The sequence below is a fragment of the Paraburkholderia tuberum STM678 genome, assembly GCF_902833905.1.
GTDB classification, from domain to species: domain Bacteria; phylum Pseudomonadota; class Gammaproteobacteria; order Burkholderiales; family Burkholderiaceae; genus Paraburkholderia; species Paraburkholderia tuberum.
The window spans coordinates 113554-170511 of sequence record NZ_CADFGP010000008.1 but is presented as its reverse complement, the minus strand read 5'-3'; the positions used below and the strand labels follow the sequence as shown (position 1 = coordinate 170511).

The following is a 56958-nucleotide window of genomic DNA, read 5'->3' as shown; positions in this document are numbered from 1 at the left end:
TCGGGGCAACTGGGGCGTCGGCGGTGAACTGGACGTTGCCCGATCACGTTGCCTGGGCGAAGAAGGCGAGCGCACACCTCGCGCCCTCAGCGACGGTGCGCGATCCGTCCATCGGGACGTATACGAGCCCGTCCGGGAAGACGAACGCCCGGTACCGCCCCTGCATTGTGCGACCGGAGGGGCCAACCGGAGCCGCGGATACGCTCACGCGCGCGCGCTGGCAGATGGCGCGGGACTTTGGCGAGTCGATCTCCCTCACGGTCACGGTGCCGGGGTTTCATGCGCCGGACGGGGGGCTCTGGCGCGTAAACCGGCTCGTGCACGTGACAGACGCGCGGCTCAATCTCGAACACGAGCTGCTGATCGCAGGCGTTTCCTTCGACAAGAGTGAGCGCGGCACGGTAACCGAGCTGGAGCTTGCGCCGCAGGACGCCTATACGCCCGAACCCGTTGGGCGAACGGGCGTCGTGGCGAAGGGTGCACGCAAGTCAACGCTCTGGACGCTGCCATGAGTGAGCGCAACCTGTTACGCAGGGGATTCGTCATCGCGATCGCGCATGGCGCGAACCGGGTGCTGACGATGCTTGGTCTCGCCGGCCAGCAAAAGGAGGTCGAATGGATCGAACCATATGGCCTGGCGACCGCACCCTTGCCGGGTAGCGAAACGCTCGCGCTGTGCATCGACGGCAACGAGTCGGGCAGCGTCGCCCTGACGGTCGGCGACAGACGCTTTCGCTTCGATGTGGCCGACGGCGAGGTGGCGCTATACACGTATCTGAATGCAGCAGAAGAGCACCGGCTGCACTTCAGGGGCGACCGCACGATTGAGCTGCTCGGCAAGGCGCTGCGCATTGCCGTTCCGGAAGGGGCGGATATTGTCGGTGACGTGCGCATCGACGGAAACGTTTGGGCGACGGGCGATGTCGTCGCGGACGGCACAGTGACGGGCAAGACGGAAGTCATTTTCGGCAGCATCCGTGGATCGATGCACGCTCACCCGGACGTACAGCGTGGGGATGATATATCGGGGGGGCCACAGTGAGCCTCATTTCCGTGCCGTCCTACGGGGATGGCTGGGACTTCTTCGACCCCATTGCCGATGTCGACGTGTTCCAGGTGCCGCCCGACTGGCAGACCGCCGATGGTGACCTTGCTGCGCAGAACCAACTGCACAGCGCGGTCATCATCCAGATTTTCACCGAGGCGCGTGCGCCGGCCGATTCGCCGTTCATCGACAACCCGGAAGACCGTCGGGGTTGGTGGGGCGATGCATACAGCCCGTTCCCGGTTGGCAGCCTGTTGTGGACGCTGTACCGGCAGCCGCTGACCGATTCCGTGATCGAACATGCGCGCTCCTATACACGGGACGCGATCCAGCGGCTCGTGGACCAGGGTGCGGCCGCGCGGCAGGAGTGCGCGGTGGTCGCCGACAAGCCGCGGGCGACGATGACGATTACGCCTCAACTGTTCGGCCGCGACGGCTCGATCATTTACAGCCGGCAGTTCCGGCGATATTGGGTGCAGACATAGTGGATCAACCGACTCAGGCCGGCGTGATCGAGCGGATGCGCCAGGCATTCCGCGCGAAGCTGCCAAATAGCGATGCATGGCTCTTTCCGAACAACCTGTGGATTGCAGCGACCGTGGTGGGGGGTATGTTGTGGGAGCTGTATGCCGAGGCCCGCGCGGTGTATCGCACGCTGCCCGACCAGGCACGTGAATCGCTGCTGATGCGCTGGGGCAACCTCTACCGTGTGTATCAGCAGATGCCGCAGACGGCATCGGGGATCATCCTGCTGACCGGGCAACCCGACACGCCGGTGCCGGCCGGTACGCAATGGCGTCGCGCTGATGCCGTTCTCTACACGCTGAACGACGATGCAGCGCTCGATGACGACGGGCGCGCGGCTGTGCAGGTTACATGCGAGGCGTCCGGCTCGAGCGGCAATGCGCTGGCTGGCTCGCCGCTCACGCTCGCCACGTCTGTGGACGATCTGGACGATGGCGCAACGGTCGGTCCCAATGGGATCGGTGGCGGGGCCGACATCGAGGAAACGGAAGATTACCGTGCGCGCGTGCTCGCACGCATGGCGCATCGTAACCGCTATGGCACGCTTCAGGACTACGTCGACTGGGCGCTTGAGGTGCCGGGCGTCACGCGCGCGTGGGCGCAGGCCGCAGGCCCTCGGATTCTCGTCTGGTTCATGATGGACAATGCCTATCCGGACACGTGGGGCATTCCCCAGCAGGCGGACGCGGTGATCGTCGATGCGTATCTCACCGATCCTTGCCGGAAGCCGGTAGGTGCGGTGCCAATGGCCCGCGTTCCCGGCGGCGTTGCGCTTGAACTGACGCTGCGGTGTCCGAGACCGTTCAGCGAGGCTATCCGTGTAGCGGTTGGCAGCGCGCTCAACAGTTATCTTCGACGTAACGCTGCGCCGGGTCACGGTTACATGGCGCTCGACATCCAGCGCGTCATCGACTCTGCGGCCTCTTTCGATTACTCGCTGGCGCAATCCGTCTGGCGCATCGACGCTGGCTCGATCTTCACGCATGCGGTTGTGACGTGGGAGGCGTGTTGATGTCCGATTTCATGACCGAATGCGGATGGAGTGAGGATGAGTACCTGGCCGCCATCCAGCAAAACCTGCCAAACGGACTGATATGGGATCTGGCTGACGGGAATCGCACCATCAGCCGGTTCTGGCGCGCAATTGCAGCGGCGTTTTCGATGATCTCGATGTGGCTGTGCGTGCTGCTCGAAGAGATGTTTCCGTGCACAGCCGATGAAATGCTGATGCGCTGGGCCGTGATTTATGGCTATCCGCTCGACTGTCCGTCCCCGGCGCTCACCGCCGTGCGCCTCTGTGAGTGGATCCGGCTTCAGGACAGTGATTGTGCCGGCCCAACGCTAGGCTTCCTGCAGGAGGTCGCGGCGTGGCTGGGATATGAGCCGGCAGCGCTGTCCGAGTGGGGTGCGCCGCAGTCGTCGGCTGGTTGCGGCCAGCTCGGCTGCATGCAACTCGGAGGGAGTAGCGATGCGCCGGCGCTGCTGGGTTACTCGCAGTGGCTGATTGTGACAGTACCGAAAAAAGAGGACACGGTAAGTGGCGAGATGGGGTGCGGCGAAATGGGTTGCAACGACATGTCGTCGGGTGATTGCGCGCCGCTCGCGACGATTGCTCGCGCGCAACTCGGGTCGTGCGATTTCCAGCTGGGCTGCACACCAGTGTGTTCGACGGCGCCGCCGCCCATCATGTGTCTGATTTCGAAATTCATTCCGGCGCACGTCGGCGTCCGGTATTGGGAGAAATGATGCAAGGTTTCAGTATCAACGAAGTCGCAGCACCCCCGACCACGGTGCCGGGGCAGGTCATTCCGCCAACTGGCGCCGGTGGATGGGGCGCGGACTGTCAACCAGGCATCGATGGTACGACGCCCACCGCCGATATGCTCAACGACCTGCTCGGCAATGTCCTACGTGTACTGCAGGTCGCGGGCATCGTACCCGTCGCGAACCGGTACGACGATCTGCCGGATGCCATCCAGAATCTGATCATGACGGCGGTTGCTGGCGGCTTGACCAGCCTCGCGGCGGTGGCGCACTCAGGCAGCTACAACGATCTGCTGGACAGGCCAACCATTCCGGCGGCGCAGGTCAATGCAGACTGGAACGCGCCAGGCGGTGTCGCGCAGATTCTGAACAAGCCTGACATGAGTCAGTACGCGACGAATGCGAGGGTGGACGGCGATGTCATCAACCTGCAGAACAATATCAACGGCGTGCACGCTGACCTGCAGAACCAGGTCAACGGCAAGCAGCCAGCTGGGAACTACCTGACTTATGACGTCGGCTTTGCGACAGTCGGCTCATTCTGCGTCGGTTCCAATAGCGCAGCCAGTAGCCTTGGTTCAACTGTCTCCGGCCTTATCGCCTATGGCGCCGCCGGTAACACTGCCCTTCCGGGCACATGGCGGACTCTCGCGCTCACGAATCCCTACGAGGCCTTCGGGAGCAATTCAATCCAGCTGTTCCTTGCCCAACGGATTGCATGATGGACTATACCGATGTGAAAAATCCTGCCTACGCGGCGGCGGACGGATCCGTGATCACGTGCGAAGTAAAGTTCGACGCTTTCGAGGACTACGTGTCATTCGCTGCGGCAGCAAACGACCTGATGGATCACGGCCGCGAAATTTATGCCGACCTTGCCGCCGGAAAATATGGCGCGATCGAACCGTACGTTGCGCCGCCGCTCACTCCTGACCAGCAATACGTGGCAGCGATCGCTCAGGGGATCGAGATCACGTCCGCAAGCGTTCCGCAGATCAACGCAACCTTCGGCGTGACCGATGCCGACCAGGCTGATATCAGTTCCGAGGCACAGTTCATCGGTCTGTACGGCGAGTTCACGAACGGCGACGCGGCGTTCGCATGGCCGGACGTCGCTGGAGTGTTGCGCGAGTTCCCCGATACGGCGACCTTCATGTTGTTCGCAAAGGCCGCTGCGAGATATGTATCGGCCTGCAAGCAGGCGAAAGTCGCGCTGAAGAGTGGCGCCGCCGCAGATTGGCCATCCAACGTGATTGAACTGGAGTAACGCATGCAGGGATACCAGATCAACAGCGTCAGCGCTCCACCTAACACCGTCGACAACCAGGTTGTGCCGCCCACTGGCACCGGCGGATGGGGACGTGACTGTGCTCCCGGCATTACTGGCACGAAGATTGGGGCGGACGAATCGAATGATTTGCTCGGCAACGTGTTACGCGTGCTGCAGGCTGCCCGGGTGTCGCCGACCGCGAACCGCTATGACGATCTTCTAGATGCGCTGAACATCATGTATCGAGGGCCGTCGTCCGATGAAGGCAATGCCCTGAGTGCGGGCTCCGATGGCAAGCCGTATGTGGCGCTGGCGTGGCTGCTGCAGACTATCCGCGCCGTCATTGATGAGATGGACAGGTTCCTCAGCAAGGTTGACTTCAATCCAGATACCCACGAGATGACGTTTCAAGTCGAAGGCGGCGAAACGTTTGTTGTTGACCTGAGCGGACTCATCCCGATCAATGCAGGCACAGCCTTCAGTGGCGACGGATCTGCCGCGGAGCCGTTGCAGTTAAGGTTCGATCCGAATGGCGGCGTCATCCTGACGGCCGACGGCGTGGCGATCCGTTCGCCCGTCTCCGTCGGCAATCTGCTCACGGTGGACGCACAGGGCGCAAGGGTTGTCCTCGAATCTCTGTTTGGTGAAGACCCGATCAAATCAACCGGTACGGAAATCCCAACTACTGCGTACGGAGGCCGCGATGCGTTCCTCGGTGAGCCGGCCGGTTGGGCTGATATCGGCGGCGGCCGAAAAGTCCCGTTCTACGTGTAACTGCACAGGAGAGGTGTTCAATGGCAACGAAACCCCCTGTCGTCCATGACGGCGGCTATCACAGGCCCCTCGCGGCAGGCGATACGCTGACATATGCTCCGCAACTCGATGTGTACACGGGGGAAGTGGTCGCCGTTCCGTATTCGCAGGCTGATTTCGGCGTGTCCAAAGGCCTTCTTATCGACATCCCCCGTGGGCCAGTTGACCACGCGCATATATTTCTCGGCTCACTGCTTATCGTCGCCACCGAAAGGCTTCCCATCAACTGGGGACGAGCGATCTATTTCACCGTAAGCGGGCGAATTGGCGAGCTTAACCCGTTCGGCATCGTCGGGATGCCGTTGAGCATCCTGGGAGGCAACTCAGAAGTGGTTGCGCCACTTACGCTGCCTGTCTATGCGAAGCATGCGGCGGGCAGTGACGATACCAGAATATCGGTCGGCTTCGAAGTCCTGGGGCACACCACTGTCGCCGAGGGAGCGGAGTTCCGGTATCAGCTACTTGGCAACCACCTTTACTAGCCCGCGCATACCCTACGGAATGGATCAGACATGGCAGACATCGTCCCCGTCGAGCTTTACGAGGACCGGTTCGAACTCGCAGGATACCTAACGTGTCAGCAGCGAACCGGTTTCGGCGGTTCTTTCGTTTATGGTCGTCATCGCGCGGCCATCACTTCCTGGGGGATCAATGGTAAATAACCTGCCGATACCGCGGCCACCCATGCCGGACGCATTCGATGCGTTTCCGTCCCAACTCGACAGTCCGGCGTCTCACTTCTATCTGATTTCCCCTAGCGATTCGGAACGACTCCCGCTGCGGCCACGCGCAGTGCGCGTTGGTGTCGCCGGCGATGTCGTTGCGACGACCGCCGACGGCACGGATGTGCTGTTCATGGGCTGCTATGCGGGCGAAATTCTGGATATCAGGCCGATCCAGATCAAGGCCGAGGGCACCACGGCTGACAACCTGGTCGCACTCGTATGATCGGGCTCGGTCTTTCGTTGACTCGTCGGCGCGTGCGGCAGGAGTTGATACAAGAGCCGAATGGTCCGACGCTTGACCTTAATTTTCTTGCGAACCCGGTCATACCGGAGGGCTGGACATTTACGCGCGCATCGGCAGCAACGTATTTCGGCGCCGATCGCTGGGAAAAGTCGGCGGCCAGCAATATTGCCCGCTTCGATCACTATCCACATTCGGGCGAGTTGCGCGGGCTTCTCCTCGAGGAATCCCACACCAACCTGCTGCACAATTCGGATGCCGCGGAGTTGTGGACGCCGCTGAACGTCGAAGTGATGACCGATGGAACGGTCGGCCCGGATGGGGCGAATCTTGCGCGGCGTATTGTTGAGACGGCAGGCGGGGATGATGCTTCCCACTCTGTGTATCAGTACCTCTCCGTGTCGACATCAGCCTACCGCGACTTTACCTGGTCGAGCCGTCTATGCCCGGGAGAGCGTACCGAGGCGTATGTTGAGATGCGCAGCGGGGATAGCTACTGCGGTGCTTCATTCGATCTGGTCAGTGGAGCCGTACTTACGGAAGGTGTCGGCGGACCGAACTGGATCTTGATTGGCGCGCGATGTATTCCCCTGCGTGATGGATGGATGGAATTGCGTGTAACCGGAACAGTCACGATCGCGGGCACGATCACGATCAGAGGGGTAGTCTATCTGCAGAACGGCGACTCGATCACTTATCCGGGTGATGGGGTATCCGGGTTGTATCACGGAGGCTCGCGACTTGAGCAGGCCGGATTTGCGACGAGCCATATTTCGACGACTTCAGCGGCCGCGACGCGCGCCCTCGACCGGCTGACCACAAGCAACCTGGACTTTTTCAGACCCGGCGACGGCACGCTGCTCATCGATGCCGTGATCGTTGGTGTCGCGACCGCGAGCAGTGCGTGCCTGATCTCGCTGGACGATGGCACCAACATCGGAGTCAGCATCTACAAGGCAGTCGGTACCGGGGCGATGTGGTCGTATATCGGCAACAACGCGACATCGCTCGGCGTAACCGCGGGTGAGGGCGACAGGGTTCGGGTTGCGATCGCATGGTCCGGAGACTGGAGTGTTGCGTCGACCTCGATCAACGGCGGGGCATCGATTGCCATGCGCCCGGTTCCAGTGACGATCACACAGATGTCGATCGGTTCAAGGCGCGGCACGTCTATCTCGAGTATCTGGGCACGTGAGGCTAAGTACTGGCCGCGCCGGTTCGACGACGCAACACTCTCCGACTTAACGAGGCTGACATGACCTTCCATGATTACTACCTGCGCGCGCCGAATGCTGACGAACTGCGCAAGGCTTTGCTTGCGGCGCAGTTGATCGAGCCGCTTGGGGGCGGTGAGTACGTATCATGCGACGGTATGCAACTGGACATGATTGGCGAGCTCGCCCTTTTCAAGGACAGGGGAGATGTGGCCACGTTACCGGGTTGGCACGCGAATCTGCGCATGAGCCGGTCACTATCCGATGATGAGCGCGCTCGGCTCGCCGAGTTCGTGATCGATCCACCGAAAGCGCCATTGCGCGTATGGGCATAGAGCCCGTTTCTTTCAACCGCCTTCGGGCGGTTTTTTTTCGTTTACGGCCGCCGCGTGCGGCCGTTTCTATTGGGAGACCAGCAGTGTCGATAGACGAAGTTATCAGGGACGCCATTACACCCGCGCTCGCCATCCTGCCGTCCGCGATGGACTCGCGGCCCGCCCGCGTCATGCTTGCGGCAATCGGGCTGCAGGAGAGCCACTTCGAGGCTCGCCGACAGATGAACGGCGGTCCCGCCCGCGGCTTCTGGCAGTTCGAGCAGGGTACGGAGAAGTCGCGCGGCGGCGTGTGGGGCGTCTACCTACACGATGCGAGCCGTTACTGGCTGAACGTGCTGTGCGAGGCTCGTCATGTCGCGTTCGATCCGGTCGGGATCTATGGGGCGCTCGAGCACGACGATGTGCTTGCCGCTGGTGTCGCGCGGCTGCTGCTTTTCACCGATCCGCCAAAGCTGCCGGCGGCCGATGATACGGCTGGCGCGTGGACGGTCTACCTACGGACGTGGCGGCCAGGCAAGCCCCGGCCGGAGTCATGGCCGGAGTTCCATCGGCAGGCTGTCGACGCTGCGGGTGCCTATCGGAATGCAGAGGAGGCCTGATGCAACTGAACGAGCACGAAAAGGAGCTCTTGACGCTGTTCGGTGTGGGGGCCGTGATCGGTTTCGCCAAGTGGCTGTTGAGCGGCGAACGCTTCGAGGTGCGGGTTGTGGCCGGGCGGATCATTATCGGTGCGGGCCTGTCCATGAGCGCCGGGGCCGCGCTGACTGTGTTTCCGGATCTTCCGGCGACGGGCCTGGTCGGCATCGCTTCGGCGCTAGGCATTTGCGGGCAAGTAGTGCTTGAGGCCGTTGTGCACAAGTACATCGGCAAGCTTCCCGACGATCGGGGCGAGGGGGACAGTTGAACTGGAAAGCGCTTATCGCGGGCTTTGCGCTCGGCTGTTGTGTCGCCGGCATCGCGCAGCAGTGGCGGCTCGGCGCGCAGATTGCCAGCGCTGGGACTGATCTTGCGAACGCTCGGCAGCAACACGAGACCGAACTGAGAGCGATCTCCGATATGGCCGCCTCAGCGGCCGACGCCGCGCTCGCAGAAACCGTGCGCGCGGCGTCGGCTGTCGCCGCAGTCGAACAAACCTACCGAACGGAACAAACCAATGCTCAAAAGACGATTGATGCTCTGCGCGCCGACGTGCGCACTGGCGATGTCCGGCTGCGCGTTGCAACCGCCAGTTGCATCGCTTCAGCCGGTGGCAGTGGCGTGCCCGATGCTGGCGCCGCCGGCGGCGGAACTGATGGAGCCGGAACAGCCGAACTTGACGGATCGGCTGCTGACGCGCTTCTCGGCATCACCGGGGACGGTGATCGGGCAATCCGAAAACTGACAGCGTTGCAGGAGTACGAGCGCGAAGCACTGCGCGTGTGTGGGGTCCCATAGGGACGTTGGTGGGAATTGCATCGGCGTTCGGTATCCTGGGGGTAGTCGGCGCTCGAAGCATTGGGGAGAAAATTCTTGGCAAGGTTCCCGATGACCGCAAGGATCGGGGCGAATCAGGTCCGCAGTCACAGACTGCTCGCCCTAGACGCGTTTCACCTCTCTGAATCGGGAGGGGCGGTGAGGCGTACCGGTACAAGCTGAGTGGGGGAGAGCAGCAGCCGATAAAGAACGGTTCGTCGCACATTTCTGGGATCGATGGCCAAGGAAGTGGCCGATGCCGGCCATGAAGCGTCGCTTGTCTTTGACATAAGTTCGACATTTGACCGTCCGCTGTCGATCATCTGGTGGTCGTCCGCATAGAAGACGTCGCAGGCATCGTTTGCTATGCGTGCTCGGTAATATCAAATACGGTCCAGTCGGGAATCCCGCCACGGCGAATGATTATCTTCACAATGTCTACACACAGCAGCAACGCTCGATCAATGATTTGCCTCACCGGCACGCGCTGGCCATTAACCGTCTCAGTGTCGGCCTCACTAACTTGGCCCGTATGAACCAGCTTGCTGCGGATGCTATATGCTTTGCTGATTATCGTGGCGTTGCTCACCCGGGCTTCCATTGAGCCACCAATCAGACGCACAGCACGGACCTTGACCTTGTGAGTCATTTCCGTCTTCGCATTGTCCCCAAGCATCGCCTCAAGAGCCGTGGACAACTCGACTGCAGCGTCGCCCGCGTTATGTCGACGAAGCGCCTGACTGATACGTTGCATAGCGACACTTACAAGTTGGCGCGTGCTTCTGTCCAACCCAAGGTAGGCGGTAACGATCTCCTTAGCTTCGTGAGCGTCGAGCACTGGATACTCGTCTATTCGCAAAGGCAATACTTCGAGAATCTGAGTCGAATAACCACGGCTGAGAGAAAAGTCAGGATCGTCAAACTCGAACCACTGGAAGCCGGTAATTGCCATCCTCGGACCTACGACCGTCAGAGCAAGCGCGATCTCCTTCAGCAAGTCGCTCGTGGCAAGGAAGTCCGCTGCGGAGTAGTCGCCGAGCGAAGGGTCGTGCAATAGCGGCGAGATAGTGTGATTGACGACCAAAGCCGACTGAAGCGGCAGGTGCTCAAGCATTGTCATCAATGGCGACGCGTTGGTTCGAAAATTTCGCTCCATCATGTACCGACGTTGTTCGCTGTCAACTAGGTCGCTAACTGGAACAATCCTCACACTAGGCGTCAAGTCAAAGGCATCTGCTACTGGCACGCCCCACAATGTCTGAATCGTCTTTGCAGTGGCTTCTTTTGTTCCGAGCACTTTTGTGAGCCAAGCAATTGCGGCGTCGGCTGACCCAGCCGTCAATGCTTTAATCACTAAATGGGCACCCAGAAATTGCGGATAGAAACCCATTGTTCCCGACCCGAACTTCACTTGTCTCACTGCATCGCCAAGGAAGCGTTTATCGTCCACGACAGCCTGAGCCAAGCCTTTCGACAACTCTCCAATCGCTTCGCTTGCCGCAAACCACACGTCTAAATCAGGGCTTTTCAAAGCTGCGACCAATCCCGCCGGCTGACTTGAAAATCGCATTCCCTCAGCCTTTTTGACGACTAGCTCAAGTAGATCATGCAAACTCGGTGCGCTTGGCTCCGGTGTCTCTGTCATACGCTGCTCTCCATAAAGTCAGTGCGACCGACCCAGTTAGGATGATAGATTGTTCACATGATATGGTCTCGCGAAAATATGATCAGAGGCTGGGCATTCTGCTCACTCGGCATGGAGATGTACAAGATTGTGACCGTGCATCTGAAGCGGGAAGTGGCCGTTCTTCGTCAGGGGCGGTCGGTCACAGCGTCGGGATATCGAAATTGAGTCACGCCAATATACTGTATAAAAACACAATATATCCCGGATTCCGAATTATTAAATGCCATTCTTTCGCCGATCGGCGATGCCTCGTACTCGATCTACCTGACGCATGTCTTTGCAGTTCCGCTCGGGATCAAGCTGCTGCTGGCTGACAGTTCCCATTGTCTTCCGGGCGACATTGCGTGTCTCGGAGTATCCATCGTCTCACTGGCACTGGGGGCTCTGGCATATCGATGTCTCGAGCGACCTATGATCCGCGAGGTATCGGGTCAAATTAAATTTGCGCGGCGGGTTGCGCCGGCGCAGTGAGCAACCGCCTTCGGGCGGCTTTGCTGCCGCCCTTTTCCTTAATCGCGCCGAACTCTAAACCATTTCCGCAATTCAGAACGGGGCCTTGCTGGGATTGGCTTTCGGGGCAGCCGTTTTAAGCTGTTTGCGGAACTGTAAATCATCTAACCCCTTGATTTATAGTCAGTAGTGTTTGGTCTTCAAACCCAGTTGGGGGCGTCAGACGCTCTCGGGTCGGTTCGACTCCGGCTGCCTTCCGCCCCATAGGCCTTCCCGGGCATTCCGATATCTTCCGAAAACGTCCTCTAGGCCGCTGATTTTAAAGCGGTTTATGGGTAACGACGTGCTTGCTGATTCCGTAAGGTCCCACACAATTTACACACAAAGTATGGGTAGGAAGATGGGTAAGTGGGTAGGAGGGAATCATGTCAGGACGACAGTTGCACCGGCTCAGCGCACTGCGGATCGCAAAGGAGGTGGCCCCGGGCCATTACGCCGACGGCGGTGGTCTCTACATGCAGATCGCGGACAGTGGCGAGCGTTCGTGGGTGTTCCGGTTCAGGCTTGACGGCCGCCTGAGGGAGATGGGCCTCGGTCCGGTTTCGCGAGTCTCGCTTGGCGAGGCGAGGAAACTGGCCGCCAGCTACCGCGAGATGGTCAGGGACCAGATTGATCCCATCCTCGCGCGGCGCGAGCAGCAGCGCCGACAGTTGCTCGATATCTCGGCGGATGCCAACGTGACGTTCCGTGAGGCAGCCGAAGCGTTCATCTGCGCGCGGGAGCCCGAGTGGCGAAACCGCAAGCATGTCCAACAGTGGGGTAATACGCTCAAGAGGTACGCATACCCGGTGATCGGCGAGGTCCGGGTGCGCGATATCGACACCGCGATGATCGTGCGGATTCTCCAGCCGATCTGGACGAAAAAGGCGGAAACCGCGCGCCGGGTGCGCGGCCGTATCAAGGCCATCCTCGACGCCGAGACTATCATGGGCCACCGCACCGGCAGCAACCCGGCACGGTCGGCTCGCCTCTACGACTGACGTCGACCGCCTGATCGCCACCCTCGAGGCTTGCCTCGCGGAGCTCGCCTGATCGTCCGCGCTGCGCTACCGATCGAGATTCGATAGCATCGCCGGCAGGTAGCGCGCACCCGCCGTCTTGTGCTGCGAGAGAAAGGCGCGAATGCTTTCCAGCTCGGCTGCCGTGAGCGTCACTGAAGCCGCCCCAAGGTTTTCCTCGAGGTACCTGCGCCGCTTGGTGCCCGGGATCGGCACCAGATCGTTGCCTTGATGAAGCAGCCATGCGAGGGCAATCTGGCCCGGCGTCACGGACTTGTCCTTCGCCAGCGCCTTGACGAAGTCGGCGAGCTTGATGTTCGCGTCGAAATTGCTGCCCTGAATTCGCGGATCGTTGGCAGCACGCCAGTCATCGGCGGGCAACTCTTCCGCCCGCTTCGCCGCGCCGGTTAGAAACCCGCGGCCAAGCGGACTATATGGCACAAAACCAATGCCGAATTCACGAAGCGCCGGCAAGACCTTGTCTTCGACACCGCGCTCGAACAGCGAATATTCACTCTGCAGGGCGGAAACCGGTTGCACCGCGTGCGCACGCCGGATGGTATCGACGCTCGCTTCGGACAAGCCAAAAAAGCGCACCTTGCCGGCCGCGATCGCATCCTTCACCGTGCCCGCAACATCTTCGATCGGCACATCGGGATCGACCCGATGCTGATACAGTAAATCGATGTGATCGGTCTGCAAGCGCTTTAGCGAAGCATCAATCACTGCCTTGATGTGCTCGGGGCGGCTATTGAGGCCGCGCACACCATTTTCAAAGGCAAAACCGAACTTGGTCGCGATCGTGACCTCGTGCCGGCGCCCCTTCAACGCACGGCCGAGCAGTTCTTCGTTGGTGAACGGGCCATAGATTTCCGCAGTATCGAGAAACGTACAACCCAGTTCGATCGCCCGATGGATCGTTGCGACCGATTCCTCGTCGTCCGGCGTGCCGTATGCAAAGGACATGCCCATGCAGCCCAGCGCGATCTCCGACACCACAAGTCCTTCACGTCCAAGCTTCCGAGTCTTAAGCATGCTGCTCCTCCATCGAAAAGTGCTCCGTTTACGATGGCACATGCAGGAAGGGGATGTTAGTCAGATCCTCTTGATTCGTTGCCTGATTGTTCCGGACAGGCGCGCAATGAGAGTCGTAACTTCTTCTCGACCAAGACAGACCTTAAACCCAGCCGGTGTTTAGCCTATCGACTCCGGCAGCGCACTCAAGCCGTGTGTTAACCGCGCGCGATTACATGCCGGCGTGCCTGCCTTGATCTCGGGGTAATCGTTCGATCAATGGCTACGAGTTACATGATGGCCGGCCGGCGAGCCTCCGATGTCCGGCTCCGAGCCGACATCCGAATGTCCGCCACGGCGCGCGGTCGAAGGGCTGAAGACGGCCGAACCCAGAAATTCGGGTTCCGGCCGAGACTAACGGAGCGCGCCAGCGCCACGAAATCGGGATTTCGCCGAATCCGCGCAGGCCCGCGGAGTGGTCGCTCGCCCCCGCTCCAATCAGAGGTTCGACGCGCAGCCATTATTCGACTAGGCTTATCAGAAGCCCCATGCTGCACAAACGCGTTGAAAACCCGCCAAGAAAGATTCGATTCAAACACCTGTTTGCAGGGTATCTCACGATAGGCTACCGACCATGGACGACATCTCTCCGCAGGCCTTCGTCGATGCCGCGATGGCCTATCAGAAGACTGCCGCGGTGAAAGCCGCCGTCGAGCTCGATCTGTTCACCGCGATAGCGGTCGAGCACGGCGACCTGAAGCGTATAGCCGAGCGGGTAAAGGCCGCCGAGCGCGGTGTGCGCATACTCTGCGACTTTCTGACCGTGCACGGGTTTCTGCAGAAGGAAACGGGACAGTACCGATTGACGCCGTCGACCACCGCATTCCTGACGACTTCCTCGCCGGCCTGGATGGGGAGCATCGTGGATTTCCTGGCGGCTCCTGAAATGACGGCACTGTGGCTGGACGACCCCGCCGCGTTCGTTCGCAACGGAGGAGCCGTAGGGCTGGGCAACATAGCGCCCGAGCATCCCGTCTGGGTGAAGTTTGCGCGTGCGATGGCACCGTTCGTGACACAAACCGCACAGAGCATCGCGCAACACGTGAGTGCGCGGCCTCAGGCACCGAAGCGCGTGCTGGACATTGCAGCCGGGCATGGGCTGTTCGGAATCGCGATCGCCGAAGCGATCCCCGGCGCGGAAATCGTGGCGACCGACTGGCAACCGGTTCTCGAGGTCGCGACGCAGAACGCCGCAGCGGCCGGTGTCAGTTCGCGTTACCGCACGGTCGCCGGCAGTGCGTTCGAAGTCGATTGGGGTACGAATTTCGATCTGGCGCTGGTCACGAACTTCCTGCACCACTTCGATCCGCCAACCTGCGTGGAATTACTTTCGAAAGTCCGCAGGAGCCTCAGTCCCGCAGGGCGAGCGCTCGCGGTGGAATTTGTTCCCGACGAGGATCGCGTGTCGCCGCCGTTCGCCGCCGCGTTTTCCTTTATGATGCTTGCGTCCACGCCGCAGGGCGACGCGTACACCGCGCGCGAACTCGAGCAAATGGGCCGCGAAGCCGGCTTTTCCAACGTAACGGTGACGCCGCTGCCACCTTCGCCGCAAGCCCTCGTTGCATTCGAGTAGCGCACATCCCTCGCGCTCCAGGCACCGCATTTCGTAATGGAGACGGCGTTCAGACGATGTCGATGGCGACGTCGATGTTGTAGGTTGCGCTGCCGGCCGACCTGACGGTCGACGCCGAGGTGGATCTCGGCACGGGCGCGGGCGGCTATCTTTCGCCGTCGCGGACGCCCGACGACGTACGCGTCTTGCTGGTGTACAAAACCTTGTCGATCTTGCTCATCCTGCGGGTCGATGCCGCTCGCAGCCTCGTCGATACCGGGGAACTCTCACTTGCGGTGATCGCCAGAGAGACCGGATTTGGCGATACCGAAAGAATGCGCAGAGCATTCGTCAGGACGCTCGGGCACCCCCTCATTGCTTCATGGGATTTTCAGGAAGGGTTCCGCACCTTGTCCACGGCTCAGTCCCTGCACATGGTCGCCGCGCGATTGGTAGCGAACTTGTACTCGGCGATCCGTCAGCGTTAGGTTGGTAAGAGAGCCTGTTCTTGACGCGACAAGGCGGACCGCAAGGCTTCATTGGCGGTGCTGCGGCCTGGCTCCGCGGCATGCAGCGCCTGCTATTTCCACTTCGATCCGAGCATCTCCAACCCGGCTTTCTGCAGGTCTTCCGGTAGCAGCACAACGCGAAACTCGCAGTCGGCGTTGAACGTGAGAAACCACGGCTCAGCAAATGCGGGAGTCTGCGATGGCTCATCAGGGTTGATGACGAGGATGGCTCCGCGTCCTCCGCTTTGCTCCGTAAAATAGGCTGCTTCCGGTTTCATCGCTTCAGGTATCTTTGCCATCACTTCCTCGATGGTGCCATCGCGCACAAAAGCATTGAATGGCTCGTGGGGAATCCGTATGTTGAGAAGCATGCGCATGGTCATTCTCCTTGCCTAAGGCCCTGAAAGAACTCTTCAAGCATAAGAGATCTCCGATGTTGCTTTCGTGGGCTCGGCAATATTCCCGCGTATGGGTGCGGAACGGTACTGAGCATCGGAAACCAGTGAATTGACGCGGAGCGGCAACAATTGGCGACGGCAGCCATTCGCAACGGGCGCAACGTGTGCCAATCTCACCCTTCTGCGAATCCAACAAATTCGCGTCGCAAATCCGGCAAGTCCAATTTATTCGGTTCCGCGTCATCAAAGGTTTGACCGAATTCGTTCGCAAGTCTCTGAGCACTAGGCAGGCCGTTATGGGGCTGAGCGGCGAATCGCCTGAGCGCGAGACGAAGACTGCAAGCGTCCGCGCGTACGGCGCGCAGAACACCTTTCGCCGTAGGTTTTATGCGGCCACGGAGAGCGCGGCGTCCTGCCGGAGTGGCACGACGTTCGACGGGATATCCATCAGGAGTTCCAGGCGTGCGCCGAGCAGGCGCCATGCGTCCGCCTGTTCCTGCTGCCGGACCGCCCGTTGATAGGTGCGTTTGATCTTGTTCTGTTCGAGGTGGTTCAGGCACTTCTCGATCACGTGGCCATGGACGCCGAGCTCGCCCATCAGCGTCGTGCCCGTTCGGCGCAGATCGTGAGGGGTCCACCGTCCGCCTGGTAAGATGAGCGCGTCGATGTGCTGGCTGCGGTGCTGCAACGGCGTGCCGCTTGCCGCGCCTTGGCGGTCATAGATCTGCTTCGTAATGGACTTGGAACACACTGGCCCGTCGTGCCGGGCGGCCGGGAAGAGCCAGACTTCATCGCCGCCGAGTTCGAGCAGCGCCCGCATGTGGGTCTTGGCAAACTCGCTTAGGTAGATCGTGTGCTCCTTCGCGTTTTTCGAGTGGTCCGCCGGAATGATTCAGGTGCGCGCTGCCAGATCGATGTCGGCACGGCGCGCGCGGGTCAGTTCGCCGATCCGCGTGAGCGTCGCGAGCATGACCCATACAGCGTGCTGCGTCGACTTGAGCAGATTGGCGTCGGCGAGTCTGGCTGACAACGCGCGGATTTCGGCCTCCGACAGCACACGTTCGCGTTCCTCCTCCTGAGCACCAACGTGTTTCTTTTCGATGCCGGTCGTCGGATCGGCCGCCACAATCTCGCGCACCAGTGCAAAGCCGAACATCTGCCTCAGTTCGGCGAGCAGCCGGTTGGCCAGACGCGCGGCACCGCGCGCCTTGACGGTATCCAGCACGGACATGATGTCGGCCCGTCGGATGCTGTCAGCGTGACAGTCACCCACCTTTCCCGGCCTTTGCGGCGTCTGTTGCACCGAGCGCCCGCAGCTCTTTGACCTGGATGCTGTCAGTGACGTTGGCGCGATCCTTTGCGCGGCGCCACATCGAATGAAGCCCGGTCTTCGAATACGCCCCGCCTTTCTGCGTGGGGAACAGGTATGGGCTGGTGATCAAGTACTTCTTCTTGATCGCCTTCGCGCGATCGATCACCGCGCGGATCTGCAGCGTGATCTCAACGTCCAGCACCTTGCCACTCGTGCCGGCCGTCTTTGACGGCTTGAATCGGATCGTGTTGTCGGTGATCTGCGTCTCGAGCAACATGCGAATGTCGATTGCCCGCTGGCGGAAAATGCCACACTGGACAACAGATCTGACAGGCCCAAACATCAAGATCGGCAACCACGTCGCCTTCAGACTTCGTGAGTGGCATGCTGTCTCCCGGCAACGTCGACACGGTCACCTGCGTATGACTGGCTCCCGGTACATCGCCGACTCGAACACTCACTTCCTGGATGCCATCGAGGTATCCAAACGTATGAATGCGCTATGCCAACGGAGGATTGCAGCGACCGTTCGTAGAATGGTTTTCTTTGGGTCGTCCGTCTATCTTGATTCCATGGACTTTGGGATTTCATTTACAGTAAGTGGCGCCATGTTAAATGTTCTGCACTGGATTCATATCGGTAGCAACGCGTACGACGAGTACACGTTCGTCCCCTGGCTGAACAAGAACGTATATCGCCGGACTGTTGACCTTAGCCACATCTGTATCCAGTGAGGGCCACGATGAGCATGAACGCAAGAGATTTACTCGAGCTGCACCGAGATGATCCAACGTCGTCAGAACTGCGGAAGATGGCCGCGAACATCATCGCCGTCGGCGTCGCAGATCAACACGAGGGCTGCTGACATGAACGCGCTTGAACAGTGGCGCTCCCGACCGCTGCAGGTCAGTGTCCTGGATCGCTGCGATGAATGCGGCGAGTTGAAGGAAGACGTTCAGAAGCGCGTGAACTATTGGCCGAATATTACTGCCGTCTGCTGTGGGAAGTGCTTCACTGCAATGACCGGCCAATACAGCGGATCTTCAGCCCTATCAGGGGTCAGCGAGGAATGGCGCGCAACGCAATGCTGTCGCGACCGAGCCAGATAAATCAGTGTTTCCTTAGTTCCTTTGGAATTGACGGTAAGGCCGGCTGGGCCTGGGGGGCCGTTTTGGGTTTGCGTGGCATACATGCTCCTTGAGCTACATGTTATGCCTTGAACACAAAATTTATGAAAGGCCCCTACAGTCCGGCCCGCGGATGACGATAAACCGCTTGATCGCGACGACGCATCAAGCACGAAGCATGGCTCTTGACGGTCCCCAATCGTGCTCCTTTTCCTGGCCTCTTCTGCCGCCACCCCACGGCGCCTTCATCTCAGTACGTCGATTTTTTCAGAGCTCGCCATGAAAAGTAAACGATGGTCAATTAGTCTAGTAACGTCTCTGGCTCTCTCTGCTTTGTTGCCGACGCAGGGCGCGCACGCGCTGGACGCCACCGTTCAGCCCGGGCAGAGCATTCAGAGCGCACTTCAATCGGTAGCGGCAGCGGGTGGCGGCACCGTTACGCTCGGCGCGGGCGTCTGGACCTTGAGCAGTTCGATCCAGATCCCGGGCAGCAACATCACGTTGACGGGCCAAGGTGCCGCAACGGTGATTCAAGGACCGTCGACGCCCTATGTATGGAACCTGATCCTTGTGAATGGCCAGAGGAGCCTGCACGACATTACCATCTCGAACCTTGTGCTTGACGGACAGGTTCCGAAGTCGGCGGCTTTTGATCCTAACAACGCCTACTCGGTGGCGGGCGGTGGCCTCAACGAAGCCGCGAAGGGTTTGGAGCTTGTCGACGCGAGCAACCTGAAGATTCTGAACGTCGAGGTGAGGAACACGGCGGAAGGAATGGCAACCGGGTCCATCAATGGACTGACCATCGATCGCTCCTACTTTCACGATAGCGGCATTATGGTGCACGGTAACGACGGCCTTGCCTGGCACAATGCGTATTTATGGGGCTCGACGAATGTGACGATTACCAACTCGCGCTTCTTGAACTCGTGGGCGGGCGATGGCTTGCATATCAACGGACCGGGGAGCAACGCGATCACTGTCGATAACTCGACATTCGTCGGCAACTATCGGCTGGGTATTCATGCCCAGCAAACTCCTGCCAATCTCACCGTCTCGAACAACGACCTGAGTTTCAACGGCTCGACCGCGCCCGGCACTGCGAACTACAACGGTCTGTCCATGAGCGGTCTCGACATGGAGTCCACGACTGGAACGATAGTCGGCAATACAGCCATCGGCAACACCAACGAAGGCATCATCACCCGCAGTGGAACCGGCACGCTCGCCGGCAATACGGCGCTCGCCAATAGCTGGTGGCAGATCGACAATTTCGGCTCCTACACGGTCGGTGCGAACTATTCAGTGCAGGGTCATGGTAGTGCGCGAGGCGTCGGGCCGATTCCGGACGGGACATATCAGATCGTATCCCGATCGAGCGGGCTGGCGCTGGCACCGGCCGGCCAGGCAAACGGCAGCTTGCTGACGCAAACTCCTTATACGAGGTCGACAAGCCAACTGTGGAGCTTCGTCAATCTGGGCAATGGCGAATATGAGGTCGCCGCCGCCAGTAGCAGCCTGGCGATGGACGTGAGCGGAGCGGGTACCGGAGATGGGGCGCAGGTTCTGGTGTGGAATTACCACGGTGCCGCCAATCAGATCTGGCGTGTCATCTCGACCGGCTCGCAGTATTACCGTCTGTGTCCGGCCCACGCGCCCGGTTCGTGCCTCGATGTCAAGGGTGGCTCGACGGCTTCTGGTGCAAATGCAGACCTTTGGCAATACGAAGGTTTGCAAAGCCAGCAGTGGCAAGTTCTCGCCCCCTGATCGCAAGCCGCCAGGCAAATCTGAAGATGCGGGCGTTCCACGCGGGGCTTTATAGCTCCGCTGCCGGGTGAGTCGACACGGAAAGTTGTTGCAGCTTCCGTCTCCCCACCCGCATCCGATTCTGTCAGGACTCGTATTCGGTAAGCGTCAGTGCATCCCGTCTTGAATATGGCAAGCCCGAGTGTGAATGTATTGCTTTCGTGAGGATGACAGTGCGCCAACTCACGCTCATTGAACACGACCACCTCCGCGATGTAGGGCGCCCCCTGATACCAGTTCGGGTCGTCCTGACGTCGGGACCGCATTAGTTGAGAATCTCGCCGTACTCCGGACCCCATTCGATGAGAACGGGCCCACACTGGGTGAGAACAGCCCGATTACATCGGCGCGGAACCGCGTTCAGCAAGAATGTCCGAGCGGCTCAGCCAAGGTGCGTGTCAAAGTCAGCTAACGACCCACTTCTGCCCCTCGACCGACGGTATCTCAACGGGAGCTTTAGCTGCGGAGCAGACAGTCGGAAAAGTCGTTCGGAGGGAGGCGCGAGCGATGCGCCGGCGTGGGCGCTACACTCATATCTGTACTCCGACTGCGATGACGATGGAGACGGCGAGGATCCACAGCTCGATGGCGGTGAAGCGGGGGTATCCAATCTTTTTCATCGTCTTCCTCTCCTTATGACCCGCAGCCCGAACTTCATTGGGCATTCCCGGCCGGCAAGTACCTGGCTCTGGCCGTCGTCGATGTGCAACAAATCAACGGCTTGTACCTCAGCCGACGGTGAAACCTCGGCCCGAGGTCGAGGTCGACGCGCCGTACTTGGCCGGGGTCTGCGCCGGGCTACCGGTGGCAGGCGCGTTCCGCCGCTCGCTGACCGCTCGGTAAAAAAAAGCCGGCGGAAGCCGGCTTCGAAGCAGGTTCCGTTTTTCCCAGGGGTGCGGAGGTAGGAACCTGAGGAGACTCATTGTGTCAACGCGTTGGCCGGGTGATGTCCTACAACAGTTCACAAGCGCCCAAACTAAGACCTGCCGATTCGATCCTCGCCTCCTAAATAACAATCGCACCGTCCATGGAACCATGGTATGCGGATGGTCCCAAGACGGCCATTCTACGAACGGTTGCCGCAGTCGTACGCGAGCGTCGGGCTCTTATACTCGTGTATATCATCGAGACGATGAAGCGGGCCGGGCGTCGAACAAACATATTGCAGTACAACAAGACGGAGCGTGCCTGCTCGAGCGGCGGGTACTGCGGGGTAGCAGACGTCGGAACGTCCGCGAGAAGGTGCCGACCAACGTCAGTAGCTGGCCGAGAGCACCAGTTCAATCAAGGTCCTGTAGAGCGACCGTTGAAAATCGTCGACGGCCGCTTTCGGGCGGCTTCTGTGGATGAGTACTGTCGGCCAGGAAGCGCCGTTCGCCCGGTCTTGCACGAGGACATTCGTACGTCCGCTACTGTTTAGATCCTATGAAGCGTAGGGCGTCGACAAGCCGACGCATAAAATCAGCGTGTCGAGCTTGGCTTTCAGGAGAGCACCATGCGTACAGATCAGGCATACACGGGTACCGAGGAGCTGGTGTTGGCGGTGTCGCTCGAACTGGCAGCGGCCAAATGGAAGGTCGCGCTGCACGACGGCCGGCGCGAGAAGCCGGCCGTGCACACGGTCGCGCAGCCGCAGGCCGCCGCCCGCCTGCAGGCCGTACTGGACGTGATCGAACAGCAGAAGCTGAAGTGGTCGCTGCCAGCGGGTACACGGGTCGTGGTGAGCTACGAGGCTGGCCAGGACGCGTTCTGGATCTGCCGCGCGCTGCAGGCCCGCGCGATCGAATGTCATGTCGTCGATCCCGCGAGCATCCCCGTCGAGCGTCACAAGCGGCGCGCGAAGACGGACCGGCTGGACGTTATCAAGCTGGTCATCAATCTGCGCGCGTGGCTGCGCGGCGAGCGCGACCGCATGCACGTGGTTCACGTGCCGTCACCGCAGGACGAAGCGTCGCGCCAGCTGATGCGCGATCGCGGGGAACTGCAGAAGGAAGTGATGCAACACCGCGACCGCATGCGCAAACTGCTGGTCACGCTCGGCTGCTGGGATGAGGTCAATCACCAGCACTTCGCCGACCGGCTCGCCCGTGACGAGGTGCGGTGCCACGACGGCGCGCCGCTGCCGCCCGAATTGCGCGAGCGGCTGCTGCGCGAGTGCGAGCGGCTGGCGCTGGCCCAGCACCAACTCGCGGCGCTGGAGAAGACGCGCCAGGCGAGCGTGCCGGCACCCGCGCGCAAGCGAAGCGACGACCTGGCGCGCCTGAAAGGGATTGGCGAAGTGGGCGCATCACGCCTCGCGCTCGAGCTGTTCTGGAGAGAGTTCCACAACCGCCGCCAGGTGGGTGCCTGTGTCGGACTGGTGCCGCAGCCCTACGACAGCGGTCAGAGCCAGGTCGACCAGGGCATCAGCAGGCAGGGCAACCGGCGGGTGCGCGCGTTACTGGTCGAGATGGCGTGGGACTGGATCCGCTACCAGCCCGTCAGTGCGCTGACGCAGTGGTTCAACCAGCGCACGCAGGGCACGGGACCAAACCGCCGCGCGCGACGCATTGCGATCGTCGCGGCGGCGCGGCGCCTCGCGATCGCGCTGTGGCGCTATCTGAAGGACGGGGTGATACCTGAAGGGGCACAGCTGAAGTCAGTCTGAGTCGCCAGGGCCTCGCAACCACTCAATCGTGCAACGCCCGAAACGCCTCTTAGTAGCGGTTTGAAGTGAACATGCCCGTTACAAACCTAGGTTACTCACATAACCGATTTTTTAGATGGGGCATGCTCCTGGAAGAATTCCAGCGTAACGCGCATGCAGGATGAGGCTGGCCAGGCGCCAGCGGATAGAAGGTAGTCGGACGTCAGGTCTGACGCGCGCGATGACCGGTTTCAGACCAGCGGACGCAGACCGGACTGCAGCAAATGTTGACGGCGGTAAATATGCGACCAGAACAGGCTTGCATGCTGGCGAGCGCAATACTGCTCGCCAGCCTTCGCCAGCATATTGAACCCTTCGCCGCGTCAAGGGTTCGCTGGCGCCAGGCTTTGGCCTGCCCTTGACCCGATTACGCGCTTCCGCACGGGGAAGGCGCACAAGGGGAGCTGACCGATGATTCGTGAGTCAGTTCGCCGAAAGGACTTGACAACTTCCTGCTCATAGAAGGTTTGTAGGATGCCTGCCCTCGACCACGGATATGAGCGCACGCCACAGGCGCATGCTCCTGAAGCCGATCGCACCGGCTCGCGAAAAGCCGGTGCGATGCTACCTACCTCAGGACGAGGCGAGCGTGACGATGTCGCTGGCGCTCATGGCGCCGTTATAGACACGGAAGTCGTCGATCAGACCGCTGAAATACGGGTCATTAGATTGTGAACGTCCGAGCCAGTTGTTCGTCGTACCTCGCAATTGGAACGGCGAAAGGAACATCGAGGCATTGGTTCCGACAACGGCTCCGTTGACGTACAACGTGCCAGTCGCACCGGACAGCGTCACCGCGACATGCACCCATTGCGACATCGGCAGCGCCGCGGTGCCGTTGATACGTTGCTCGGCATTCCCAGTGCCGCTCTCCGTGATCGCAAACCGCACCGTGCCGAGATTGCTTCGCGGTGTCAAAAACATGTAACGAGTGGTGTTGTTGCCAAAGTCGAAAATACGCTGCCAATTCGAGGAGCCATTCCAGTACACCCAGGCCGCGATGGTGAAGTCGTTGATGTCTGAGATGAAACCGGCCGGCAGGGTGACATAGGCGCCGCTCCCGTTGAGCTGCACGGCGGTGTTGTGCTTGCCGGCCGCCCATGTTGCGCCGCCGAGCAGCGTGCCGTTATTGCCATTGCCCGTCGCATCGGAGGCGGTGGTGCCGCTCCCCTCGTCGAAGGTGAGGTTGGTATACATCCGCGTGCCGCTCACGCCCATCGCTTCGTTCGACTGCGTCGTTTCGCCGGACGGCGTGATCGCGGTCACCACGTAGTAGTAAGCGCCTGCGGGCAGGTTGGCGTCGGTATACGTCAGAAGATCGGAAATACCGCTCGCGGCAAGCGTGTAGGGGCCGCCGGACGTCGTGCTCCGGTAGACGTTGTAGCTGGTCGCATAGGCGGTTCCCCACCAGGACAGGACGATCTGGCCGGCAATCGTTGGCGCGATCAGGCCGGAAGGCGGAGTCCCTTGAGCAATGGGGTCGCGCTGGAAGGTCAAGGTGCCATAGCCCAACTGATCAGAATTGCCGCCAGTGCCAAGTCCGCCTTCCGGTGAGTGCGACGTCGCAAATTTCTGGCAGTATGGAGCGGCTATACCTTTCCGGTTGACGTAATGGTTGTAAATGAGCGCCCACTGCGGCCGGAGGTTGCCCTGAGCGGAGGTCGAAAAGACGTTGTCGTACGCACCGGTGGTAGGGCAGTAATAGGGAGTGAACGGCACGGAGTAGTAGGTCGTGCCTGACTGGATGAGGTTGCCCTTCGCGACGTATTCGCTGGCGGCCAAGGCCCGGTTGTTGTCGTAGCCGTACAGATCGGTGCCCTGGTTCCACGCCATTTCACAGATCGAACCTAACAGGGCAATGCTGAGTGTATCGTGTCCCTGGTCGCGCCCAGCCTCCTGGGTCTGGCCCAGATAGCCAGGATGAAGGTGAACGACCAGATTCTCGATAGCGCCGTTGCCAAGGCCTTGTTTGAAATAGCTGATCGCCTGGTCGAAGATCGTCTGGTTGTCGCATAGGACACCCACCGCTAGAACCATTGCGGCGGTCATGAGATCCCAGTTTGAGTAGACAGCGAGAGCCCAGCCAGTCCCGTCGGCGATGCCCTCAACTAATTGCGCACCCGAAGCCACCTGCATCGGATAAAACACGTTAAGCATCATGTTCTGGAACGCCGAGAAGTCCGCCGGCGCCCAGCCCGGGTAGTCGCGCATCAATTCTGCGGCGTTAGCGAACGTGTAACCCTGGAGCCCCGCCCGCAAGAAACCGCCGTAGTTACCGTTGGACCAGGCGATTTGCGTCAGCTTCGACGCCCAGGCGTTCATGATGGCCACCGCCGTATTGGCAGCCGTCGTGTCTCCGGTAATCTTCCAGCGCAACGCGTTGGCATAGGCGGCGGCGATGTCGTTATAGAGATACCCGCAATTGTCCGAGTAGCCGGGCATGGCATTGTAAATGACCGCTTGGGGACTGGGCTTCCATGATGTGCTGGCGTACGGGCTTGTGAGCATCAAGTTCCAGGTGTCGATCCACGGCGAAGCCTTGGTTGCCACCTTCTGGGCCATCCGGTTCAGATCGTCCTGTGTGTGGAGCAGCCCGGGATGGACGAATGAACTGCTTCCAGACTGTGCGTTTACGATTGCCTGTGCGTTTGCGACTGCCTGCTGGCTGCGCGCTGCACTCGCTGCTCCCGTCCCGCTGTCGGACCCCGAGCCGGCTCCGCATCCCGTCAGAGCAAGCGCTCCGAGTCCCTGCAGGAAGTTGCGGCGCGACATGTTGCTTTTTAGGGACGACAACACGTCGAAAAGCGCGCCTCCCTCGTCGCCCCGACCGATTTCTGCCGCTGCGTATTCCGTTATCGTTTGAGTCGCGTCTTGATTCGGTTTTTTCATAGACACCTTCCTTGTGGCGATGCAGTGGGACAGCGATAGATAGAGTTCAAAGCTCGCCTGGACTTTGATGTTGGAGCCGGCGCATGCCGGGCACGAAAGGACGTGTGAGACAAACCGACCCGAATGTTGACCTCACCAATCGACGCACAGCACGCACAAGCGCGCTTCTCGACGAGATAAGGCGCACATCGCGCGTGGAAAGATTTGATGGCGCTGATTGCACCGCACGCGCAAGCCTGGGCGAAGGGCCACCCCGCCGTTTGCCGTCGGAGCGTTGATGCGCATAAATGAGCACACGCCACTGAGCCCTGACGCCTATACGCTTAAGGAAGGCACGGCGGTTGATGCGATGCTGATTGCCACGCCGTGTTCGACGACGAACAAGGGCGGCGAGCGCGGCCCTGAGATGCATCAGACCAAGACCTGGCGCTTCGGCGCGACGTGCCGTATTGACGTGGACGCCGACTTGGGGCTGGCGCATACGGTCGTGGGCACGACTGCCAACGTTCGCAAAGCGACTTAAACTCATGCGCCGGTGCGGCGATGGTGCGCAGATCGCAGAATGACACCTCGCTTTGCTCATCGGCGCAAGGCGATTTCCGAGCGCGGCGCCAGGGGAGCCGCATATAACCGGACGGAACTCCAAGGAATGCTCTAAGGTTCGGTGAAGCGTTAAGCAAACGTTTGCATATGTGCTTACGGCACATTGTTACGTTTCTGAAGGTTTGCGGTTGTAAGGATTTCCTGCTTGTTGAGTAGCGTGCGGGATCGGCAGTGGGTGAAAGTGTCGGCGCCCATGTCCCCCTTGTAGCGCCACCGCTTGTGTCAAACCCTCCTGTCGCAAGATCTCTGCGCGAATCGGGTCGAGCTGCGTTTTGTGTGGAAACTGTATTTCATCGGGAGGTGATTACGGCATCGCTAAGCAACTGATTCCATTGGGTGCGTTGTGTCAGACTCTGTTGTTCGTTTACCTGAGTAAGTAGCGAGGAATTCCTTGTGCAGTAGTGCGACGAATTAGGTAGCCACATTCGACGCCGGCCGCGTAGAAGACGCTGGTCGCTACCGCCGACATCCGATCGTCTCGACGCAGCTGGACCAACTCTCCTTCCGCTCCTGCTCATCGTGAACTTCACGGGATACAGATGCGAAATGAAATCTCAAATTCCATGGAATCAAGGTAGACGGACGACGAAAATAAAACCATCGTACGAACGGTCGCTGCAGTCCTCCGTGGGCATAACGCGCTCATACTTCGGATGCATAGAGGCGTCCATGGGCGAGTGTTCGAGTCTTGGCGGCGATGTGACGGGAGCCGTCACGGTAAGCGTGTCGTACGCAGGCATGAGACAGCATTTCTAATGGTTGATGGATGGAGCGGCGGCGAGGTACTTTAGCGTCATGAGCGCCGAGCACTTGCCGTGCGACGAGACCGCGCACATGGCCGTTGTACCCTTCAAAGCTGCCGTTGAGATAACGCGGGATCCAAGGGCCGGAGTGGGTGTGCGCCGTGAAAAGGTGGCGCTTTCCAGCGGGTGTAAGCCCCGCCCGGCAACCGCTCCAGCCGGAAGCAACCAGAGCAGCTATGGAGGTAACGAAATGGCTGAAGCCTTCGGTGATGCGTGTCACAAATTGGTGACAGCGCGAGTGTGCAGGCCGTAACGCGAGTGAACGCCGAGCAAACCTCGAAAAGGTCGATGCGCAGGCCGACCCGACAACCCTATCGGGGAAGGCTGATACGGCTGGGCGAATGAGCAGGCTGGACGCCCAGTCGCTGCGCCGGGGTAGTGGCGACAGCATGTACACAAGGAAAGCGTACGCAACACGGGAAGTCCCTCGGCGTGGTCAGGGATGATCAACCGGACGCCCGTGAGGGACAGGCCGGGCGCCTTGGGATGACGGAGAGGCCCGTAGTACCGCTGAAGTCGGGTAATGCCGGTGGAGGAAAGGGGCCTCAGTTCAAGACAGACGCAATACGTAGTGAGGACGTGGAGATTGGGCAACCTATCAACTCCGATTCGTGTTCAGAAGCTGCAGATGGCGTTACACGCGAAAGCGAAGGCAGAAGCCGGGTATCGCTTCTACGCGCTGTACGACAAGATCTATCGCGAGGATGTGCTGGCGCATGCGTACGCCCAGTGCCGCTCGAACAAGGGCGCGCCGGGTGTCGATCGGCAAGACTTCGCGGAGGTCGAAGCGTATGGGGTGCAGCGGTGGCTCGGCGAACTGGCGCTTGCGCTCAGGCAGGAGAATTACCGGCCGGACCCTATCAGAAGAGTGTTTATCCCGAAGGCCAATGGCAAGCTGAGGCCACTGGGCATCTCGACCCTGCGAGACCGGGTGTGCATGACAGCAGCGATGCTGGTGCTCGAACCGATCTTCGAAGCCGACCTTCCACCCGAGCAGTACGCCTACCGGCCGGGCCGCAATGCCCAGCAAGCGGTAGTCGAGGTGGAGGAACTGCTGTTTCGCGGTCGTACGGACGTCGTTGACGCCGACCTGGCGGACTACTTGGATCTCTCATAGCAATGCCCCTTGGTTCATGAAGTGCGTTCGAAGAAGTCCGGCTGATCGTTGACGACCTTGATACGTAAGCCTTTGGCTCGTCCACGACGGACCAGTACGGCGTCGAGTTCGCCGCGCTTTACACGCTGCAACACCGTTTGACGGGAAACGCCAAGTCGTCGCGTTGCGACTTGCATGGCGACGTATCCATCAGGAGTACTATCAACAAAGAGGCCACGCAACGCTTCCGTGATGCGGATGCGCCAAGGTGCGCCGGTCGTGGGATGCTCGCCAGCGATGAAGCCGGCGTTGACCCAGCGGTGGAGTGTCGACGGTGCGGTGCACAGTACCCGGGCGGCCTGGCGAATGCTGAGCAGTTCTCCTTCAGGCCGTTCAGCCGGTGGTTCGAAGCAGGGAATCTTCCAGTGACGGCGCAGGTTGCCAACAAGGTTCTGGTTGAAACGAAGGCCCTGTGCGCTCAGACGGCCTTGCGCGTTGAGGATGCCTGCGATGGTCGCATCGGGATAGTGCTGCGCGAGTCGACGTACCAATGCCAGGGTATCTTCGTCGGTGCGAATGGTGGCAGGACGCGAGCGAGGTAGTGCAACATCGCATTCGGTGAGCTTGCCGCCGCGCCAGCGCAGCTTCAGATGAGCCTGATATTGTTCGCGATTGACGGTAATCGAAACCTCTTCGAGTAGCGTGCGCAGCAACTGCTTCCTGTCGCGCACGGCGAGGCTCGGCGCCTCCCATAAGCGCTGGAGATCCTGGCCGAGCGAGAGCAGGTTGTGTCGTTCCTGAGCACTCAATGTTCGCGGACGAAGTTGTTCACGACGGGCAAGCTCCTGCTGTGCCTGCTCGAGTTCGTACAACTGCTTCTCCCATTGCGCTTCGAGCCCGCGTGCGACGAGGCGGTTCTCGGGATCCACGGCACGGTATCGCCGCTCGGCACGCTGTGCTTCATACTGCGCCCGTTCAACGCTCAGGCGCCACTGCGCGAGCGCGGCATCATGATCAGCTTCGAGACGTTCAGCCGCGCGTACGGCAGCCTCAAGGCCTGCGGGTTCAACCGCATGGAGAAAGGCCTGAGTAACTGCCGCGTCGATTTGCAGGCCGCCGACGTTAAGGCAGTAGACGCCGCGACTATTCTCGATCCCTTTGTTCGAGCAGTGGTAACCAGGCGTCTGGTTGGTTCCACGATAGTGAGTTCGAAGTTTGCGGCTGCAGTGGCCACAGGTTGCCAGACCTTGCAGCAAGGCGGTACCTTCTCTCACGGCGCCGCCGGCTTCGTGGGGGCGGGGCTTGGTATTGGTAGCCAGACGCATTTGATTGGTCTCGTAGGTTGCCCAATCGATGTAACCTTCATGATGATCGCGGATGAGCACGGACCACTGCGACTGAGGCAGGCGTCGTATCCGTGTCTTGAGCACACCGTGCTCGTCGACATAGCGTTCTTTGCGGCTCTTGCCGTAACAGTAGGCACCAGCATAAACCGGATTGGTGAGCACGTTGTAGATCGCGATGTAGGTCGGTGCGACCCAGCGGATCGCTTCAGGGGTGCTGTAGTTGAGCTGCAGCGGGAACGATAGGTTCTCTGCGCGAAACCATAGCCAGACACGGCGAGCTGTGCCGAACTCGCTAAAGCGGGCGAACACCGCACGCAGCACGCTGATAACGGCTTCGTCCGGATGCAGTCGCACCTCGCCTTCAGCCTCGCCCCAAACCATTCCAGTAGGCAGACCTCGTCGCAGTTCGCCTCGTGCAGCCTTGTTCCGGATGCCACCGTCGAGACGCGCACGCAGGGTATGCAGTTCGGCCTCGCTCATCGTGCCCTTCAGGCCGAGAAGCAGACGATCGTTGAAAAGCGCCGGGTTGTACACGCCGTCGGCGTCGCCGATAAGCGTATCGGTCATGGTGCAAAGGTCGAGCAACCGGTACCAGTCAGAATTGTTGCGCGCCAGACGTGACACTTCGAGCCCGAGAATGATGCCGGCGTGCCCGAGTGCGACTTCGGCAGTCATGCGTGCGAAGCCGCCGCGGCTTGCCGTAGTGGCCCCCGAAAGCCCCAGGTCGTCGTCAACTACGCAGACGTGCTGCTCGGGCCAGCCGAGGGCGGTGGCTCGCTGGGCGAGCGCGTACTGGCGTTGCGTCGATTCACGGTTGTTCTCAACCTGGTTGGCGCTGGACTGGCGAATGTAGACGAACGCGGTGCGCTGCAAATGACTGGGACTAATCTTGCTGCTGGCCTCACTCATCATCGTTCTCCCGCTGGCCCTGACGGCTTTGCGTCACGACCCTTGCGATTGCGCGAGCGAGTGCGTCGATCACCGCGTCGCGCGCCGTTTGGTCCAGTTGTTCCCATAGGCTGCCGTCGTCCGACGGCAGGTCCGCTAGGGGCAGGTTCAGTTGCATCGTCGCTCTCCTGTTCCGTCTGGCGCAGTAAAGCGTCAATGATCGCGCGAGCGCGGAGAAGATCGGCGAGTGAACCGATGGCGTCGGCTCGCGAAGCGGCGGCGATGGTGACGCCGTTGGCTGTGGACGCTGGGAAGTCGGTCCAGTCGATGGGAATAAGCCCGCGGGACTCGTCGGGCAGGATCAGCAGAAAGTGTAATCGGCCGGCGCGTTGCCGTCGGCTGATGACCTGTAGGCGCTGGCCTTCGAACGGATGGCCAGCTCGTGTGATGACGACTGATTCAGGAACGTCGTGGGATGGGGTAGTCTGTCGTGGCTTCCTTCGGAAGTATTCCCCACGCCGAATTGATGTTGTCGCTCGCGCGACGCATCGTCGATCGGCGCGTGCTGCATCTGATCAGGATGTGGCTGGAATGCCCCGTTGAAGAAACCGATGACCGAGGCCGGAAGAAACGTACGACGGAGGCCAGGGACAGCAGGCGCGGCATTCCCCAGGGTTCACCCATCTCACCACTGCTGGCAAATGTGTACATGCGCCGGTTTGTGCTGGCATGGAAGAAGCTCGGGCTTGAGCGAAGTCTTGGCAGTCGAATCGTGACCTACGCGGACGATCTCGTGATCCTGTGCAAGCGGGGTAAGGCTGAGGAAGCCTTGTCGCGACTGCGCGCGATCATGGGCAAGCTAAAGTTGACGGTCAATGAGGAGAAGACACGAATCTGCCAGGTGCCGGAAGGCGAATTCGACTTCCTGGGTTACACCTTTGGGCGGCTGTACTCGGCGACGACAGGCCAGGCCCGTATGGGCATGCGCCCGTCGAAGAAGAGTATCCGTCGCATGGTTGAAAAGATCCATGCGATGACTGCTCTCAGGATGGTGTGGCAAGAAACCACGGAACTGGTGGGCAAGTTGAACCGCACGTTACGCGGCTGGGCGAACTACTTCAATGTAGGCACGGACAGACGCGCGTATCGGGCGCTCGACAGCTACACCGCGACGCGGTTGCGCCGGTGGTTACGCAACAAGTACAAAGTCAGGCGAAGCAGGCACGGGGGCTATCCACGCCCGCATCTCTACAAGCACTTCGGTCTTGTGCGCCTGACGGGGCCTTGGGTGTAACGTGCCGTGTACGAAGGCGTGATGTCTTGTCCGAGAGCCGGATGCGGGAGATCTGCATGTCCGGTTCGATGAGCGGGGTGTGGAAACGGGGCTAAGGCGAGGTTACTCGGGCACCGCCAGACGAAAGAGGCGGCAACAGACAAACCGAACCTACCGCTACCGCGCCACATCTCGACTCTACCGTTAAGACTCAACCGCGGTGCTGGGAAGCTGACATTCGACCGCACCGCTTCGCGAATGACAGCAAAGGGACGTGCAGCCGCCGCACGGTTCCTGAAGTACGAGCGTCGGCTTAGGCCGATTATGCAAAGTCGTTGATTATGGAAAGTAGCCGAGCCGATTGCCGACGAGGCCCGGCAAACAAGGGGCCGGCAGCAGGCGGTTCAGCTGGGAACTCGACATAATTTCAGCGTTGATCTGGAGTAACGGTTCCACTTCAGGGGACCGTTATGAAGCCAACCAGTTTGCACGATGCGCGGGGACTGGCAGCCACAACACGTAGTAATCAACTCCGCATAGTCGGTTTGTTCTTGCGACAGAATTTCGAGCGGCGCGCAGTCGATCCGAGAAAGCTGCGCCCTGACGATAAGGTAAATTCTGAATTCCAACCCACATCGCCGCTGTTTCCGAACCGGAATGGCCATGCAATGACGAGAGCCAATGTTGCATTGAGGCTAACACTGGCTACCGGGAACGCAGCCGGAACCTGCCCCAGCCTTGCAAAGCGACATGTATCGCCTCATACCGTCCGTCACGCCACCGCCATGCATTTACTTCAGGCAGGTTGGCCGCTGCCCATCGGCTCTCTGGGGGGGCGCCGGCCAGCTACTTTCCATAATCAACGACTTGGCATAATCGGCCTTGTACTAAACCGCTGACGCGGTAGTGGGAGGGAAGCGGAGGTCAGTGCCTGGCGTTCGGTCAGGACGGTTATCGGATGCCGGGGCACGAGGAAGGGACGAGCAGGCGGCCAGGAGCAGCATGGAGGTGCCCGACCGGGCATGCCATCCCCTGTCTCCTGGAGGTTCGCCATGACACTGCTCCGCCAACGCATGCTGCACGACATGCAGATCCGCAACCTTGCTGTCAACACGCAGAAGACCTATCTCCTGCAGGTTGCCAGTTTCGCCCGGCACTTCCGCCGCTCACCCGAGGTGCTCGGTCCAGAAGAGATCCGTGCCTGGATTATCCACCTGACCAACGAACGCAAGCTCGCGCCAGCCAGTGTCCAACTCGCCGTAGGCTCGCTGCGCTTCCTGTACCGCATCACGCTCAGGCGGGACTGGAGTGACGAGGATTTCCCGTTGCCCAAACGGCCCGTGAAGCTGCCCGTCATCCTGAGCTTCGAGGAAGTCACGCGTTTCTTCGAGTCGATTCCCAGCCTGAAGCAGCGCGCCATCCTGATGACGGCCTATGCGGCCGGCCTGCGTGTCTCCGAAGTCGTGCATCTGAAGGTCACCGATATCGACAGCCAGCGGATGATGATCCGAGTCTGTCAGGGTAAAGGCCGTAAGGATCGCTACGTAATGCTCTCGCCGCGTCTGCTCGAGGTCCTGCGACTGTACTGGCACGACGCCCATCCGAGGGAATGGCTCTTTCCAGGCAGCATTCCGGGGCGGCCCATCAGCCGCCATGCCGTGGGCGACGCATGCCAGCTTGCACGTGAGCGCAGCGGCATCACGAAACCCGTTACACCACATTCCTTGAGGCACGCGTTCGCCACTCATCTGCTGGAAACCGGTGCCGATGTACGCCGGATCCAGCTGCTCATGGGACATCGCAGCATGGCGACCACGGCACGGTACCTCAAGCTGGCCACGAGCACCGTGTGCGCCACCACCAGTCCCTTCGACCTGCTGCCGCATCCCGCACCCACTCCCTCCCAGCCGCCTGCGCCCGAGTACTTCTGAAGCCGGCGATGCGACCGGCGCTCGAGGTGGCGGACATCTTCCGCCGCTGCGGCCCACAGTACCGGCAGACCCACGCCGACGCCCTCAGTCGTGCCCAGCGGCGCGCGATGAGCGCCATCGAGCTGTGCCGCACCGCCGCGCTCGGCGGTCATGCCGAGCAGTGCGATGCCTGCGGCCATCAGCGCATTGCCTACGACTCGTGTCGCCATCGCTGCTGTCCGAAGTGCCAGTCGCTCGCCCGCGCGCAATGGCTCGAACGCCGGCGCGCCGAGCTGCTTCCCGCGGTCGAATACTTCCACGTCGTCTTCACACTCCCCGAGCCCGTCGCCGCGCTCGCGTACCAGAACAAGAAGACGGTCTACGATCTGCTGTTTCGCACCAGCGCCGAGACGCTGCGCACCATCGCCGCCGATCCGAAACACCTGGGCGCGGAGATCGGCTTCATCACGGTCCTGCACACGTGGGGGCAGAACCTGCTGCACCATCCGCACGTGCATTGCGTCGTACCCGGCGGGGGCATCGCCCCGGACGGCGAGCGCTGGCTCGCCTGCCGGCCCGGCTTCTTCCTGCCCGCGCGGGTGCTCTCGCGGCTCTTCCGGCGGCTCTTTCTTGACCAGCTGCGCCGCGCGTTCGACGCCGGCGCGCTGCGCTTCCATGGCCAGCTCGAGCCGTTGCGTGACCCGCGAGCGTTCGCCGCCTGGCTCGCGCCCGCTACCCACGTGGAGTGGGTCGTCTACGCGAAACCACCGTTTGGCGGCGCCGCACAGGTGCTCGACTACCTGGGCCGCTACACGCATCGCGTCGCCATCTCGAATAACCGGTTGCTGCGCTTTGATGGCGATTCGGTCCTGTTCCGCTGGAAGGACTACCGTCACGAAGCCCGCCACAGGACCATGACCCTGACGGCTGACGAGTTCATCCGCCGCTTCGTGCTGCACGTGCTGCCCGACGGCTTCAAGCGTATCCGCAGCTACGGGTGGCTCGCCAACTGCCATCGGGCGGCGCGCCTGGCCACCTGCCGGCGGCTGCTCGGTGTCGAGCCGCCCGCCGCCGCGTCACCCGCCACCGCAGAAGACTACCGTGACCGTTACCAGCGGCTCACCGGCAGGTCACTACGCGATTGCCCCGTGTGCGGCAAGGGCCACATGGTCCGTATCGAAGGCGCGCTGCCTGGCGACACGCCCGGCATCCTGCCGCGGGCTCCGCCTGACCCGAGCCATGTGCACTGACCGGCATCAGCACCACCCGCGCGTACGTTGGTCTTCCCCCATGCGGCCAGCGCGAACCCACTCGTGCTTTAGCGTCGTCGCACCATCACAATGCCGCGAAACTCCGCATTCCTTACCCATTGACGTCCGCATTCCCGCTGTCTTCGCGCAACCGGCTCCGTCAGCCCGCCCGCTTCCGGCGTGCGATGGCCACGCGCCGGGTCGCAAATCACCGCGACGATTATTCAATGCCCATAAAAGCCAGCGCCTGCGGAGCGGTTTAGCACAAACATTTTTTTGATTACCGATCGCGGACTGGCCCCGACCGGCCTGTTCACGCGTCAGTAGCCGCGATCGCCAACCAAAAAAATCTCGGCCTTATGGAAAGCTTCGCATAAGGCCGATGAAGGACCGTCCGTCTTTCACAATCGAACGTACGGAAGCAGAGGCGGATTCAACGTCCGAATGGTCGCCCCCTTGGCCGCGGAAGCGAAAAGTTCGCATATTGACTGCTGCCCTGCCAAAGGCACTCGCCATGACAAAGTCCTGGCACCATTGCACGACTGCCCAAAAGGCACCCTCCTTCGAAATGTTCGCACCGTGTTGTCGCTTTTCTAGCACTGTTATGGGGCGTTTTAAGCAAAGACTAAAGAAGTTCTTCAACCGGTCGATAGCTTGATCAGGGGCTCTTCCCGCCGTGGGATCTAAACCAGAGGTCCGACGTTCCCTGCACGGAGAAACTCAGTGAAACGCCTAGCTTGCCGAACGTGGGACGAAAACTTTGCGATAGAGCGACCACGCCCATGAAACGCAACCTGTTCTTTCGGTTTCTCGGACGTCTCCGCGTCGGCCGAAAGCTGCTGCTGATTTATCTGCTCGACTTGAGCGCAGTCCTTTACATCAGCGGCATCCTGATCCGCGAAAAGTACATCGCAATTGACTTCTCCGACAAGGAGCTGATCGGGAATGCCTACGTCGCGGCCGTGCATGACGCGCTTATCGACTTCGCACTCGCGGGGGCTGGGCAGCCGCAGACTGCGGTCCAATTGAAGAGCACTGCTAGCAGACTCGACGACGCAGAGCGCCGCTTTGGCGCGAACATGCAAAGCGCAGTTATTAACGAACGGGTCCGCGATGCACTCGCAGCAAGTTCGGCGCCGCATGCGAGCGCATCGACGGTGGACCTCGGCCTCGACGCGACGCGCGCACTGGTGACCCGGGTCGGTAACCAGTCGAACCTGATTCTGGATCCGGACCTGGACAGCTACTATTCAATGTCACTGTCGATTCTGCGCTACCCGGAGCTGCTCGGCGACGTCAACCGGATCGGCCGCCATCTGCACGATGCCGGCGCGAACCCTCACGCCGCATCGATGAGCCACGATGAGATGCGTACCCGCTACCTCGTGCTGGAGGGACAGCTCGACGCAGTGTTGCAGGGGCTGCGCTCGGACTATGCGGAAGCTTCGGCCGCGAACGGCACACTGACCGGCACGATTGGACCGTCGGTCGAACGCATGCTCGCCGCCGTCGAAACGTATCGCCGCATGGCTGGAGCCGCAGTTGACGCTGGCGCGGATGCGGCCGCGCTGAACCGGCTCGATTCCGCACAGCAGCGCCTGGTAACGAGCGTAAGCGACGCGTGGAGTAACACCGGCAGCCAACTCGAAAGTCTTCTGCATAAGCGCGTGCGCGGCCTCTTTGAGCGAATGTGGCTGCACCTTGGAACGGCATTCTTTCTGCTATGCGCGATCCTGAGCATGGTGTACTTCGTCGCGCAGCAGATTTCCCGCCCCTTGCGCCAGCTGGCGCGCGTGATGGATACCGTGCGCCGCACAGGAGACCACTCGCTGCGCGCCAGGTGGCATAGTCAGGACGAGATCGGCCAGCTCGTGAGCGGCTTCAACGACATGCTCGCGCAGCTTGACCGCGAGCGCGTCGTGCAGAAGGAGCTTGCCGCGACAGCGCGTGCGTCGGCCGCGCAATACGCTCTTGTAGAGGCGACTCCAGTGCCGATGGTCGTCACGTCAATCCCGGGGCATGAGATCCTGCACGCAAACCGGCCAGCGCTTGCCTGGCTCAACGGCTGCACGGTAGACCCCTGGGGCTTCGGTCTCGACTCGGAGGTCCGCGCGCGGTTTTTCCAGCAACTCTCGGACCGAGATGCCGTAGACGAATTCGAGGTGCGCTGGAAGGCCGGCAGCGAACCTACGTGGGCCATGCTGTCGGCGCGACGCCTCGACTTCCAGGGGCGCGACGCAGTATTGACTGCATTCACTCCAATCAACCAGATCAAGCTGATGGAGCAACGCCTCGAATTGTGGGGCAAGGTGTTCGAGGCATCATCCGAGGCGATTCTGATTCTGGATGAGCAACGACGGCTCGTCACTGCCAATGCATCGTTCTATCGAGCGACTGGATATTGCGCTGACGACGTGGCGGGCAAGAAGCCTGCTTTCCTCTTTGGAACGCAGGAGCAAGATGACATTTTTCCGGCCGTCATCGATTCTGTCGATCGCCTCAGCGGGTGGCATGGCGAAGCGCAGGTGCGAAGGCGGGCCGGCAACGACTATCCGGCATGGCTAATGGTGAGCGCGGTGCGCGACCGGCGGGCGAACCTGTCGCACTATATCTGCACGTTGATCGACATCACGGACCGCAAGAAGAGCGAGGCGCGCATTCAGTTCCTAGCCGAACACGACGTGCTAACGGAACTGCCGAACCGCGAGCTGTTCACCAAGCGCCTTGGCGTCGCACTCGGCAATGCGCGCCACTCCGGCCAACGCGTCGGCGTGCTTTTCATTGATCTGGACCGGTTCAAGAACATCAATGATTCGCTTGGCCATCACATCGGCGACAACCTGTTGCGCTCGGTCGCGCGGCGCCTTCTGCAAGCCGTGCGCAGCAATGACACCGTCAGCCGCCTCGGTGGCGACGAGTTCACGGTAATCCTCAACGGTGTCAGCAATGTGGCGGATGTTACCCGTGCGATCGAGGATCGTCTGTTGCCGCTCGTTCGTCAGCCGCATGAACTAGGCGGCGCCGCATTGCCGGTGTCATGCAGTGTCGGCGTGGCACTTTTCCCGGACGATGGCGAGGACATCGATACCCTGATGCAGAACGCCGACGCCGCGATGTACCAGGCGAAGGCCGCGGGACGAAACCTCGTCAAGTTCTTCGCACCTGATATGGCCGAACGCGCGCGCTACCGGTTGACGCTCGAAGCGTGCCTGCGCACAGCGATCACCAGGCAGGAGTTCCGGCTTGCGTACCAGCCGTGTGTCGATGCCCGCACGGGCGAACCGGTTGCCGTTGAGGGGCTCTTGCGCTGGAACAGCCCGCAGATCGGCACGGTGTCGCCTGCGCAGTTTATTCCGGTCGCCGAAGACACACGACTCATCATTCCGATCGGTGCCTGGGTAATCGACGAAGCATGCCGACAGGTCGCCGCGTGGGACGCTGGCGGGCTGATGCATTTGCGCGTCTCGATCAACGTGTCCGCGATCCAGCTGCGCGATCCAGACTTGATAAGCTCGCTCGCAGACAGTCTCGAGCGGTACGGCGTGGCTCCCGATCGGCTCGAACTCGAGATCACTGAGACGGTGTTGATGGACAACGCGGAGAACTATCTCACCACGATCCAGGCGATCCGCAAGCTTGGAGTCAAGCTATCCCTCGACGATTTCGGTATCGGTTACTCAAGCCTCAGCTATCTGAACCGATTTCCGCTTGATCGCCTCAAGATCGACCGCGCGTTCGTGCAAGACATGCTCGATGCGCCGGCCGACCTCGCAATTATTCGGGCAATCATCGAGCTCGGCCACGAACTGGGCCTCCGAGTGGTCGCCGAAGGAGTCGAGAGCGAGCATCAGGCTCAGATCCTGCGAAACATTGGTTGCGACGAACTGCAAGGTTTCCTCTTCTCGAAAGCATTGTCGCCTACCGAATTGCGGTCCTGGAGTAGCGTACGCAAGGTGGCTTGAGCGCCGCAGTAGCTTTCTTTCGCGCGATAGTATTCTCCGGGGCCGGAGCGGCCAAGCGTGATCACAACTGGCTGCACTCGGACCCTCAAGCGACCTCCGAAAAACCTCGACCAACGGCGGAAATTAACGGGCGGATATACGGCCATCGAGCGAGGTGTCGATCGTGTCGGTTGCCATCCGCCGGTGGCACGGCGCTTCTGGTGCTGGCTTTCATCGCGTTTTGCAACCTACTGAATCTGGCCTACACGAGCGCGATGGGTGTGCACGCGGTGTATCCCGATCCGTGGCCGGCGGATATGCCGAGTTGGCTCGCTAACAACCGTTAGGCGTACAGTGCCCGCCATCGTCAAACGCCACAGCGGATAACCGATGACGCATTGCAAGCCGCATCGCTTCGCCGACGTCGAGTATCGTGTAGAAGACGAAATCGCTATCGTCACGATGAGCCATCCGCCAGTCAACGGATTAGGTCTGGGAATCCGTCGCGGACTCGTTGCCGCGTTTGAAGCGGCCCGGTGCGACGTGCGGGTTCGCGCGATCGTACTCAATGGCAGTGGACGAGGCTTTTCCGCGGGAGGTGATATTCGCGAGTTCGGCACTTCCGCTGCCACAGCTTGGCCAGCATTGTCGCTGCACGTTCATCCGGTGATCGAGGCGAGCGACAAGCCGGTTTTTCAAGTCGCGCCGGGACGGCTCCGCTCGATAAGCACCAACTGATTTGCTACTACGCGGAAAGTTGCTTGCGCAGATCGCCTTTTCGCACCTTTCCCGAAGGCGTGCGCGGCAGCTCTGCAACGATGCAAAGTTGCTCGGGCGTCTTTTGCTTCGCCACGCCCGCGCCGGCAAAGTGGGTCTGGACTGCGATCAGGTCGAGCGACGTGCGTTCGTGCAAGACGACGACCGCACAGACTCTTTCTCCATATCGTGCGTCTGGCTGCGCCACGACGGCGACATCGCGCACGGCCGGGTGAGTGGCAAGTACTCGCTCTACTTCGAGCGACGATATATTTTCTCCTCCGCGAATCACGATGTCCTTCTTTCGGTCCGTGATGGTCAGGCAACCGTCTTCGTCGAGACGGCCGATATCGCCGGTCCGGAACCATCCGTCGTGAGTGAACGCGGTCGCATTGAGCGCCGGGTCGGTGTAGCCGACAAACAGCTCCGGTCCTTTGATCAGAATCTCGCCGTCGCGTCCGGCAGGCAGGTCGCTGTCCAACTCGTCGACAACGCGCACCTGCGAGCCGGGTTGAATGCGACCGTCCGTGCAGGCCCGGATATCAAAAGGCGAATCGGCCCAGCCGACACTCACTGTCGAATGCTCGGTCAGCCCGTACGCGCGGGTTCCCGCGAAGCCGGCCCGATCGGCCATGGCGACGTGCTCCGGCGTGACACCCGTGCCGCCCAGACCGTAAGAAGCGAGGGACGCCAGGCTGCGCCCGTCGCGGCGGGCGGCTTCGAGGAGCCCCTGGAGATGAAACGGTGTGCCGCCCGAAAGGCGCACGCGATACTCATCGACCAGTCGCGCGGCAAGCGAGGCGTCCCATCGGTCCATGAACACCATCTCGGTGCCTGTAATGAATGGACGCAACAGGAAATTGAAGCCTGCAATATGGCCAGCAGGGAAGGGCGTGAGATACGGCCCAGGCCCGTCGATGAACGGAATCTGCCACTCTGCGCCTACTGTGCGATGAGAGTGCTGCACGCCTTTGGGCGAAGCTGTCGTTCCTGACGTGTACAGCAGCAGGCAAATGTCTTCCGACGTTGGCGGGTCGGCAGGGCGGTGTTCATGCGTTGTCGCGGCGAGTCGTTGCAGCGCGCCAAACGTGATGCCGTTCGAGGGCGCCCGATCGCCAACGACGATCACGCGCTCGAGGTCGGGCGTGTCGCCGAGCGCGGCGACACGCTCCAGGTAGTCGGTTCGGGACCAGAAATCGGGCACGCACAGAACGCGGGCGCGGGATTGTCGAAGGATGAAGCCGACTTCGGCGGGACCGTAGATGTGTACGATCGGCACGAGTACCGCACCGATCTCCAGTGCAGCCAGATACAGAAGCGCAGTCTCGCGCTGTGTGGGAAGCTGTATCGCGATCACATCGCCTCGACGCAGACCGAGGGCTGTGAGTGCCTTGCCAATCTCTTTCGCGTCGTGCAGCAGGGACTCGGTGGTGCAAGTGTAGGCGCCGGCCTGGGTATGAAAATGGAGTCGCGTCGCGCCGTGCTTTTCGACGGCGCGCGCAATCAGGGCCGCAAGAGGCAAACCGCTCGACCACGGCGCAGTTTTCGATTCGCGCAGATTGGAATTCATGCTAGCAATGCTCGCAAGAGACTCACCAGCGCGAGTGGCTGGTCAAGCATCATGTGATGGCCTGCGCGTGGCATCGTGATGGGACCCTTCGCGCCGGGAATCGCAGCTACGATGCGGCGCGCGCGATCGGCGCTGACTACGCTGCTGCACTCGGCGTGAACGTAGCTGACCGGAACCGCGATGCGGGTCAGCAGGTCTTCTTCGCCTTCGACCGGCTGGAGATTCCGCAACTTCGGGTCGAAGCGCCATACCCAGCCGTCGGCGGTTTCACGAAGTGATGTCCGCGCGAGATGCTCGAGCAGCCACGGCTCGCAATCTTGTTCCGGGATGAGTCGAAAGCGACTGAGTGCAGTATTCCAGTCCGGATAGGGGCGGGGCGGCGGCCGTCGTTCCACTGCAGGCAAGGTTTCGCCGCGTAGCATGAAATACGAATCGAGCACGACTGCATGCGAGAGACGATCGGGAAAGGTCGCGCACGCCTGGAGCAGACGCGATCCGCCGAAACTGTGGCCCACCGCGACGCACGGTCCAGAGCCGATTGCATCCACGACAGCGACGAGGTCGCGCACGAAAACGTCGGCGCTGTATTCCTGCCTGTAGGCGCTGTCGCCCATGCCGCGGAAATCCAGAGCAAAGACGCGAAAGCGATCGGTGAAGAAGGGCGCAATGAAGTCCCACCAGTGCGTGTGCCCGAGAAAACCGTGTGCGAAGACAAGTGGCGGCTTACCGGTGTCTGCGGCGTTCCACGAGACATAATGGACAGTCACCCCGCCGCCTTCGGTGAAGTGAGATCGACGCGGCTGGGCCATGGCGTGGTCGAACCATGAGGGGACACGATCATTCATTGCGGATTTTCCATTACCTGAGGCTTGCACACGCGGTCCATCGACCAGCTATGCGAGTACGATGTGCTGTCGATTCGCATCGATCCAGTCCACCATCGGGGTGAGCTGGACACCACGTTTGGAAAGCGAATCGATATCGACGCGGTACCCGACCGCGTTGATCCATTCCTGTGCATTCACCCATCCGGGTGCGAGACCTTTTGCTCGGGCTTCATCCGGTGACACGTGCGAAACGTTGATCTGTGCGCCCAGAACGTTGCCGAGGCGATTCGCAACTTCAGACATCGTGAGTCTTTCCGACGCCAGCGGCACAGTCTCACCGTGCCAGCGTTGCGGATCGTTTAGCGCGCTGGCCGCGAGCGCGCCCACGTCGTCGGCGGCAATCCAGTCGAGTCGCGCCTCGGGTAGCAACGCGCTGAGCAGCAAGCCTTCGCGCAGGTGCGGAAACATCGCGCCCGCTTTCGGCTCAGCGAGATTGTCCATCATGAATGCCGGTTGCAAGACCGTCCACGATTCGAAACCCGCGGCGCGAACGGCCTCTTCCACTTCCCATTTGTCCGTCCAGTATTTTCGGTTCCAACGTTTCTCGCTCCAGCCAGGAAACGTCTCATGATTGCCGGCCTGCGCCACGGAGGTGTGAACGAACTGCGGGACCTCCGTGTTGCGCGCTGCGTTGACGAGCGCAAAACCCTGGCGGCGCTCCCTGTCGCTGCGATCAAAATCAGTCAGGAGAACGGAGAAGACGGAACCGACGCCCTCCATCGCTTTTGCGAGCAAGTCGCGGTCGTCCAGATCTCCCCGTAGCGCCTGCGCATCCATGTCGACGAGTGCCCGCGCAGCCGGCGAGTCTGGATTGCGTGTCAGGAAGCGTACCTTGCGTCCAGCCGCAAGAAGATGGCGAGCCGCGGCGCCTCCTTGTGCGCCAGTGGCGCCGATGACGAGTACCGCGGCGGATGAATCGATCATGACTTGTCCCGAGGTCGAACGTTAGACGTTGGCCAGGCGTTTCACGCCTGGGCGGCTTGCGCGCGATGCCGCTAACCCTGTGACAGCCATTGCAGGCTCGCGGCCTGGTTGTTCACAAGCGTATCGTTCCGATATTAGCACGACGTTCATAAAACCGCGAGCAAAGGCTGCCCGTGATCGATGCTTCGGAATTGCCAGGCCAAAGGGCAAGGCGAATGGCGCGAGGCGCAAAGACGAAGCTTCGTCTTTGCGCCTGACACGACGATCAATGCTGCGGGCGCAGCGTTTGAACGAGGCCGCCTTCATGTGCAACGATCACCTCGGATCCCGGCTGATAAACCCCGGCAATTTCGTCTGCGCGCAGGCGGTTGCCCTGGAGGCCGCGCAGATAACTCGTGTCGTCGAGTCGCAACACATGTTCACCATGCGCGTCGCGCACGACGATCTGGTCCGATGCCATCGACGTCAGCGTGCCCACATAGGGCAGGCGGGGCTCAAACGGGAAACTTCCGCCGTGCGGCAGGATGCGCGTGTCGAGTGACAGACGAAAACGGTCCGAATGATTGCTGAGACCAGAGTGCGGCGTGCGTCGGCTCATCAACAGGACGTCGCCCAAGCGGTAGTTCGTGCGGCGCCATGCGTCTTCTGGCACGCTCGCGAGATCGATGGGAACGATCTTGTCGCCGTCCTTCCTGTGCAGGCACGGGAGCTTATGCAACCCTTCCGCGATGGCCAATCCGCCGACTTGCGCATCGATATCGCTGAGCGGAATCCAGCAGATGATGAAATCGAGGCGGTCGCTGTAGATCGCATCTTCATGAATGAAGTCGAACCGTGTGCGGCTTTTGTCGATAGCGGGCGGCGACGTGCGGTATTCGGTGAAAGGTACCCAATAAAGCGGTACGCCGAACAGCCGCTGAAAGAACGCACGAACTGCGGGGTCTTCCATCACGGTGCGTGCCGCACGCTGCTCGTTCATCGCCTTCACGGGAAAAAAGCTGAAATTTTCGCGGTCTTTGCCAGTCCATCGCACGTCTCGGTCGTTGCGGTCCACGAAGCCGTTGCTGTCGAGGTGATCAACAAGCAGACCGCGCATGCGCTCCAGCGGCTCGTGGTCGAGAACGTCGCGAAAGAACAGGTAGCCGTCTTCGTTCCAGCGTTCTTGCAACTCGGCGTGATTGTCGAGAAGGTCATTGGAAACGTTGAATTCGCGCATCGTCGGCACGATATCCACGCCTGGTGTGCTCATAAATTGTCTCCTTTGGTCGCGGGGGCGCTCTGATGTCGGCTCACAGCAATCCGCGTTCTTCCGAAGTGCGGGTCGTGGTGTCGATGCCAAGTTCCCGCAGTGTCTCCAGAACGGCCGTGGTCGCGGAGGCGACGGCTGGGAACCCGGCATACGGAAGCGCCTGAATCAGCACCCCTTCGAGTTCGCGTGCGCTCAGACCGTTGCGCACGGCAATGCGGACGTGGTTCTTCAGTTCGAGCGTCTGCCGGCTCGCGATGAGAATGCCCAGCGTGACGAGGCTGCGCTGCTTGCGCTCGAGTTTGTCGTCGCCCCAGACATCCGCGAACGCGTAGTTGATGGCAAGGCGTGAAATGTCGGATCCGAAGCCGGTGGACTCGCTTGCGGCCCGTAAGCCGGCTGCCTTGTCTTCACCCATGATTTCGCCGAATACCTTTAAACCATAGGCAAGTTTTTCTTCGAGGCTCTTCACTTGTGTCTCCTGTTTAACCGCGGCGGCGCGGCTATTGATAGCGGATGCGACTCACCCGAGCCGCCGTGATCGATATTCGTATTGTAGAACGACATTCTAAAATGTATGTTGAACGGTGCTTGACGTCAAGATAGTGCGCACCCGATATGACCAGGGTTCGTCCGTAGTGCACCGCAACGGGACAAAGGCAATATGCTGGGGACACCCGATATCAAAGCCATATCACGTCATGGAATTGCGGCATCTCAGACACTTCGTTGCGGTCGCGGAGACCCAGCACTTTGGCCGTGCGGCTGCGCGCCTGGGCATGGCGCAGCCGCCGCTCAGCCAGTCGATCATGCGGCTGGAGGAGCAACTCGGTATCAAGCTGCTCGAACGTACACCGCGAGGCGTTTCGCTCACAGCCGCCGGAGCCGCGTTGCTCGCGGAAGCGAAGCCACTGATCGCGCAAGCGGAGTTGGCCGAGCGGCGCGTGCGGCAAGCCGCCGACGAACTCGCGAGCCTGAGCGTAGCGTTCGTGCCGATGTGTGCGCTGCGAATCATGCCGCTAGCCATTCAGGGGCTTCGCAAGCAATGGCCGGGCGTTGACGTCCGGTTGATCGAGCGCGGCAGTGCTTTGACCGTCGCCAGCGTGAAAAACGGCAGCATCGACCTGGGCGTGGTAGTCACCAGCTCGGCGGACGTCTCCGGTTTGGAAAGCGTGGTCATCGAGCGTCTGCGTGTGGTGGCCGCGGTTCCGGCGAAGTGGCCCGTGGCGGCGCAGCCTTCAATTCGTATCGCGGATCTCGCGCGATACCCGCTCATCATGTTCCCTCAGCAGATGTCGCAGCCGCTGTTCGCTGCGTTCGAGACAGCGCGCCGCGAGGCGGGGCTGTCGCCGCGGGTGACCCAGCAAGCGCGCCATCCATACACGATGCTCAACCTCGTGTCTCATGAACTGGGCATCGGTCTGATGCTGGACTCGGCGCGATACCTGCCCGTGGAGGGTGTCGCCTTCGTCGACATCGAGGATGTTCCGGCTTCAGGCGAAACTGAGGTGTCGCTGGTGTGGGCCGATAGACCTCACAAGCCCTACCACCGTTCGATGCTCGACATCATGCGCGATATCGCGTCGCCGGCGGCGGGGTGATACGCGCAATCGCACTGCTCGGCAGCTTCGTCCATGCTGCTCCTTTCGTCATCCGCTTCTCGTTCATCTTGACACGCCAAAGTGGTGTGTTTATCTTTGCGAATGACGTTCAGAAAATAACCCGCTCGCGCGGCGAGCCAAAGGAGGAGCAATGAGCACGAATGTGGCGAGTCTTTTCAATCTCGATCAGAAAGTGGCGGTGGTAACAGGGGCAGGCTCAGGCATCGGCCGCGAGACGGCTTTGCTGCTGGCGTCGGCCGGCGCGGCGGTGGTCGCGGCGGACCTGAATGAGGAAGCGGCGCAGCAGACGGCCAGCCAAATCGAAAGTGCGTCTGGCAAGGCTATCGCGATCAAAGTGGACATCAGCGATGAATCGTCGATTCTTGCGATGTACGAAACGGTGCAGGCCAAACTTGGGCGCCTCGACATTCTCGTGAACAACGCGGGCATCTATCCGAAGACGAAATTCGTCGAGACGTCGGTAGAAAAGTGGGACAAAGTGCTCGGCATCAACTTGCGCGGCACCTTCCTCTGCATGCGCGAAGCGATCAAGCGAATGCAAGGTGCCAAAAACGGCGGTTCCATTATCAATATTTCGTCGGTGGCTTCGCTGCAGCCGGTGATTTTCGACAACGGTGACTACGGCGCGTCGAAGGCGGGCGTCAACAACCTCACCAAGGTGGCAGCGCTCGAATTCGCAGCAGACGGAATTCGCGTGAACGCAGTGCTGCCCGGCGGCGTGGCAACCGAGGGCGCGGCCGCATCGACGAAGGTTCATCAGGCTCACGGGCCGATCACCCAACCTGGCCGCATGCCGCTGGGCCGCATCGGCGTTGCCTCCGATATCGCCAGGGCAGTGTTGTTTTTCGCGTCGCCGGCATCGGACTACGTCACCGGTCAGCTTCTCGCTGTCGACGGCGGCTTCCAGGTCTCCTGATCACTCGTCTGCGTGTCATTTTCGAATCGCTAAGCTGCGTCGAGAACGCGGCTTAGCGCTGCCATTCCCTTTCCCCGATTGATTGCCGACCCGTTCGCACACACGTCCATGTGTGCCGCGGGCGCTCGCGCATGCGCGTCGGTCTGTGCCTTGTCGGGTAGTGAAAACACCGACGCCATTAATTGAACGACTTGTTGCATAACCATATTCCATGGCCTAGGATGTCCATCAAGAGGCGCCACGCAAGCGCCCGAGAGCATAAGCCTGATCGGAGACATGCGATGTACTTTCTCGACAGCGATTTACGTGGTCCTCTTGCAGACTATACGTACGACTATCGTCGCCAGCGCGCTGAAAAGGGCGCTCCGTCGTCGGACGAATCGGCTCGCGCAAAACAATCGAATTGGGCGGCGCGCGTGTTGGGCGCAGTGGCGCCTCGTGCTCTGGGCAAGCTGCGGACGGAGGGCCGGGCGCGATGAAAACGCTGACTCGCGAGAGCGCTCGGGAAGCGCGTAGAGTATGGCTCCCACTCATTCTCCTGTCGATTTCGGCGGCGGCAGTCTGGCTGCTGCAACGCGATCTGCGCATGGAAGAGCTAGGCCGGTCCGCACTCTTCGACATCGTGATGATGTTTGCCGTGCTCGGGGCGACGGCATTGGCGGGCATGATCGGATGTGCGATTGCGAGCCGTGCGCGAGCGCAGGAAGCCGATTTGTCGACAGGCGAGGGTTGTTGCTTCATTGGCGCCGTGATCGGTGCGGTCGTCTTTTTTGTCGCCATGACTATCTAACGGTAGAAGCCATGAATGAAGAACTGAGCGCGCGCGTCGAAGCACTGTTGGATAAGCAGGACATACTCGAATGCGTACACCGCTATTGCCGCGGGGTCGATCGCATGGACCGGAAGTTGACGCTGTCGGCGTACCATCCGGACGCAATCGACGACCACGGCGCATTCGTCGGGGATGCAGAGGAATTCGTCGACTGGGCCTTTGCGTACCATACCGAGCATCAGTTGTCGCACCACCATATGGTGTTCAATCACAGCGTCGAATTGCAGGGCGACGAGGCGCACGGGGAGACGTACTGGCTTTTCTTCGGAGAAAATCGCGTCAAGCCAGACACGCTAGCGGTGGGGCGCTATATCGACCACTTCGAAAAGCGTGATGGCGTATGGGCGATTGCCGCCCGTGTCTGCATCTCCGAAGCGATCAACGAACTGACCCCTGCGGAAGTGCCTACTGCGTGGCGAGAAATCCTGATGGGCAATGGCGTCAGTGCACGAAATCGTGAAGACGTCTCTTACGAACGGCCTTTAAAGACGCGCCAACCCAGCGAGGTTTAAGGCCAGACGCAAGCCGGCAACGACGCTTGCCACGGATACCAGCATCGATTTGCCATGAAAGCCAACGTCGGCAGCAAGCCGACGTTGGCTTTCAGCTATTGGGTAATGGCGCAATCGTGCTGTGACCGACAATCGACAGAAACTCGCGGCGGGTGGAAGGATCGTCACGGAATGCGCCCAGCATTCGGCTCGTTACCAGCGATGCGCCGGGCTTGTGCACGCCTCGCGTACTCATGCACTGATGCGCGGCTTCGAGAATGACAGCGACTCCCTTCGGCTGCAGCACGGTGTTCAGCGCATCGGCGATCTGAACGGTCATCTTCTCCTGAATCTGTAGGCGCTTGGCATAGATATCGACGAGGCGCGCGAGTTTGGAGATGCCGACCACGCGATGCTCGGGCAAGTAGGCAACGTGCGCACGTCCGTTGATGGGCACCATATGGTGTTCGCAGTAGCTCTCGAAACGGATGTCCTTTAGCACCACCATCTCGTCGTAGCCATCCACTTCGGAAAACGTGGTGGCGAGAATCTGCATCGGATCGGAGTCATAGCCCGAGAAGAACTCGCGGTATGCGCGCGCGACGCGTGCAGGTGTTTGAATGAGACCTTCCCTTTCGGGATCGTCACCGGCCCATCGGATCAGCGTGCGCACGGCTTGTTCCGCCTCGTCCGGCGTGGGGCGAATCGACACTTCCTCAGCGCCAATCTGATTGTCTCGCTTGTTCATCAACTCTCCTGATCATTCATGCCTCGTGCAATCGCATCGGCGTCCGCGAGTGCGGCACACGAGTGTCGGCGATGTGGAGGAAGTGTATATAATTGCACAGTGTTCGTAAATACAAACTACCGGCGCATCTTACACGCGGCGTTCGACCCATTGCCGGTCGAAAGATCAGGTTGCACTTACACAGGGATCAGCACATGAAAACGCGCATTACAGAGCTGCTTGGGATTCGATACCCCATTGTTCAAGGGGGCATGATGTGGGTGGGTCGCGCTGAACTTGCCGCCGCCGTCTCGAACGCCGGTGCGCTCGGCACCATCGCTGCTCTGACGCAGCCCACGCCCGAGGCGCTGCGCAACGAGATCGCTCGGGTTCGCTCAATGACGGATCAGCCGTTCGCCGTCAACCTGACCATTCTGCCGACCATCAAGCCAGTGCCGTACGACGAGTACGTGCAAGCGGTCGTGGAGAACGGTGTGAAGATCGTCGAGACGGCGGGACGCAATCCCGAGCCATATATGCCCGCATTCAAGGCTGCGGGAATCAAGGTCATCCACAAGTGCACGTCGGTGCGTCACGCGCTGAAAGCGGAGGCGTTGGGCTGCGACGCCGTGAGCGTGGACGGATTCGAGTGCGCCGGACATCCGGGCGAGGACGACGTGCCCAATCTGATCCTGTTGCCGGCCGCGGCCGCGAAACTGCATATTCCGATGCTTGCGTCAGGCGGCATTGCCGATGCGCGCGGCATGGTCGCCGCGCTCGCGCTCGGCGCGGATGGGATCAATATGGGTACGCGCTTCATGGCAACGCGGGAGGCGCCGATTCACGAGAACGTCAAGCGCAGGCTCGTAGAGCATGACGAGCGCAATACGGCGTTGATCTTCCGCACGCTGAAGAACACGTCGCGTATCTTCAGGAATTCGGTAGCGGAGCAGGTGTTGGAACTCGAGCAAAAAGAGGGTGTGACGTTTGCGGATCTCAAGCCGCTGGTGAGCGGTGAGCGCGGTAAGCGAGTGTACGAGACGGGTGACACCGAAGACGGAACGTTTCCGGCTGGCCTCGCAATCGGGCTTATCGAGGATATTCCCACCTGCGCGGAACTCGTGAGTCGGATGGTCGGCGAGGCGCGCGCACTCATTCATGGCCGGCTGGCCGCGCTTGTAGAAGAGAGCTGAGTCCGCAACAAGACGGCCGTCGAACAAGGCCGCCCGCGCCCCCGGTTTTAGCGGGCGTGGCAGCCGATGCATGCATGACGATCGCAATCAGGCCTGCGAAGTCGGACGACGTTGTTCGTCGAGTCGTTCGAGATGCGCCAGCAGCGACCGGGATGCCGCTGGCCAGAGCCTTTCGGGAACATCGGTATAAGCAAGACGCAGCCAGTCGTCGATCGAACCGGTCGGCAGTGTCAGCAAATCGCCATCGAGCAATTCCGGTGTCGTGTTTAACAATGAGAATGGCGTTCATAAATTAGCGCAATTTTTGTTTTCTGTCCACGTTGTTGTGCGATGCGCAAGGCTGCGATCGTGCCGGACATTGCGCGCGTCATTCGCGCCAGATTGCGTGTGTGCTATCAGGCCTTCCTTGTGGGTGACAACGGATAGACGTGGTTGGGATTTCGCGTTATTCTGGTTCGGAAATATGATCGACGTACAATTATTGGTTGAACTTGGCCCGCAACATTTTTAGGTATCGGAAGGCGATGCGAGCGCTCGCGGGACATGATTTGCCAGATAACAACAGGACGACTCAGATGGATGCAGGTACGGCTTCGCACGACGCCCTGATGGATGTGCCGTTTCGCCCGATTCGCGTCGGCAGCATGGATGCCATCGTCGAGCGAAGGCCAGACGGAAGCGTGGTGTATGAACTGAAGGAACCGCTCCAGGCGTATCCGATCCGCTTGACGGAGCGGCTCGAACACTGGGCGAGCGTCACGCCCGAGCGCGCGTTGCTTGCGCGGCGGACGCCGGACGGCAAGTCATGGGAGTCTCTGACCTACCGCCAGGCGTTCGACGGTGCGCGTGCGCTGGGGCAGGCGCTGCTCGATCGAGGATTGTCGCCGTCTCGTCCGTTGATGATTCTTTCCGATCGAAGCTTTGAACACGCGCTCTTCGCGCTCGCCGCATTGCACGTCGGGATTCCCTATATCCCGGTGACGCCCGCGTATTCGCTGTTATCGCAGGACTTTTCGAAGCTCAGGCAACTCGCGGCCGTATGCACGCCCGGCCTCGTCTTCGCGGAGGACGGCGCGCAGTATGGCCGCGCATTGCGTGAGGTGTTCGGCGACGTGGAATGTGTCGTCGTCGGTCCGTTGCCGGAGGGTCGTGGCGGTTCGCGCGTCGCGCAGTGGCTGAAGACGCCGGTTACAGCCGACGTCGACAAGGCGTTCAAGGCAGTCGGCCCGGATACGGTGGGCAAGATCATGTTTACTTCGGGAACGACAGGCGCACCGAAAGGCGTGATCTACCCGCAGCGCATGTTGTGCAGCAATCGACAGCAAGTCGCCCAGGTGTTCGCGTTTCTTCAGGACGGGCCATCGGATCTCGTCGACTGGCTGCCTTGGCATCACACTTTTGGCGGCACGCATAACTTCGGCATGGTGCTGTACGGCGGGGGGACTTACTACCTGGACCCAGGCAAGCCAACGCCGGAGGAAATTGGCCCGACGGTGCAGGCATTGCGTGAAATCGCGCCGGCGGTCTACCTCAATACGCCGCAAGGGTTGGCTTCGCTCATTCCGCATCTGCAGGCGGACAAGGCACTGCGCGAGAAATTCTTCAGCAAACTCGCGCTCATCTACTACGGCGGCGCAAGTCTGCCGAAATACATCTGGGCTCAACTCGACGAGCTCGCGGTGCGTACCATCGGCCAGCGTGTGCTCATCATGTCGGGCATCGGCAGCACGGAAGCAGGCCCAACGCCGCTATCGGCGGCCTGGGATCCGCGACGGGAAGCGATTGCGGGGTTGCCCGTGCCCGGCGTCAAAGTGAAGGTGGCGCCGGTCGGCGCGAAGCTGGAAATCCGTTTCCTCGGCGACTGTGTGACGCCCGGCTATTGGAAAGATCCCGAGCGCACCGCCGCCGCGTTCGACGAGGAAGGCTATTTCCGCTCCGGTGACGCAGCAACGTTCATCGACCCGCAGCGCCTCGAACTGGGACTGCGCTTCGACGGACGCATTGCGGAAAATTTCAAGCTGTCCTCGGGCACCTGGGTCAACGTCGCCGAGTTGCGACTGTACGCGCTGAACGTGTTGGGCCCGTATGCGCGGGATATCGTGATTGCCGGGCACGACCGCGACTACCTGAGCGCGCTCGTCTTCCCTGACATCGAAGCGTGCCGTGCGCTTTGCGACGACCTTCACGATCCGATGCCGGGCGCCGACCAGATCATCAACAGCCGCGGCGTGCGCGCGTTCTTCCAGACCGGACTCGACCAGCTCGCCGCGCGTCCTGGCGGCAGCTCTACGCGCATTGCGCGCATCGTGCTCGAAAGCGAGCAGCCGACGCTCGATAACGGCGAATTGAGTGCAAAGAGCGCAATCAGCCAACGCAATGTGCTCGAGCGACGGCGCGGTGTCGTGGACGAGCTTTATTGCGTGCCGCCCACGCCGCGCACATTGGTCGGCAACGCTGGCGCAGCAGCGGGCGCAGATCGAGGCGCGCGCCGCGGTTCAACGTACTGAAAACGCTGGAAGCTAAACCATGGATTTTCGCGTAGATCCCGCGGACATCGCGTTCCGCAAAGAATTTCGTGCGTTCCTCAACGAGCATTTGCCGGCCGACCTGGCCGTTCGCGGGCAGCAGGGCTTTCTGGCAGGTGACGACGATTCACAGCGCTGGACTCGCATCTTGCACGAAACGCACGGCTGGTCAGTGCCGCATTGGCCGGTTGCCGACGGCGGCACGGGGTGGACCGCGATGCAGCGTTACATCTTCGAGGAAGAATGCTATCTGGCAGGCGCACCGATACAGAATCAGGCGGGCGTGTCGCTCGTCGGACCCGTGATTTGCGAGTTTGGCAACGAAGAGCAGAAGCGCCGCTTTCTTCCTCCTATCCAGCGTGGTGAAGTGTTCTGGGTACAGGGTTTTTCAGAGCCGGGCTCGGGTTCCGATCTTGCATCGCTACGTACGACGGCGGTTCTCGATGGAGACCACTACATCGTCAATGGACAGAAGATCTGGACCAGCTTCGGCGCCTACGGTCAATGGAATTTCGTGCTGGTCCGCACGGATAGCGAAGCGAAGCCACAAAAGGGCATTTCCTTCCTGCTGCTCGACATGTCGTCGCCGGGCGTTACCGTACGGCCGATCGCGTCGCTCGATGGCTGCCATCACCTGGCGGAAGTCTTCTACGACAACGTGCGTGTGCCCGCTGAAAACCTTATCGGCGAGGTCAACAAGGGGTGGGGATACACCAAGTTTCTGCTCTTTAACGAGCGGGCGTTTCTTGGCGCTGAAGCGCCTGCCCTCAAGCGCTATCTGCGCAAGATCCGGCACTACGCCTCGCGCGAACGGATGGCCGGCAAGCCATTGATCCAGGATCCGACGTTTGCGGCACGTTTCGCGCAGCACGAATTGGAGGTTCGCGCGATCGACATGGCGGTGCAGAAAATCCTGCATCAAGGGATAGACGAGCGCAGTGGCGGTATGGCGATCGGATCCATGCTCAAAGTGCGCGGATCTGAACTCCATCAGAAGCTCACGGAGATGCTGCTGGAGGTGATCGGCGATTATGGCGCCGTGTTCTATCCCGATCCGAATGAAGAGCGAGAGCTGCGCGAGGCCCGGGTCATCGGACCTGAATACGCGCCAGGCCTGGCGGCAGAGGTCTTCTATCGACGGGCTTGCTCGATCTATGGCGGGACGGCCGAAATTCAGCGAAACATCATCGCCAAAGCACTGTTCGATCTTTGACGCCGTATCGAGTCACGACGGTCTTCGATCCCCGAGACGTGGGATCGCATCAATTGCCGGCATAAAGAGGGTGCAGCATGGACTTCGAGTTGAGCGACGAACAGCGGATGTTGCAGGAAAGCGCGCAACGTTTCTTGCAAAAGAGTTATACGTTCGAACATCGTCGCAATCTTGCTTCGCAAGGAGGCGGATTTTCGCGCGAGACGTGGCATACGTTCGGCGAAATGGGTTGGCTCGGTGTCGCGGTGCCGGATGAATTGGGCGGGCTCGGTTTCTCGTCAGTCGAAAGCGCCATCGTGGCCGAGCAGATCGGGCGCGCGCTGGTGCTGGAACCATACGTGATGTGTGGTGTGTTTCCTGCGTCGCTTGTCACGCGCTGCGGGCGAGACGGGCAGCGCGAGGCGATACTTGGCGAGATCGTTTCGGGCGAGACTGTCTATGCAGTCGCGCACAGTGAACGTGACGCGCGGGGTCAGGTGCATTACGTGACGGCCACCGCGAAGAAGACAGAGGACGGGGCGTGGCGGCTGGACGGCTATAAGACGCTCGTGGTTGGAGCGCCCGTTGCAGACCGTCTGCTCGTCGTCGCTCGCGCGGCGGGTGCAGCCGATGCCACGGACGGCATCGGGGTTTTCGTCGTCGATCCGAAGCAGGCAGGCGTGACGCTGAAGACTTGCGCGTTGCTCGACGGCACGCCATCTGCCGACTTGCTGCTCGATGGTGTGATCGTCGCGGAATCGAATGTTCTGGGTGAGGCTGGGCGAGCGTTCGAAGGACTGCAGGCCGCCGTTGACGAAGCGGTCGTTGCGATCTGTGCCGAACTGGTGGGCGATATGGAAGACGCTATCGAGCTCGCGGCGGAGTACTTGAAAACGCGCAAGCAGTTCGGCGTGACGATTGGCAGCTTCCAGGCGCTGCAACACCGGATGGCCGACATGGCGATCGAAGCGATGCAGGCGCGCGCAACACTGCACCGTGCGTTGCTCTCCGTCAGCGAGGACAGGGAGAACCGGAGCGTCGAAATCTCGGGCTGCAAGGCACAGACCACGCGTAGCGCGAAGTTCGTCACGCAACAGGGTATCCAGTTGCACGGTGGTTACGGCATCACGGATGAATACAAGGTGGGCCATCACTATCGCCGTCATCTGGTGCTCGACGCATTGTTCGGCAACACGGACTACCACCTGAATCGCTACGCACGCCAGATTCAGCACGAGGCATTGGTCGCGGCGGCGTGAACCCTTTCGAGGCATTGCCATGAACGCGAAAGCGACCGATCTGCTCGGCGTGCAGAGTGACGGAACGGTTCTCACGTTGACACTGAACCGGCCCGCGGCCCGCAACGCACTGAACCTCGCATTGACCGAAGCGCTGGTCGACGCATTGCATCGTTTCGAAGCGGACCAAAGCCTGCGCGTCCTTATCGTGACGGGCGCCGATCCGGCCTTTTGTGCTGGGCTCGACCTGAATGATTTTTCCGCGCCCGATGCGCCGCGCACGCGGGTCGCGGACATGATCGATATGTGGCCGCGCATCACCAAGCCGGTAATCGCGGCGGTCAACGGCGCTGCCGTTACAGGCGGGCTGGAACTTGCAATGGGGTGCGATTTCATCATCGCGTCCGAGCGTGCGCGCTTTGCCGACACGCACACGAAAATCGACGCGCTCGCGGGGGGCGGCATGACCGCGAGGTTGCCGTATATCGTGGGTCCGCGGTGGGCGAAGCAGTTCAGCTTGACGAGCGATCCGATTGACGCGGCCACCGCGTTGCGCATCGGCCTCGTGAACGAGGTGGTCAGCCACGAGCAACTGATGGAGCGGGCAGCGTCACTAGCGAAGACGATTGCGAGCCGCCGACCCGAGCTCGTCACGACGGTCAAGCGCGTGATCGATCAGGGTGCGCTGGCTTCGCTGGAAGAGGCGTTGCGGATCGAGAAGGCGGCATTGGCGCAAAGAAAGCAAAGCGGCGGCATGGCGTGGCAGGTGGGGAAATAATCGCTTGCCTGAGCGAAGCGCGCGACGCGAGGGCCGTGACGCTGGCTCAATCAACAATTTCGCCCTGAGGGGACTCGCATGGCAAATCTCTACGATCTTCCAGACGACATTCAGGTGACGGCCGACGGCGGCCTGCGGATCATTACGCTCAATCGACCAGACGATCTGAACGCGTCGACCACCGAGATGCTCTTCAGTTACCCCAAGCTGTTTGCTGCGCTAGCCTCGGATCCCGAGGCGCGCGTCGGGATTCTCACCGGTGCGGGAAGGGCGTTCAGCGCCGGCGGAGACATGAATCACTTCGTCAAGACGCTCGACGACCCCGATTTTGCGCGCAGCGTGCAAGAGAACGCGCGGCAAACGATCCACGGTTTCATCGACGTGCCGATTCCTCTGATTGCTGCCGTCAACGGGCCAGCCGTCGGTTGGGGCGCGACGATGGCTACGCTATGCGATATCGTTCTGATGTCGGAGAAGTCTTTTCTCGCCGAGCCGCATATCAACATTGGTCTCGTCGTCGGAGATGGGATCTCCGTGTCGTGGCCGCTCTATACGAGTCTGCTGCGGGCGAAAGAACTGATCTTTACTGGAGATCGCATCACAGCGCAGCAAGCCGTTGATTTCGGTCTGGCCAATCGCGTTGTCGAACCCGACAAGCTGATGGAAGAGGCTATGACTCTTGCGCAAAAGCTGCTCAAGCAACCGCGCCACGCACTGCGCGAAACCAAGAAGCTGATGAACCTGCATCTCCATCGCAGTGCGGCCCAGATGCTCGACACGACCCTCGCACGCCAACTGGAGGCGACGCTCAGCGACGAGCATCACGAGATCGCGTCGGCGTTCATCGCCCAGCAGAAACGCAAGCAAGCCTGATCCTGACCGGTGAACCTTGCTTTCATCGACAAGCCTCCTTTTCTGCGGAGTACGTATGCGCTCATCGCTTTTTGACCTCACGGACAAGGTCGCAATCGTCACCGGATCGAGTCGCGGCATCGGCTATGCCAGTGCGCTCGGCATGG

General features: G+C 60.8%; 56 protein-coding genes and 1 pseudogene (2 of these 57 cut by a window edge). 40 read left to right on the top strand and 17 right to left on the bottom strand.

The genetic code is table 11. From position 1 onward, the window contains the following. The 16 genes from HWY30_RS09395 to HWY30_RS09320 all read left to right on the top strand — a co-directional run. Positions 1-512, top strand: the 3' portion of a protein-coding gene (locus HWY30_RS09395) for a phage baseplate assembly protein (protein ID WP_090808660.1). Its footprint begins 751 nt before the window's first position; the window shows 512 of its 1263 coding nt (coding positions 752-1263); the start codon falls outside the window, past its left edge; it ends in the stop codon at positions 510-512. Between the two features lie 68 nt (positions 513-580). Next, positions 581-1042, top strand: a complete 462-nt coding sequence (locus HWY30_RS09390; RefSeq protein ID WP_244144858.1) for a phage baseplate assembly protein domain-containing protein — start codon at positions 581-583, stop codon at positions 1040-1042. Beyond that, entirely contained in the window at positions 1039-1530 is a 492-nt protein-coding gene (locus HWY30_RS09385; protein ID WP_167368746.1) for a phage GP46 family protein, read from the top strand. Before HWY30_RS09390 ends, HWY30_RS09385 begins: the two co-directional genes overlap by 4 nt. Then, entirely contained in the window at positions 1530-2582 is a 1053-nt protein-coding gene (locus HWY30_RS09380; RefSeq protein ID WP_090808666.1) for a baseplate J/gp47 family protein, read from the top strand. Before HWY30_RS09385 ends, HWY30_RS09380 begins: the two co-directional genes overlap by 1 nt. Next, positions 2582-3316: a hypothetical protein gene (locus tag HWY30_RS09375; RefSeq protein WP_090808668.1), complete on the top strand. Its 735-nt coding sequence runs from the start codon at positions 2582-2584 to the stop codon at positions 3314-3316. The genes HWY30_RS09380 and HWY30_RS09375 overlap by 1 nt, the downstream gene beginning before the upstream one ends. Further along, complete coding sequence (locus HWY30_RS09370) at positions 3232-4056, top strand: hypothetical protein (RefSeq protein ID WP_143037250.1); 825 nt, start codon at positions 3232-3234, stop codon at positions 4054-4056. Before HWY30_RS09375 ends, HWY30_RS09370 begins: the two co-directional genes overlap by 85 nt. After that, the gene (locus HWY30_RS09365) at positions 4056-4601 is read left to right on the top strand and encodes a hypothetical protein (protein WP_090808672.1); all 546 of its coding nucleotides are present in this window, start codon (positions 4056-4058) and stop codon (positions 4599-4601) included. Before HWY30_RS09370 ends, HWY30_RS09365 begins: the two co-directional genes overlap by 1 nt. Before the next feature lie 3 nt (positions 4602-4604). Further along, positions 4605-5378 (top strand): hypothetical protein, encoded by a 774-nt coding sequence (locus tag HWY30_RS09360; protein ID WP_090808674.1) that lies wholly within the window; start codon positions 4605-4607, stop codon positions 5376-5378. A 20-nt stretch (positions 5379-5398) separates the two neighbouring features. Next, complete coding sequence (locus HWY30_RS09355) at positions 5399-5899, top strand: hypothetical protein (protein ID WP_090808676.1); 501 nt, start codon at positions 5399-5401, stop codon at positions 5897-5899. 30 nt (positions 5900-5929) lie between these two features. Further along, a complete protein-coding gene (locus HWY30_RS09350; RefSeq protein ID WP_167368747.1) occupies positions 5930-6079 on the top strand; it encodes a hypothetical protein in 150 nt (49 codons plus the stop codon). A gap of 22 nt (positions 6080-6101) precedes the next feature. Continuing rightward, positions 6102-6365 carry a spike base protein, RCAP_Rcc01079 family gene (locus HWY30_RS09345; protein WP_090808678.1) on the top strand — a complete coding sequence of 88 codons (264 nt, stop codon included), beginning with the start codon at positions 6102-6104 and terminating at the stop codon, positions 6363-6365. Further along, positions 6362-7642, top strand: a complete 1281-nt coding sequence (locus HWY30_RS09340) for a phage head spike fiber domain-containing protein (RefSeq protein ID WP_143037251.1) — start codon at positions 6362-6364, stop codon at positions 7640-7642. Before HWY30_RS09345 ends, HWY30_RS09340 begins: the two co-directional genes overlap by 4 nt. Then, a complete protein-coding gene (locus HWY30_RS09335; RefSeq protein WP_090808682.1) occupies positions 7639-7932 on the top strand; it encodes a hypothetical protein in 294 nt (97 codons plus the stop codon). The genes HWY30_RS09340 and HWY30_RS09335 overlap by 4 nt, the downstream gene beginning before the upstream one ends. A gap of 83 nt (positions 7933-8015) precedes the next feature. Continuing rightward, positions 8016-8531, top strand: coding sequence for a hypothetical protein (locus HWY30_RS09330; protein WP_090808684.1), 516 nt, complete (start codon positions 8016-8018; stop codon positions 8529-8531). After that, positions 8531-8836 carry a phage holin family protein gene (locus HWY30_RS09325; RefSeq protein ID WP_090808686.1) on the top strand — a complete coding sequence of 102 codons (306 nt, stop codon included), beginning with the start codon at positions 8531-8533 and terminating at the stop codon, positions 8834-8836. Before HWY30_RS09330 ends, HWY30_RS09325 begins: the two co-directional genes overlap by 1 nt. Continuing rightward, positions 8833-9366, top strand: coding sequence for a lysis system i-spanin subunit Rz (locus HWY30_RS09320; RefSeq protein ID WP_090808687.1), 534 nt, complete (start codon positions 8833-8835; stop codon positions 9364-9366). Before HWY30_RS09325 ends, HWY30_RS09320 begins: the two co-directional genes overlap by 4 nt. A gap of 382 nt (positions 9367-9748) precedes the next feature. On the opposite strand, the gene HWY30_RS09315 is transcribed toward HWY30_RS09320, so the two are convergent. Then, a complete protein-coding gene (locus HWY30_RS09315) occupies positions 9749-11029 on the bottom strand; it encodes a HEPN domain-containing protein (protein WP_143037252.1) in 1281 nt (426 codons plus the stop codon). Positions 11030-11946: 917 nt separating this feature from the next. Between HWY30_RS09315 and HWY30_RS09310 the strand changes: the two genes are divergently transcribed. Continuing rightward, complete coding sequence (locus tag HWY30_RS09310; protein ID WP_244144850.1) at positions 11947-12561, top strand: tyrosine-type recombinase/integrase; 615 nt, start codon at positions 11947-11949, stop codon at positions 12559-12561. A gap of 66 nt (positions 12562-12627) precedes the next feature. Here HWY30_RS09310 and HWY30_RS09305 read toward each other — a convergent pair whose 3' ends face one another. Further along, positions 12628-13614 (bottom strand): aldo/keto reductase, encoded by a 987-nt coding sequence (locus HWY30_RS09305; RefSeq protein WP_090808691.1) that lies wholly within the window; start codon positions 13612-13614, stop codon positions 12628-12630. A gap of 613 nt (positions 13615-14227) precedes the next feature. Here HWY30_RS09305 and HWY30_RS09300 point away from each other — a divergent pair. Together HWY30_RS09300 and HWY30_RS09295 are read left to right on the top strand one after the other, a co-directional pair. Further along, complete coding sequence (locus HWY30_RS09300; protein ID WP_090808692.1) at positions 14228-15226, top strand: class I SAM-dependent methyltransferase; 999 nt, start codon at positions 14228-14230, stop codon at positions 15224-15226. 119 nt (positions 15227-15345) lie between these two features. Further along, complete coding sequence (locus HWY30_RS09295; RefSeq protein WP_176078868.1) at positions 15346-15693, top strand: hypothetical protein; 348 nt, start codon at positions 15346-15348, stop codon at positions 15691-15693. 92 nt (positions 15694-15785) lie between these two features. Here HWY30_RS09295 and HWY30_RS09290 read toward each other — a convergent pair whose 3' ends face one another. The 4 genes from HWY30_RS09290 to HWY30_RS09275 all read right to left on the bottom strand — a co-directional run bounded on the left by HWY30_RS09290 (position 15786) and on the right by HWY30_RS09275 (position 17701). Then, a complete protein-coding gene (locus HWY30_RS09290; RefSeq protein WP_090810368.1) occupies positions 15786-16091 on the bottom strand; it encodes a panthothenate synthetase in 306 nt (101 codons plus the stop codon). 406 nt (positions 16092-16497) lie between these two features. After that, a complete protein-coding gene (locus HWY30_RS09285; RefSeq protein ID WP_279613277.1) occupies positions 16498-17001 on the bottom strand; it encodes a tyrosine-type recombinase/integrase in 504 nt (167 codons plus the stop codon). A 3-nt stretch (positions 17002-17004) separates the two neighbouring features. Beyond that, positions 17005-17343, bottom strand: coding sequence for a hypothetical protein (locus HWY30_RS09280; protein WP_090808698.1), 339 nt, complete (start codon positions 17341-17343; stop codon positions 17005-17007). 34 nt (positions 17344-17377) lie between these two features. After that, positions 17378-17701: a site-specific integrase gene (locus tag HWY30_RS09275; RefSeq protein WP_090808700.1), complete on the bottom strand. Its 324-nt coding sequence runs from the start codon at positions 17699-17701 to the stop codon at positions 17378-17380. A 1129-nt stretch (positions 17702-18830) separates the two neighbouring features. Here HWY30_RS09275 and HWY30_RS09270 point away from each other — a divergent pair. Together HWY30_RS09270 and HWY30_RS09265 are read left to right on the top strand one after the other, a co-directional pair. Further along, on the top strand, positions 18831-20318 hold the full coding sequence (locus tag HWY30_RS09270; protein ID WP_090808706.1) for an RICIN domain-containing protein: 1488 nt from the start codon (positions 18831-18833) through the stop codon (positions 20316-20318). A 1534-nt stretch (positions 20319-21852) separates the two neighbouring features. Continuing rightward, positions 21853-23004, top strand: coding sequence for an IS110 family RNA-guided transposase (locus HWY30_RS09265; protein ID WP_090808708.1), 1152 nt, complete (start codon positions 21853-21855; stop codon positions 23002-23004). A gap of 612 nt (positions 23005-23616) precedes the next feature. Here the strand turns inward: HWY30_RS09265 and HWY30_RS09260 are convergent. After that, entirely contained in the window at positions 23617-25932 is a 2316-nt protein-coding gene (locus HWY30_RS09260) for a LamG-like jellyroll fold domain-containing protein (protein WP_167368749.1), read from the bottom strand. Positions 25933-26209: 277 nt separating this feature from the next. On the opposite strand from HWY30_RS09260, the gene HWY30_RS09255 reads away from it, so the two are divergent. Next, positions 26210-26455, top strand: a complete 246-nt coding sequence (locus tag HWY30_RS09255; RefSeq protein ID WP_425199364.1) for a hypothetical protein — start codon at positions 26210-26212, stop codon at positions 26453-26455. A 1469-nt stretch (positions 26456-27924) separates the two neighbouring features. After that, entirely contained in the window at positions 27925-28455 is a 531-nt protein-coding gene (locus HWY30_RS09250) for a reverse transcriptase/maturase family protein (RefSeq protein WP_244144849.1), read from the top strand. A 14-nt stretch (positions 28456-28469) separates the two neighbouring features. Here HWY30_RS09250 and HWY30_RS09245 read toward each other — a convergent pair whose 3' ends face one another. The 3 genes and pseudogenes from HWY30_RS09245 to HWY30_RS42900 all read right to left on the bottom strand — a co-directional run. Next, positions 28470-30689 carry a recombinase family protein gene (locus HWY30_RS09245; protein WP_090810372.1) on the bottom strand — a complete coding sequence of 740 codons (2220 nt, stop codon included), beginning with the start codon at positions 30687-30689 and terminating at the stop codon, positions 28470-28472. Continuing rightward, positions 30682-30846, bottom strand: a complete 165-nt coding sequence (locus tag HWY30_RS41520) for a hypothetical protein (RefSeq protein ID WP_244144848.1) — start codon at positions 30844-30846, stop codon at positions 30682-30684. Before HWY30_RS41520 ends, HWY30_RS09245 begins: the two co-directional genes overlap by 8 nt. A gap of 43 nt (positions 30847-30889) precedes the next feature. Beyond that, a pseudogene (locus HWY30_RS42900) lies at positions 30890-31117 on the bottom strand (DUF5372 family protein); the annotation flags it as partial. A gap of 41 nt (positions 31118-31158) precedes the next feature. Between HWY30_RS42900 and HWY30_RS09235 the strand changes: the two are divergent. The 6 genes from HWY30_RS09235 to HWY30_RS09210 all read left to right on the top strand — a co-directional run bounded on the left by HWY30_RS09235 (position 31159) and on the right by HWY30_RS09210 (position 39780). After that, positions 31159-31962: a reverse transcriptase domain-containing protein gene (locus HWY30_RS09235; protein WP_244144847.1), complete on the top strand. Its 804-nt coding sequence runs from the start codon at positions 31159-31161 to the stop codon at positions 31960-31962. A 449-nt stretch (positions 31963-32411) separates the two neighbouring features. Further along, a complete protein-coding gene (locus HWY30_RS42445) occupies positions 32412-32840 on the top strand; it encodes a tyrosine-type recombinase/integrase (protein WP_090808710.1) in 429 nt (142 codons plus the stop codon). Positions 32841-32993: 153 nt separating this feature from the next. Beyond that, positions 32994-33872 (top strand): tyrosine-type recombinase/integrase, encoded by an 879-nt coding sequence (locus HWY30_RS09225; protein ID WP_090808712.1) that lies wholly within the window; start codon positions 32994-32996, stop codon positions 33870-33872. 8 nt (positions 33873-33880) lie between these two features. Continuing rightward, positions 33881-35101: an IS91 family transposase gene (locus HWY30_RS09220; protein WP_090808715.1), complete on the top strand. Its 1221-nt coding sequence runs from the start codon at positions 33881-33883 to the stop codon at positions 35099-35101. Positions 35102-35883: 782 nt separating this feature from the next. After that, entirely contained in the window at positions 35884-39063 is a 3180-nt protein-coding gene (locus HWY30_RS09215; protein ID WP_090808717.1) for a bifunctional diguanylate cyclase/phosphodiesterase, read from the top strand. Positions 39064-39432: 369 nt separating this feature from the next. Beyond that, positions 39433-39780, top strand: a complete 348-nt coding sequence (locus tag HWY30_RS09210) for an enoyl-CoA hydratase/isomerase family protein (protein ID WP_244144846.1) — start codon at positions 39433-39435, stop codon at positions 39778-39780. 7 nt (positions 39781-39787) lie between these two features. Here the strand turns inward: HWY30_RS09210 and HWY30_RS09205 are convergent, their stop codons facing one another. From HWY30_RS09205 to HWY30_RS09185, 5 genes are all read right to left on the bottom strand, one after another. Next, positions 39788-41368: an AMP-binding protein gene (locus HWY30_RS09205; RefSeq protein ID WP_090808719.1), complete on the bottom strand. Its 1581-nt coding sequence runs from the start codon at positions 41366-41368 to the stop codon at positions 39788-39790. Next, a complete protein-coding gene (locus HWY30_RS09200) occupies positions 41365-42213 on the bottom strand; it encodes an alpha/beta fold hydrolase (protein ID WP_090808720.1) in 849 nt (282 codons plus the stop codon). The genes HWY30_RS09205 and HWY30_RS09200 overlap by 4 nt, the downstream gene beginning before the upstream one ends. A gap of 48 nt (positions 42214-42261) precedes the next feature. Next, on the bottom strand, positions 42262-43179 hold the full coding sequence (locus HWY30_RS09195) for an NmrA family NAD(P)-binding protein (RefSeq protein ID WP_090808722.1): 918 nt from the start codon (positions 43177-43179) through the stop codon (positions 42262-42264). A gap of 265 nt (positions 43180-43444) precedes the next feature. Further along, the gene (locus HWY30_RS09190; protein ID WP_244144845.1) at positions 43445-44518 is read right to left on the bottom strand and encodes a phytanoyl-CoA dioxygenase family protein; all 1074 of its coding nucleotides are present in this window, start codon (positions 44516-44518) and stop codon (positions 43445-43447) included. Continuing rightward, entirely contained in the window at positions 44469-44897 is a 429-nt protein-coding gene (locus HWY30_RS09185) for a carboxymuconolactone decarboxylase family protein (protein WP_008917662.1), read from the bottom strand. The genes HWY30_RS09190 and HWY30_RS09185 overlap by 50 nt, the downstream gene beginning before the upstream one ends. A gap of 229 nt (positions 44898-45126) precedes the next feature. On the opposite strand from HWY30_RS09185, the gene HWY30_RS09180 reads away from it, so the two are divergent. The 4 genes from HWY30_RS09180 to HWY30_RS09165 all read left to right on the top strand — a co-directional run bounded on the left by HWY30_RS09180 (position 45127) and on the right by HWY30_RS09165 (position 48307). Then, positions 45127-46026, top strand: a complete 900-nt coding sequence (locus HWY30_RS09180) for a LysR family transcriptional regulator (RefSeq protein WP_090808726.1) — start codon at positions 45127-45129, stop codon at positions 46024-46026. A gap of 151 nt (positions 46027-46177) precedes the next feature. Beyond that, positions 46178-46963 (top strand): SDR family NAD(P)-dependent oxidoreductase, encoded by a 786-nt coding sequence (locus HWY30_RS09175; RefSeq protein WP_090808728.1) that lies wholly within the window; start codon positions 46178-46180, stop codon positions 46961-46963. 475 nt (positions 46964-47438) lie between these two features. Beyond that, on the top strand, positions 47439-47753 hold the full coding sequence (locus HWY30_RS09170) for a hypothetical protein (protein ID WP_090808732.1): 315 nt from the start codon (positions 47439-47441) through the stop codon (positions 47751-47753). A gap of 11 nt (positions 47754-47764) precedes the next feature. Then, positions 47765-48307: a nuclear transport factor 2 family protein gene (locus HWY30_RS09165; RefSeq protein ID WP_090808733.1), complete on the top strand. Its 543-nt coding sequence runs from the start codon at positions 47765-47767 to the stop codon at positions 48305-48307. Positions 48308-48398: 91 nt separating this feature from the next. Here HWY30_RS09165 and folE read toward each other — a convergent pair whose 3' ends face one another. Further along, positions 48399-49034 (bottom strand): GTP cyclohydrolase I FolE, encoded by a 636-nt coding sequence (gene folE / locus HWY30_RS09160; RefSeq protein ID WP_090808736.1) that lies wholly within the window; start codon positions 49032-49034, stop codon positions 48399-48401. A 194-nt stretch (positions 49035-49228) separates the two neighbouring features. On the opposite strand from folE, the gene HWY30_RS09155 reads away from it, so the two are divergent. Next, on the top strand, positions 49229-50206 hold the full coding sequence (locus HWY30_RS09155; protein ID WP_090808738.1) for an NAD(P)H-dependent flavin oxidoreductase: 978 nt from the start codon (positions 49229-49231) through the stop codon (positions 50204-50206). An 87-nt stretch (positions 50207-50293) separates the two neighbouring features. Here HWY30_RS09155 and HWY30_RS09150 read toward each other — a convergent pair whose 3' ends face one another. Further along, on the bottom strand, positions 50294-50458 hold the full coding sequence (locus HWY30_RS09150; RefSeq protein ID WP_244168806.1) for a hypothetical protein: 165 nt from the start codon (positions 50456-50458) through the stop codon (positions 50294-50296). Between the two features lie 239 nt (positions 50459-50697). On the opposite strand from HWY30_RS09150, the gene HWY30_RS09145 reads away from it, so the two are divergent. From HWY30_RS09145 to HWY30_RS09120, 6 genes are all read left to right on the top strand, one after another. Further along, entirely contained in the window at positions 50698-52713 is a 2016-nt protein-coding gene (locus tag HWY30_RS09145; protein ID WP_244144844.1) for an AMP-binding protein, read from the top strand. Between the two features lie 19 nt (positions 52714-52732). After that, a complete protein-coding gene (locus HWY30_RS09140) occupies positions 52733-53944 on the top strand; it encodes an acyl-CoA dehydrogenase family protein (protein ID WP_090808740.1) in 1212 nt (403 codons plus the stop codon). Between the two features lie 77 nt (positions 53945-54021). Then, the gene (locus HWY30_RS09135; RefSeq protein ID WP_090808741.1) at positions 54022-55182 is read left to right on the top strand and encodes an acyl-CoA dehydrogenase family protein; all 1161 of its coding nucleotides are present in this window, start codon (positions 54022-54024) and stop codon (positions 55180-55182) included. 19 nt (positions 55183-55201) lie between these two features. Next, on the top strand, positions 55202-55939 hold the full coding sequence (locus HWY30_RS09130) for an enoyl-CoA hydratase (protein ID WP_090808744.1): 738 nt from the start codon (positions 55202-55204) through the stop codon (positions 55937-55939). A 114-nt stretch (positions 55940-56053) separates the two neighbouring features. Beyond that, positions 56054-56812 carry an enoyl-CoA hydratase/isomerase family protein gene (locus HWY30_RS09125; RefSeq protein ID WP_244144843.1) on the top strand — a complete coding sequence of 253 codons (759 nt, stop codon included), beginning with the start codon at positions 56054-56056 and terminating at the stop codon, positions 56810-56812. A gap of 55 nt (positions 56813-56867) precedes the next feature. Further along, positions 56868-56958 carry the 5' portion of an SDR family NAD(P)-dependent oxidoreductase gene (locus tag HWY30_RS09120; protein ID WP_090808748.1) on the top strand. 689 nt of this gene lie beyond the right edge of the window, so the window shows 91 of its 780 coding nt (coding positions 1-91); it begins with the start codon at positions 56868-56870; its stop codon lies off the right edge, out of view.

Excerpts from the sequence above, each read along its gene's own strand:
- HWY30_RS09375 (WP_090808668.1), top strand. The coding sequence starts at position 2,582 with ATGTCCGATTTCATGACCGAATGCGGATGGAGTGAGGATGAGTACCTG.
- HWY30_RS09195 (WP_090808722.1), bottom strand. The coding sequence starts at position 43,179 with ATGATCGATTCATCCGCCGCGGTACTCGTCATCGGCGCCACTGGCGCA.
- HWY30_RS09345 (WP_090808678.1), top strand. The coding sequence starts at position 6,102 with ATGCCGGACGCATTCGATGCGTTTCCGTCCCAACTCGACAGTCCGGCG.
- HWY30_RS09255 (WP_425199364.1), top strand. The coding sequence starts at position 26,210 with ATGCGCATAAATGAGCACACGCCACTGAGCCCTGACGCCTATACGCTT.
- HWY30_RS09180 (WP_090808726.1), top strand. The coding sequence starts at position 45,127 with ATGGAATTGCGGCATCTCAGACACTTCGTTGCGGTCGCGGAGACCCAG.
- HWY30_RS09225 (WP_090808712.1), top strand. The coding sequence starts at position 32,994 with ATGACACTGCTCCGCCAACGCATGCTGCACGACATGCAGATCCGCAAC.
- HWY30_RS09350 (WP_167368747.1), top strand. The coding sequence starts at position 5,930 with ATGGCAGACATCGTCCCCGTCGAGCTTTACGAGGACCGGTTCGAACTC.
- HWY30_RS09270 (WP_090808706.1), top strand. The coding sequence starts at position 18,831 with ATGAAAAGTAAACGATGGTCAATTAGTCTAGTAACGTCTCTGGCTCTC.
- HWY30_RS09265 (WP_090808708.1), top strand. The coding sequence starts at position 21,853 with ATGCGTACAGATCAGGCATACACGGGTACCGAGGAGCTGGTGTTGGCG.
- HWY30_RS09260 (WP_167368749.1), bottom strand. The coding sequence starts at position 25,932 with ATGAAAAAACCGAATCAAGACGCGACTCAAACGATAACGGAATACGCA.
- HWY30_RS09210 (WP_244144846.1), top strand. The coding sequence starts at position 39,433 with ATGACGCATTGCAAGCCGCATCGCTTCGCCGACGTCGAGTATCGTGTA.
- HWY30_RS09310 (WP_244144850.1), top strand. The coding sequence starts at position 11,947 with ATGTCAGGACGACAGTTGCACCGGCTCAGCGCACTGCGGATCGCAAAG.
- HWY30_RS09290 (WP_090810368.1), bottom strand. The coding sequence starts at position 16,091 with ATGCGCATGCTTCTCAACATACGGATTCCCCACGAGCCATTCAATGCT.
- folE (WP_090808736.1), bottom strand. The coding sequence starts at position 49,034 with ATGAACAAGCGAGACAATCAGATTGGCGCTGAGGAAGTGTCGATTCGC.
- HWY30_RS09140 (WP_090808740.1), top strand. The coding sequence starts at position 52,733 with ATGGATTTTCGCGTAGATCCCGCGGACATCGCGTTCCGCAAAGAATTT.
- HWY30_RS09315 (WP_143037252.1), bottom strand. The coding sequence starts at position 11,029 with ATGACAGAGACACCGGAGCCAAGCGCACCGAGTTTGCATGATCTACTT.
- HWY30_RS09215 (WP_090808717.1), top strand. The coding sequence starts at position 35,884 with ATGAAACGCAACCTGTTCTTTCGGTTTCTCGGACGTCTCCGCGTCGGC.
- HWY30_RS09200 (WP_090808720.1), bottom strand. The coding sequence starts at position 42,213 with ATGAATGATCGTGTCCCCTCATGGTTCGACCACGCCATGGCCCAGCCG.
- HWY30_RS09275 (WP_090808700.1), bottom strand. The coding sequence starts at position 17,701 with ATGTTGCTCGAGACGCAGATCACCGACAACACGATCCGATTCAAGCCG.
- HWY30_RS09155 (WP_090808738.1), top strand. The coding sequence starts at position 49,229 with ATGAAAACGCGCATTACAGAGCTGCTTGGGATTCGATACCCCATTGTT.
- HWY30_RS09390 (WP_244144858.1), top strand. The coding sequence starts at position 581 with ATGCTTGGTCTCGCCGGCCAGCAAAAGGAGGTCGAATGGATCGAACCA.
- HWY30_RS09135 (WP_090808741.1), top strand. The coding sequence starts at position 54,022 with ATGGACTTCGAGTTGAGCGACGAACAGCGGATGTTGCAGGAAAGCGCG.
- HWY30_RS09175 (WP_090808728.1), top strand. The coding sequence starts at position 46,178 with ATGAGCACGAATGTGGCGAGTCTTTTCAATCTCGATCAGAAAGTGGCG.
- HWY30_RS09335 (WP_090808682.1), top strand. The coding sequence starts at position 7,639 with ATGACCTTCCATGATTACTACCTGCGCGCGCCGAATGCTGACGAACTG.
- HWY30_RS09360 (WP_090808674.1), top strand. The coding sequence starts at position 4,605 with ATGCAGGGATACCAGATCAACAGCGTCAGCGCTCCACCTAACACCGTC.
- HWY30_RS09205 (WP_090808719.1), bottom strand. The coding sequence starts at position 41,368 with ATGAATTCCAATCTGCGCGAATCGAAAACTGCGCCGTGGTCGAGCGGT.
- HWY30_RS09340 (WP_143037251.1), top strand. The coding sequence starts at position 6,362 with ATGATCGGGCTCGGTCTTTCGTTGACTCGTCGGCGCGTGCGGCAGGAG.
- HWY30_RS09245 (WP_090810372.1), bottom strand. The coding sequence starts at position 30,689 with ATGAGTGAGGCCAGCAGCAAGATTAGTCCCAGTCATTTGCAGCGCACC.
- HWY30_RS09165 (WP_090808733.1), top strand. The coding sequence starts at position 47,765 with ATGAATGAAGAACTGAGCGCGCGCGTCGAAGCACTGTTGGATAAGCAG.
- HWY30_RS09130 (WP_090808744.1), top strand. The coding sequence starts at position 55,202 with ATGAACGCGAAAGCGACCGATCTGCTCGGCGTGCAGAGTGACGGAACG.
- HWY30_RS09300 (WP_090808692.1), top strand. The coding sequence starts at position 14,228 with ATGGACGACATCTCTCCGCAGGCCTTCGTCGATGCCGCGATGGCCTAT.
- HWY30_RS09355 (WP_090808676.1), top strand. The coding sequence starts at position 5,399 with ATGGCAACGAAACCCCCTGTCGTCCATGACGGCGGCTATCACAGGCCC.
- HWY30_RS41520 (WP_244144848.1), bottom strand. The coding sequence starts at position 30,846 with ATGCAACTGAACCTGCCCCTAGCGGACCTGCCGTCGGACGACGGCAGC.
- HWY30_RS09280 (WP_090808698.1), bottom strand. The coding sequence starts at position 17,343 with ATGTCCGTGCTGGATACCGTCAAGGCGCGCGGTGCCGCGCGTCTGGCC.
- HWY30_RS09305 (WP_090808691.1), bottom strand. The coding sequence starts at position 13,614 with ATGCTTAAGACTCGGAAGCTTGGACGTGAAGGACTTGTGGTGTCGGAG.
- HWY30_RS09170 (WP_090808732.1), top strand. The coding sequence starts at position 47,439 with ATGAAAACGCTGACTCGCGAGAGCGCTCGGGAAGCGCGTAGAGTATGG.
- HWY30_RS09220 (WP_090808715.1), top strand. The coding sequence starts at position 33,881 with ATGCGACCGGCGCTCGAGGTGGCGGACATCTTCCGCCGCTGCGGCCCA.
- HWY30_RS09325 (WP_090808686.1), top strand. The coding sequence starts at position 8,531 with ATGCAACTGAACGAGCACGAAAAGGAGCTCTTGACGCTGTTCGGTGTG.
- HWY30_RS42445 (WP_090808710.1), top strand. The coding sequence starts at position 32,412 with ATGAAGCCAACCAGTTTGCACGATGCGCGGGGACTGGCAGCCACAACA.
- HWY30_RS09365 (WP_090808672.1), top strand. The coding sequence starts at position 4,056 with ATGGACTATACCGATGTGAAAAATCCTGCCTACGCGGCGGCGGACGGA.